Annotated in this window: 47 protein-coding genes and 7 pseudogenes (2 of these 54 only partly in view); 34 read left to right on the top strand and 20 right to left on the bottom strand. The window is 69.7% G+C overall.

Features of this window, described 5'->3' with window-relative positions; translation table 11 throughout:
• From A3862_RS32125 to A3862_RS16130, 6 genes and pseudogenes are all read left to right on the top strand, one after another.
• Window positions 1-72, top strand: partial view of a PAS domain-containing protein gene (locus A3862_RS32125; RefSeq protein ID WP_236961348.1) — the end only. It extends 819 nt beyond the left edge of the window; only the last 72 of its 891 coding nucleotides appear in the window; its start codon lies off the left edge, out of view; it ends in the stop codon at window positions 70-72.
• An 81-nt stretch (window positions 73-153) separates the two neighbouring features.
• Window positions 154-2,004: pseudogene (locus A3862_RS16150) on the top strand (PAS domain S-box protein); the annotation flags it as partial.
• Between the two features lie 213 nt (window positions 2,005-2,217).
• Window positions 2,218-2,412 (top strand): ribbon-helix-helix domain-containing protein, encoded by a 195-nt coding sequence (locus tag A3862_RS16145; protein ID WP_048434647.1) that lies wholly within the window; start codon window positions 2,218-2,220, stop codon window positions 2,410-2,412.
• Window positions 2,399-5,812: a PAS domain S-box protein gene (locus tag A3862_RS32520; RefSeq protein ID WP_164706375.1), complete on the top strand. Its 3,414-nt coding sequence runs from the start codon at window positions 2,399-2,401 to the stop codon at window positions 5,810-5,812. Before A3862_RS16145 ends, A3862_RS32520 begins: the two co-directional genes overlap by 14 nt.
• 364 nt (window positions 5,813-6,176) lie before the next feature.
• Window positions 6,177-8,180 carry a hybrid sensor histidine kinase/response regulator gene (locus tag A3862_RS16135; RefSeq protein ID WP_236961342.1) on the top strand — a complete coding sequence of 668 codons (2,004 nt, stop codon included), beginning with the start codon at window positions 6,177-6,179 and terminating at the stop codon, window positions 8,178-8,180.
• Between the two features lie 358 nt (window positions 8,181-8,538).
• Window positions 8,539-8,799 carry a hypothetical protein gene (locus A3862_RS16130; protein WP_111473784.1) on the top strand — a complete coding sequence of 87 codons (261 nt, stop codon included), beginning with the start codon at window positions 8,539-8,541 and terminating at the stop codon, window positions 8,797-8,799.
• Between the two features lie 185 nt (window positions 8,800-8,984).
• Here A3862_RS16130 and A3862_RS32110 read toward each other — a convergent pair.
• Window positions 8,985-9,554, bottom strand: a pseudogene (locus tag A3862_RS32110) (inorganic diphosphatase).
• A gap of 629 nt (window positions 9,555-10,183) precedes the next feature.
• Here A3862_RS32110 and A3862_RS16115 point away from each other — a divergent pair.
• The 12 genes and pseudogenes from A3862_RS16115 to A3862_RS32615 form a co-directional block, all read left to right on the top strand.
• Window positions 10,184-11,932, top strand: coding sequence for a methyl-accepting chemotaxis protein (locus A3862_RS16115; RefSeq protein ID WP_236961335.1), 1,749 nt, complete (start codon window positions 10,184-10,186; stop codon window positions 11,930-11,932).
• On the top strand, window positions 11,925-13,406 hold the full coding sequence (locus A3862_RS16110) for a chemotaxis protein CheW (RefSeq protein WP_111473780.1): 1,482 nt from the start codon (window positions 11,925-11,927) through the stop codon (window positions 13,404-13,406). Before A3862_RS16115 ends, A3862_RS16110 begins: the two co-directional genes overlap by 8 nt.
• Window positions 13,403-14,509, top strand: coding sequence for a chemotaxis-specific protein-glutamate methyltransferase CheB (gene cheB, locus A3862_RS16105; protein ID WP_111473779.1), 1,107 nt, complete (start codon window positions 13,403-13,405; stop codon window positions 14,507-14,509). Before A3862_RS16110 ends, cheB begins: the two co-directional genes overlap by 4 nt.
• A gap of 47 nt (window positions 14,510-14,556) precedes the next feature.
• On the top strand, window positions 14,557-15,081 hold the full coding sequence (locus tag A3862_RS16100) for a HEAT repeat domain-containing protein (protein WP_236961321.1): 525 nt from the start codon (window positions 14,557-14,559) through the stop codon (window positions 15,079-15,081).
• Between the two features lie 4 nt (window positions 15,082-15,085).
• Window positions 15,086-15,949: a CheR family methyltransferase gene (locus A3862_RS16095; protein ID WP_236961320.1), complete on the top strand. Its 864-nt coding sequence runs from the start codon at window positions 15,086-15,088 to the stop codon at window positions 15,947-15,949.
• Window positions 15,942-16,346, top strand: coding sequence for a response regulator (locus A3862_RS16090; protein ID WP_111473776.1), 405 nt, complete (start codon window positions 15,942-15,944; stop codon window positions 16,344-16,346). The genes A3862_RS16095 and A3862_RS16090 overlap by 8 nt, the downstream gene beginning before the upstream one ends.
• Complete coding sequence (locus A3862_RS16085; protein ID WP_111473775.1) at window positions 16,343-18,616, top strand: chemotaxis protein CheA; 2,274 nt, start codon at window positions 16,343-16,345, stop codon at window positions 18,614-18,616. The genes A3862_RS16090 and A3862_RS16085 overlap by 4 nt, the downstream gene beginning before the upstream one ends.
• The gene (locus tag A3862_RS16080) at window positions 18,616-18,867 is read left to right on the top strand and encodes a hypothetical protein (RefSeq protein ID WP_111473774.1); all 252 of its coding nucleotides are present in this window, start codon (window positions 18,616-18,618) and stop codon (window positions 18,865-18,867) included. The genes A3862_RS16085 and A3862_RS16080 overlap by 1 nt, the downstream gene beginning before the upstream one ends.
• A gap of 110 nt (window positions 18,868-18,977) precedes the next feature.
• Complete coding sequence (locus tag A3862_RS16075; protein ID WP_111473773.1) at window positions 18,978-19,361, top strand: response regulator; 384 nt, start codon at window positions 18,978-18,980, stop codon at window positions 19,359-19,361.
• Window positions 19,358-19,999, top strand: coding sequence for a chemotaxis protein CheX (locus A3862_RS16070; RefSeq protein WP_111473772.1), 642 nt, complete (start codon window positions 19,358-19,360; stop codon window positions 19,997-19,999). The genes A3862_RS16075 and A3862_RS16070 overlap by 4 nt, the downstream gene beginning before the upstream one ends.
• Window positions 20,000-20,070: 71 nt before the next feature.
• A pseudogene (locus A3862_RS32620) lies at window positions 20,071-20,823 on the top strand (PAS domain-containing protein); the annotation flags it as partial.
• Between the two features lie 327 nt (window positions 20,824-21,150).
• Window positions 21,151-22,446: pseudogene (locus A3862_RS32615) on the top strand (ATP-binding protein); the annotation flags it as partial.
• A 328-nt stretch (window positions 22,447-22,774) separates the two neighbouring features.
• Here A3862_RS32615 and A3862_RS16060 read toward each other — a convergent pair.
• Complete coding sequence (locus tag A3862_RS16060; RefSeq protein WP_164706373.1) at window positions 22,775-25,588, bottom strand: PAS domain-containing hybrid sensor histidine kinase/response regulator; 2,814 nt, start codon at window positions 25,586-25,588, stop codon at window positions 22,775-22,777.
• Window positions 25,589-25,592: 4 nt separating this feature from the next.
• A complete protein-coding gene (locus A3862_RS16055; RefSeq protein WP_111473769.1) occupies window positions 25,593-25,796 on the bottom strand; it encodes a ribbon-helix-helix domain-containing protein in 204 nt (67 codons plus the stop codon).
• A 370-nt stretch (window positions 25,797-26,166) separates the two neighbouring features.
• Between A3862_RS16055 and A3862_RS16050 the strand changes: the two are divergent.
• Both A3862_RS16050 and A3862_RS16045 read left to right on the top strand, forming a co-directional pair.
• Window positions 26,167-27,645: pseudogene (locus A3862_RS16050) on the top strand (HWE histidine kinase domain-containing protein).
• A 116-nt stretch (window positions 27,646-27,761) separates the two neighbouring features.
• Window positions 27,762-29,291 (top strand): sensor domain-containing diguanylate cyclase, encoded by a 1,530-nt coding sequence (locus A3862_RS16045; protein WP_111473768.1) that lies wholly within the window; start codon window positions 27,762-27,764, stop codon window positions 29,289-29,291.
• 80 nt (window positions 29,292-29,371) lie between these two features.
• Here A3862_RS16045 and A3862_RS16040 read toward each other — a convergent pair whose 3' ends face one another.
• The 9 genes from A3862_RS16040 to A3862_RS16005 form a co-directional block, all read right to left on the bottom strand.
• On the bottom strand, window positions 29,372-30,229 hold the full coding sequence (locus tag A3862_RS16040; protein WP_236961318.1) for an HWE histidine kinase domain-containing protein: 858 nt from the start codon (window positions 30,227-30,229) through the stop codon (window positions 29,372-29,374).
• Window positions 30,226-30,420 (bottom strand): hypothetical protein, encoded by a 195-nt coding sequence (locus tag A3862_RS32105; protein ID WP_236961317.1) that lies wholly within the window; start codon window positions 30,418-30,420, stop codon window positions 30,226-30,228. The genes A3862_RS16040 and A3862_RS32105 overlap by 4 nt, the downstream gene beginning before the upstream one ends.
• A gap of 203 nt (window positions 30,421-30,623) precedes the next feature.
• Window positions 30,624-31,088 (bottom strand): phosphate-starvation-inducible PsiE family protein, encoded by a 465-nt coding sequence (locus tag A3862_RS16035; RefSeq protein WP_205782353.1) that lies wholly within the window; start codon window positions 31,086-31,088, stop codon window positions 30,624-30,626.
• 431 nt (window positions 31,089-31,519) lie between these two features.
• On the bottom strand, window positions 31,520-31,963 hold the full coding sequence (locus A3862_RS16030) for an SPW repeat domain-containing protein (protein ID WP_111473767.1): 444 nt from the start codon (window positions 31,961-31,963) through the stop codon (window positions 31,520-31,522).
• Window positions 31,964-32,023: 60 nt separating this feature from the next.
• Entirely contained in the window at window positions 32,024-32,773 is a 750-nt protein-coding gene (locus A3862_RS16025; RefSeq protein ID WP_111473766.1) for an NADH dehydrogenase ubiquinone Fe-S protein 4, read from the bottom strand.
• 31 nt (window positions 32,774-32,804) lie between these two features.
• A complete protein-coding gene (locus tag A3862_RS16020) occupies window positions 32,805-33,062 on the bottom strand; it encodes a hypothetical protein (protein WP_236961316.1) in 258 nt (85 codons plus the stop codon).
• A gap of 103 nt (window positions 33,063-33,165) precedes the next feature.
• Window positions 33,166-33,570, bottom strand: a complete 405-nt coding sequence (locus tag A3862_RS16015) for a hypothetical protein (protein ID WP_111473764.1) — start codon at window positions 33,568-33,570, stop codon at window positions 33,166-33,168.
• Between the two features lie 118 nt (window positions 33,571-33,688).
• A complete protein-coding gene (locus A3862_RS16010; RefSeq protein WP_111473763.1) occupies window positions 33,689-34,213 on the bottom strand; it encodes an Hsp20/alpha crystallin family protein in 525 nt (174 codons plus the stop codon).
• A gap of 91 nt (window positions 34,214-34,304) precedes the next feature.
• On the bottom strand, window positions 34,305-34,787 hold the full coding sequence (locus A3862_RS16005; protein WP_111473762.1) for an Hsp20 family protein: 483 nt from the start codon (window positions 34,785-34,787) through the stop codon (window positions 34,305-34,307).
• 423 nt (window positions 34,788-35,210) lie between these two features.
• Between A3862_RS16005 and A3862_RS16000 the strand changes: the two genes are divergently transcribed.
• The gene (locus A3862_RS16000) at window positions 35,211-36,494 is read left to right on the top strand and encodes an OprO/OprP family phosphate-selective porin (RefSeq protein WP_111473761.1); all 1,284 of its coding nucleotides are present in this window, start codon (window positions 35,211-35,213) and stop codon (window positions 36,492-36,494) included.
• 86 nt (window positions 36,495-36,580) lie between these two features.
• Here the strand turns inward: A3862_RS16000 and A3862_RS15995 are convergent.
• A pseudogene (locus A3862_RS15995) lies at window positions 36,581-36,769 on the bottom strand (manganese catalase family protein); the annotation flags it as partial.
• 202 nt (window positions 36,770-36,971) lie between these two features.
• Here A3862_RS15995 and A3862_RS15990 point away from each other — a divergent pair.
• The 6 genes and pseudogenes from A3862_RS15990 to A3862_RS15965 form a co-directional block, all read left to right on the top strand.
• A pseudogene (locus A3862_RS15990) lies at window positions 36,972-37,298 on the top strand (ATPase domain-containing protein); the annotation flags it as partial.
• Window positions 37,299-37,441: 143 nt separating this feature from the next.
• Entirely contained in the window at window positions 37,442-38,146 is a 705-nt protein-coding gene (gene gntA / locus A3862_RS15985; protein WP_111473759.1) for a guanitoxin biosynthesis heme-dependent pre-guanitoxin N-hydroxylase GntA, read from the top strand.
• Entirely contained in the window at window positions 38,136-38,807 is a 672-nt protein-coding gene (locus A3862_RS15980) for a DUF1989 domain-containing protein (protein ID WP_236961315.1), read from the top strand. The genes gntA and A3862_RS15980 overlap by 11 nt, the downstream gene beginning before the upstream one ends.
• A 43-nt stretch (window positions 38,808-38,850) precedes the next feature.
• Window positions 38,851-39,852, top strand: coding sequence for an SDR family oxidoreductase (locus A3862_RS15975; protein WP_111473758.1), 1,002 nt, complete (start codon window positions 38,851-38,853; stop codon window positions 39,850-39,852).
• An 83-nt stretch (window positions 39,853-39,935) separates the two neighbouring features.
• On the top strand, window positions 39,936-41,114 hold the full coding sequence (locus tag A3862_RS15970; protein ID WP_012752553.1) for a zinc-dependent alcohol dehydrogenase: 1,179 nt from the start codon (window positions 39,936-39,938) through the stop codon (window positions 41,112-41,114).
• A gap of 47 nt (window positions 41,115-41,161) precedes the next feature.
• The gene (locus A3862_RS15965) at window positions 41,162-42,238 is read left to right on the top strand and encodes a patatin-like phospholipase family protein (RefSeq protein WP_111473757.1); all 1,077 of its coding nucleotides are present in this window, start codon (window positions 41,162-41,164) and stop codon (window positions 42,236-42,238) included.
• A 65-nt stretch (window positions 42,239-42,303) separates the two neighbouring features.
• Here A3862_RS15965 and A3862_RS15960 read toward each other — a convergent pair whose 3' ends face one another.
• From A3862_RS15960 to A3862_RS15945, 4 genes are all read right to left on the bottom strand, one after another.
• Window positions 42,304-44,049, bottom strand: a complete 1,746-nt coding sequence (locus tag A3862_RS15960; RefSeq protein WP_111473756.1) for a methyl-accepting chemotaxis protein — start codon at window positions 44,047-44,049, stop codon at window positions 42,304-42,306.
• Window positions 44,046-44,408, bottom strand: coding sequence for a hypothetical protein (locus tag A3862_RS15955; protein WP_236961314.1), 363 nt, complete (start codon window positions 44,406-44,408; stop codon window positions 44,046-44,048). The genes A3862_RS15960 and A3862_RS15955 overlap by 4 nt, the downstream gene beginning before the upstream one ends.
• A gap of 83 nt (window positions 44,409-44,491) precedes the next feature.
• Window positions 44,492-46,879, bottom strand: a complete 2,388-nt coding sequence (locus tag A3862_RS15950) for a bifunctional diguanylate cyclase/phosphodiesterase (RefSeq protein ID WP_111473754.1) — start codon at window positions 46,877-46,879, stop codon at window positions 44,492-44,494.
• Window positions 46,880-47,227: 348 nt separating this feature from the next.
• A complete protein-coding gene (locus A3862_RS15945) occupies window positions 47,228-47,428 on the bottom strand; it encodes a hypothetical protein (RefSeq protein WP_111473753.1) in 201 nt (66 codons plus the stop codon).
• Between the two features lie 106 nt (window positions 47,429-47,534).
• Here A3862_RS15945 and A3862_RS15940 point away from each other — a divergent pair, with 106 nt between their 5' ends.
• Both A3862_RS15940 and A3862_RS15935 read left to right on the top strand, forming a co-directional pair.
• Complete coding sequence (locus tag A3862_RS15940; protein WP_111474358.1) at window positions 47,535-49,046, top strand: ATPase domain-containing protein; 1,512 nt, start codon at window positions 47,535-47,537, stop codon at window positions 49,044-49,046.
• A complete protein-coding gene (locus tag A3862_RS15935; RefSeq protein ID WP_111473752.1) occupies window positions 49,043-51,094 on the top strand; it encodes an ATP-binding protein in 2,052 nt (683 codons plus the stop codon). Before A3862_RS15940 ends, A3862_RS15935 begins: the two co-directional genes overlap by 4 nt.
• Window positions 51,095-51,104: 10 nt before the next feature.
• Here A3862_RS15935 and A3862_RS15930 read toward each other — a convergent pair whose 3' ends face one another.
• Window positions 51,105-51,911, bottom strand: a complete 807-nt coding sequence (locus tag A3862_RS15930; RefSeq protein WP_111473751.1) for a Crp/Fnr family transcriptional regulator — start codon at window positions 51,909-51,911, stop codon at window positions 51,105-51,107.
• 723 nt (window positions 51,912-52,634) lie between these two features.
• Here A3862_RS15930 and A3862_RS15925 point away from each other — a divergent pair.
• The 4 genes from A3862_RS15925 (at window position 52,635) to sorB (ending at window position 55,508) form a co-directional block, all read left to right on the top strand.
• The gene (locus A3862_RS15925) at window positions 52,635-53,123 is read left to right on the top strand and encodes an RNA polymerase sigma factor (protein WP_111473750.1); all 489 of its coding nucleotides are present in this window, start codon (window positions 52,635-52,637) and stop codon (window positions 53,121-53,123) included.
• The gene (locus A3862_RS15920) at window positions 53,123-53,839 is read left to right on the top strand and encodes an anti-sigma factor family protein (protein WP_056459988.1); all 717 of its coding nucleotides are present in this window, start codon (window positions 53,123-53,125) and stop codon (window positions 53,837-53,839) included. Before A3862_RS15925 ends, A3862_RS15920 begins: the two co-directional genes overlap by 1 nt.
• A gap of 123 nt (window positions 53,840-53,962) precedes the next feature.
• Window positions 53,963-55,174: a SorA family sulfite dehydrogenase catalytic subunit gene (gene sorA / locus A3862_RS15915; RefSeq protein WP_111473749.1), complete on the top strand. Its 1,212-nt coding sequence runs from the start codon at window positions 53,963-53,965 to the stop codon at window positions 55,172-55,174.
• 13 nt (window positions 55,175-55,187) lie between these two features.
• Window positions 55,188-55,508 (top strand): SorB family sulfite dehydrogenase c-type cytochrome subunit, encoded by a 321-nt coding sequence (gene sorB / locus A3862_RS15910; protein WP_091970929.1) that lies wholly within the window; start codon window positions 55,188-55,190, stop codon window positions 55,506-55,508.
• A gap of 49 nt (window positions 55,509-55,557) precedes the next feature.
• Here sorB and A3862_RS15905 read toward each other — a convergent pair whose 3' ends face one another.
• Window positions 55,558-56,997: a YncE family protein gene (locus A3862_RS15905; protein ID WP_056459978.1), complete on the bottom strand. Its 1,440-nt coding sequence runs from the start codon at window positions 56,995-56,997 to the stop codon at window positions 55,558-55,560.
• 49 nt (window positions 56,998-57,046) lie between these two features.
• Window positions 57,047-57,445, bottom strand: coding sequence for a CopM family metallochaperone (gene copM / locus A3862_RS15900; RefSeq protein WP_111473748.1), 399 nt, complete (start codon window positions 57,443-57,445; stop codon window positions 57,047-57,049).
• Between the two features lie 197 nt (window positions 57,446-57,642).
• On the opposite strand from copM, the gene A3862_RS15895 reads away from it, so the two are divergent.
• Window positions 57,643-57,671: the start of a sigma-70 family RNA polymerase sigma factor gene (locus A3862_RS15895; protein ID WP_056459972.1), read on the top strand. It continues 481 nt past the right edge of the window; the window shows 29 of its 510 coding nt (coding positions 1-29); its start codon is at window positions 57,643-57,645; its stop codon lies off the right edge, out of view.

Here is a 57,671-nt window from a genome sequence, read left to right as displayed (position 1 = left end):
TTCAAGGGTGAGGACGGGACCTGGCGAATGCTGGGCGCCATCGGTGACGTGACGGAGATCAGACGCGCGTAAGCACGGTTGCGTGACCAGAACGCCACCTTGGAACAACGTGTCGAGGAGCGCACCGCCGAGCGCAACCGGATCTGGCGGGTCAGCCGCGACATGCTGCTGGTCAGCGACCTCGCGGGCGTGTTCCAGACCATCAACCCTGCATGGACCCGCGTTTTGGGCTGGACCGAGGGGGAACTGATCGGCCGCACCTCCGAGTGGCTGGAGCATCCCGACGACCGGGACAGGACACGCGCTGAGGTCCGTCGTCTCGCCGAAAGTGGTGCTCCGACGCTGGCGTTCGAGAACCGGTACCGGACGCGGGCGGGCGACTACCGCCACCTATCTTGGACCGCCGTTCCGGAGGGGGGACGCATCTATTGCGTGGCGCGGGACGTGACCGAGGAGAAGGCGCAGGAAGCCGAACTCGCGGCGCGTACCGCCGAGCGCGACCGATCCTGGCGCTTGGCGCAGGAACTCCTGGTGGTCGCGTCCCCGGACGGCACCTTGGAGGCCGTCAACTCTCGATGGACGACCCTACTGGGTTGGACGGAGGATGAACTGCTCGGCTCCAGGTTCATCTCTTACACCCATCCCGAAGACCTGGACGCCACCCTGGTGGCCTTTGCCGGCATCTTCGAGAAACCTCTCACCGAGCCTTACGTCTACCGCTTCCGCGGCAGGGACGGCTCCTACCGTTGGTTCGGCTGGACGGCAGCATTCGAGGAAGGGCGGGTCTACGCGGCCGGTCGTGACGTGACGGTCGAGAGAGAGCAGGCGGAGGCGCTGCGCCAGAGCCAGAAGATGGAGGCGGTCGGCCAACTCACGGGTGGGCTCGCGCACGACTTCAATAACCTGCTCGCGGGCATCTCCGGCTCCCTGGAGATGATGCAGAACCGCATGCAGCAGGGCCGCTTCCAAGATGTCGAACGCTACATGGCGGTCGCGCAGGGAGCCTCGAAGCGCGCCGCCGCCCTGACGCACCGATTGCTCGCCTTCTCGCGCCGTCAGACCCTCGATCCGAAGCCGACCGACGTGAACCGGCTGGCCCTCGGCATGCAGGAGATGATCCAGCGCACGGTCGGGCCATCCATCCCGATTGAGGTGGTCGGGGCCGCCGGTCTCTGGCCCGCGCTGGTGGACCCCTCCCAGCTTGAAAACGCGCTCCTGAACCTGTGCATCAACGCCCGCGACGCGATGCCGGGCGGCGGACGTATCACCGTCGAGACCGCGAACAGGTGGCTGGACGAACGGGCCTCGCGCAAGCTCGACATGTCGGAAGGCCAGTACCTCTCGCTGTGCGTGACCGACACCGGCACCGGCATGCCGCCGGAGGTGGTCGCGCGGGTCTTCGAGCCGTTCTTCACCACCAAACCCATCGGTGAGGGCACCGGCCTCGGCCTGTCGATGATTTACGGATTCGCGCAGCAGTCCGGCGGACAGGTGCGGATCTACTCGGAGGTCGGACAGGGCACGACGGTGTGCATCTACCTGCCCCGCCACTACGGTGAGGTCGAGGACGACGAGCACTTGGCCAAGCACGATGCGCTACCCCGTTCCGAGCAAGGCGAGACCGTGTTGGTGGTGGACGACGAGCCGTCCGTGCGGATGCTCGTCACCGACATCCTTGAAGACCTCGGCTACACGTCCATCGAGGCCGGCGACAGCGCGGCGGGCCTCAAGGTGCTGCAATCGAACGTGCGGATCGACCTGCTGGTGACCGATGTCGGCCTTCCCGGCGGCATGAACGGACGTCAGATGGCCGACGCGGCTCGCGTGTCCCGTCCGAACCTCAAGGTGCTGTTCATCACGGGCTACGCCGAGAACGCGATCCTCGGCAACGGTCATCTCGCTCCCGGCATGGCGGTGCTGACCAAGCCGTTCCCAGTCGAGACCATGGCCGCGCGCATCCGCTCGATGATCGAGGGCGGCAAGGAACAAGCGCGCCGCTCCTGACCCTCCGTCCGGAACGCGCAGGAGGCGGAGCGTCCGGTTTATGCCGCTGACACGCTCGTGCTCGCACACGACCTGCCGCCGAAAGTGAAAGGACACCTGTTTGTCGATACCGCCTGTATAGGACGGCATGACATCCGGAACTGCGACCACACGTCTGCGTGAGACGGGTGTCGCGACCGCGACACCCGTCGGAGGAGCTGCTACGAGCCTCGGATGGCTGCCAAGCATTCCCGACACATCGCCCTGACCGAACCGTTGATCGCCTACGTCGAGGCCCAGGTCGCCAAGGGCGAGTACACCTGCATCAGCGAGGTCGTCAGGGCGGCACTCCGCCAGATGATCGAGCGCGACGAGGCGAAGGCCGCCCGTGGACCCGCCAGCCCGGAGGTCGCCCGTGACCGCGCCTGAGGACGCCGCGCACGATCCGGCCAGGCTCGCCGCCCTCGACCGCTACGGCATCCTCGACACGCGCGGCGAGCAGGGCTTCGACGACATCGTGCTGCTCGCGTCGCGCATCTGCGGCACGCCGGTCGCGCTGGTGAGCCTCGTCACTGCAGACCGGCAATGGTTCAAGGCCCGGATCGGCTTCGACCCCTGCGAGACGCCGCTGTCGCAATCGGTCTGCGCGCATGCCTTGCAGCAGCCGGGCCTGCTCGTCATCCCGGACCTGACCGCCGACCCGCGGACCCGGGACAACCCCCTGGTGACCGGGGAACCAAGGCTCAGGTTCTATGCCGGTGCCCGGCTTGAGACCCCCGAGGGCAAGCCGCTCGGGACCTTGTGCGTGATCGACGGCAAGCCCCGGCCCGAGGGCCTGACGCCGGAGCAGGCCGAATCCCTCGAAGCGCTCGCCCGTCAGGTCATGGCGCAGATGGAGCTGCGCCGGTCGATGGTTGCCCGCGACGACGCCGTGCGGCGGGTCCGCGAGGCGGATACCCGCCACCGCCAGATCCTCGACAGCGCCGTCGACTACGCCATCGTGACGATGGACCTCGACGCGCGGGTCACGAGCTGGAACGCCGGCGCCGAGGCCATCCTCGGCTGGTCCGAGAAGGAGATGTGCGGCGAGCCGGCCCATGTCTTCTTCACCGAGGAGGACGTCGCCGCCGGCATCCCCGAGCGCGAATTAAAAGGCGCCAGGGAGCAGGGGCGCGGCAACGATGAGCGCTGGCACCAGCGCAAGGACGGCTCCCGCTTCTTCGCGCTCGGCGAGATGATGCCGCTGCACGCCGAGGACGGCAGCCACGTCGGCTACCTCAAGATCCTGCGTGACCGCACCGGGCAGCGCCTCGCGGCCGAGGAGCTCCAACGCCAGACCGACCTGCTGCAGACCGTCACCGACCACGTCAGCGAGGCGGTGTTCCAGCTCGACCTCGACGGCGTCGTCACCTTCGCCAACCGCGCCGCCCACGTCCTGCTCGGCTGGGAACCGGAGACCCTGGTCGGGCAGAACCTGCACGAGGCCGCCCACCACCACCATCCCGATGGGCGCCCGTTCCCGGCCTCCGAATGCGGCTTCGTCGCGGCCATCCGCGAGGGGCAGACCCTTCGCCAGCGCGACGCGACCTTCTTCGACCGGGACGGCGCCCCCGTCGAGGTGGTGTGCTCGAACGCTCCCGTCCTTCAGGGCGGCACTGTCGTCGGGGCCGTGCTCACGGTCTCCGACGTCACCGGCCGCCGACGGGACGAGCGCCGCCTGCGGGAGGTCAACGCCGAGCTTGAGCTGCGCGTCGCCGAGCGGCACGCGGCCGAGGCGCGGCAGCGCTTCCTCCTCAACCTGACGGACACGCTTCGCGAACAAGGCGGTCCCCGCGGCCGGATGCAGGCGGCCGTCGATGCGTTGGGGGCCTATCTCCGGGCGAGCCGGGTCGGCTACGGGCTGATCGGGACCGACGGCCTGACCGCCGTTTTGGGCACCGAGTACGTTGACGGCGTCGCGGCGCTGGCCAACACCTACCCGCTCGACGCGTTCGGGCCCGGCAACATCGCCAACCTCAGGGAGGGCCGGACATCCGTCTACGCGGATGTCGAGGCCGATCCGGACACCGCCGGCCTCGGGATGGGCGCCTTCGGCATCGCCGCCCTCGTCGCCGTACCGCAGGTCCACGAGGGCCAGCTGCGCTCGGTCGTCTACGTGAACCAGCGTGAGCCGCGGGTCTGGACGCACGACGAGGTCTCGCTGGTCGAGGAGGTCGCGGCCCGGATCTGGGACGCCGTCGAGCGCGTCCGCGCCCAGGGCGCGTTGCGGGCGCTGAACGACACGCTGGCGGCCCAGGTCGCCGAACGCACCAAGGAGCGCGACCGGATCTGGCAGGTGAGCCAGGACATGCTCGGCGTCGCCGACGCGACAGGAGTCTGGGTCAGCATCAACCCGGCCTGGCGGCGCATCCTGGGATGGGAGGCCAACGAGATCATCGGCAAGACCTCGGAGTGGCTCGAACACCCGGACGACCGCGAAAGGACCCGGGCCGAGGTCGCCCACCTCGCCGCCGGCGGCCTGACGCTCGCCTTCGAGAACCGCTTCCGTGCCCGCGACGGCAGCTACCGGACGCTGTCGTGGACGGCCGTGCCGGTCGAGGGGATGCTCTATTGCGTCTCGCGCGACGTCACCCTGGAGAAGGAGCGCGCGGCGACCCTGCTGCAGGCCGAGGAGGCGCTGAGGCAATCGCAGAAGCTGGAGGCTGTCGGCCAATTGACTGGGGGCGTCGCGCACGACTTTAACAACCTGCTGACGGTCATCAAGTCGTCGACCGACCTCCTGAAACGCCCGGACCTCGCCGAGGAGCGCCGGGTTCGCTACATCGCCGCCATCTCCGACACGGTCGACCGGGCCGCCAAGCTCACCGGGCAGCTCCTCGCCTTCGCGAGGCGACAGGCGCTGAGGCCGGAGGTGTTCGACGTCGGCCGGAGCGTCAGGGCCATCGGCGAGATGGTCGGGACCCTTACCGGCGCCCGGATCGCGGTTTCGATCCATGTCGGCGACGAAGCCTGCCACGTCAGCGCCGACCCGAGCCAGTTCGACACCGCGCTGGTGAACATGGCGGTCAACGCCCGCGACGCCATGGACGGCGAGGGTCGCCTCGACATCTCGGTCGAGGCGGTGGGCGTTGTTCCGGCGATGCGGTCGCATCCCGCGCAGGTTGGGGACTTCGTCCGGATCGCGCTGACCGACACGGGATCGGGTATCCCGGACGATCAGGTGGACCGGATCTTCGAGCCGTTCTTCACCACCAAGGGCGTCGGCCAGGGCACCGGGCTCGGCCTCTCCCAGGTGTTCGGCTTCGCCAAGCAATCCGGCGGCGAGGTGGTGGTCGAGAGCGAGGTCGGACGTGGCACCACCTTCGCCCTCTACCTCCCGCGCGCGGACGCAGGCGCCGGCCGGGTCGAGGAGCCGGTGGCGGTCGACGCGGTCGTCGACGGGATAGGCACCTGCGTCCTGGTGGTCGAGGACAACCGGGAGGTCGGCGCCTTCTCGACCCAGACGTTGGAGGAGCTCGGCTACGGCACCCACTGGGTCGCGAACGCCGACGAGGCCCTGGCGGCGCTCGCGGAAAAGCCGAACGGTTACGACGTCGTGTTCTCGGACGTGGTCATGCCCGGCATGAACGGGGTCGAGCTCGGGCGGGAGGTCCGGCGCTTGTATCCCGGACTGCCGGTGGTTCTGACCAGCGGCTACAGCCACGTCCTGGCGCAGGAGAGCGACCACGGATTCGAGCTGCTGCAGAAACCGTACTCGGTCGAGGCGCTGTCGCGCATACTCCGTCGCGCGGCCTCGAAGCCCCGGCGTCGCAGCCGGGTGGTCGGTTAGGTGGGAACGGCGATGGCCCGTGTCCGCCGACCGATGCCGGGCATCCGATGGGACCTATCGGAAGGCGCAGCGTTGAGCCGTGACGTTTCCCCGGACCGCACCGTCTCTCCGCTCGTAACCGATGATTGGCGGATACCCCCCACAAACGAAGCCCATGCTCGCAAGCACCACGCTGCACGCCGCCTCGAACATCCGAACCTCCTGGTCCGGTGGCCTAAAAGAGGCCTGCTTCTCCCGTCGGTTGCCGGGGGGCCCATCCTCGCGGGGCGACCGCGCGTGACGCTTTCGCACACCGTTTTCGGCGGGGCCTGATCGCGTGTCCGGCGCACCACCGTTCCTGACCGGCGGCGGGATGGGGGCCCGCATGCGCGCCCACGACTGGTCGGCCTCGCCGCTGGGCGCCCCGGAGACCTGGCCGGCCCCGCTGGGCACGGTCGTCGCCCTGATGCTGGGGTCGGCATTCCCGATGTTCGCCGCCTGGGGGCCGTCCCTCGGCTACCTCTACAACGACGCCTACTCCGTCATGCTCGGCGCGAGGCACCCCGACGCCCTGGGCAGGCCCTTCCGCGACGTCTGGCCGGAGATCTGGGACGAGATCCTCCCGTTCATCGAGCGCGCCATGACGGGCGAGGCGACCTACCAGGAGGACCTTCCCCTGCGCATGCTGCGCAAGGGCTTCGAGGAGGACACGTGGTGGACGTTCTCCTACTCGCCCATCCGCGACGTTGACGGCCGCGTCGAGGGCATGTTCTGCGCCTGCGTCGAGACCACTGCCGCGGTTCAGTCGCGTGAGGCGCTCGCACGTTTGAACGCGGACCTGGGGGAACGCGTCGAGGCCCGGACCCAGGACCGCAACCGCCTGTGGGAGCTCTCCTCGGACATCATGCTCCGCTGCGACTTCGAGGGCCGCATCCTGGCGGTCAACCCGGCCTGGACCGAGACGCTGGGCTGGACCGAGGCGGAACTGGTGGGGTCGAACCTCTTCGACCTGATCCATCCCGACGACCTCGACAGGACGGCGGAGGGCGCGCGCGCCTCGGCCAAGGGCCAATCGCTCGCTCGGTTCGAGAACCGCTACCGGCACAGGGACGGGCGGTATCGCTGGATCAACTGGTCCACCCGTCCGGACGCGGGCGTCATCAACGCCGTCGGGCGCGACGTCACCGCCGAGCGCGAGAAGGCCGAGGCGCTGCGGGCGGCCGAGGAGGCGCTGCGCCATTCCCAGAAGATGGAGGCCGTCGGGCAATTGACCGGAGGCGTCGCGCACGACTTCAACAACCTGCTGACCGTGATCAAGTCCTCCACCGACCTGCTGAAGCGCCCGGGGCTTCCGGAGGAACGGCGCACCCGTTACGTCGGCGCGATCTCGGATACCGTGGATCGCGCCGCCAAGCTCACGTCGCAGCTCCTGGCGTTCGCCCGCCGCCAGTCGCTTAAGCCCGAGGTCTTCGACGCCAACGAGAGCGTCCGGGCCCTCGGCGACATGATGGGCACGCTGACCGGCTCGCGCGTCCGCATCGAGACCAGGCTCTCGGACGAGGCCTGCTTCCTGAACGCGGACCCGAGCCAGTTCGACACCGCGCTGGTGAACATGGCGGTCAACGCCCGCGACGCGATGGACGGCGAGGGTACGCTGACCATCGCGGTGCGAACCGCCGAACGGATGCCGGTGGTGCGGGCCCATCCTCCCGTCGTCGGCGCGTTCGTGGCGGTGTCCGTCATCGACACCGGCATCGGCATCCCGGCCGACCGGATCGCGCACATCTTCGAGCCGTTCTTCACCACCAAGGAGGTGGGCCAGGGCACCGGCCTCGGGCTCTCCCAGGTGTTCGGCTTCGCCAAGCAGTCCGGCGGCGAGGTCACGGTCGAGAGCGTCGTCGGCGAGGGCACCACCTTCACCCTGTACCTGCCGCGCGCGGACGGCGCGGCGAGGCCCCTCGACGAGGCCGAGCCAGCGCCGCTGATGGACGGACATGGCACCTGCGTGCTCGTCGTCGAGGACAACGCCGACGTCGGCACCTTCGCGGTGCAGACGCTGAGCGACCTCGGCTACGTCACGGTGCTGGCCAACAACGCAGAGGAGGCGTTGGCCGAGCTGGCCCGGGACGCGGACCGTTTCGACGTCGTCTTCTCTGACGTCGTGATGCCCGGCATGAACGGCATCGACCTCGCCCACCACATCCGCGAGAACCACCACGACCTGCCGGTGCTTCTGGCCTCGGGATACAGCCACGTGCTGGCGAAGAACGGCACCTACGGCTTCGAACTCCTGCATAAGCCGTACTCGGTCGAGGACCTTTCCCGACTCCTGCGCAAGGTCGCCACCTGGCAGCGCCGAAGGCGCATCCTGGGCGACGGTCGAGCCTGACCAGGTCCGCAAGGGGGGGATCCCGTGTCCCGTCCGGGACGGGGACTTAGCCGATGACACCACCCCGCCGTCGCATTGGCACGAGGTAGGCCGTCAACGACACGGGGGGCGGACGGACCGGCGCAGCCGAAAGGTTTTGTTTGCCCGACGAAGCCCCCCGGTGGTGTTCCTGGGGTTCGGTCGGGCAGAATGCGACGACGACCCGACGACCGGCGTTCGCAGGGGTGAGACGAGACAGGAACCGATGGTCCTGTAACACCTTCCGTCCCTCGTCGAGGACGATGCCCGCCTCGACGCCCTGGCGAGCTACGCGATCCTCGATACCCTGCCCGAGCGGGGCTTCGACGACATCGTCCGATTGGCCTGCCAACTCTGCCAGGTCCCGGTGTCCCTCGTCAGCCTCGTGGGCGGCGACCGGCAATGGTTCAAGGCGCGGGTCAATTTCCCGTCCTGCGAGACCGACCTCAACAGCTCGGTCTGCGCCCGTGCTCTCGCCCAGCCGGACGAGGTGCTGGTCATCCCGGACCTGACCGCGCACCCGAGCCGATCCGCTGCCGAAATCTATCACGCCTGCATGCTTCGACTGGGCGCCGAGGGCGGGCCGCCTCCCCGCCGATAGGCGTCGGGCGGGACGCCGGCTCACGGCGTTGGGAGCCGTCGTCCCGCCCAAGCCGTCGTGCTCTGCCCTGACCGACGCCGGAAGTATCCGCGGTCGCTGATGTGCCCGTACCTGATGGTCAGCCGTTCGCCCGACCGAAAGCCCCGACGCCCTCCCGAACTAAGAGCGCCTCACAAAACTCCCGTTCACAGCCGGTCTCCTCTCCGGGTGCGACGGCGCAGCGGGAGTTTTGTGAGAGACACTAAAGCGAGCGCCACCTCCGCGTCGCCGCGCCGGTGCACCCGGAGGTCCTTGCCGGCAAGCGGGTTGTGGTGGCCGAAGAATACTTTGACCTCGTCGAGAGGGCAGGGTCGCAGGTCGGAAAGGGTATGGACGTGCGCATGCGTGCGGGCTTTCACCGCTACGCCGATCAGACGGTCGTTGCGCTCCAAAGCGCCGTCGCGCTCTCGCTGCTCGGCCTCGATGACGCCCACCAGCCGCGCCTCCAGCATGCAGCCCGAGAAGGCGGGCGCATCGAGCTACAGCAGGATGTCGAGCGGGTTGCCGTCGGCGCCTTTAGTCGAGGGGATCATGCCGAAGTCGTAAGGGAAGTTCGTGCCCTCCGGCATGACCATCTCGAATACGAAGGCGCCGAACGGGTCCGAGGAGGCATACTTGTTCGGGCTACCCTTGGGCGTCTCGACGACGTGGACGTGGCCTGCCTTGCCGAATGTCGGGAGGCGGCTGAGCGGCGGTGGAGCAAGGCGGCGCTCCAGCGCGGCGCCCAGATGGCGCTATGGGTTGTGGAACCTGGGAGGGTGCCGCCGGGTCCGCGGGAGCTCCCGTGCGGTAGCCGGGCGAGACGGCACGACCTGTAGTGATTGGGCTTGCCATTTTGGCGCCGGCACCTGCTCGCGTCGGTCGGTCCCGAGGTGGATGCGGACGCAGTCGCGCGCTCTATGACGATGCGCTGTCGCTCGGGCTGGTCAGGCTGGATCACCTCTGATGCCAGACATCGTGATCCCACAGGGGCGGCGGCCGCTCATCATCCGCGCGGGGGGGGGGGGGCATTGGCGCGCAGAGCATCCACACGCAACCGTACGATACTGCCGGGTTATCCTTGACCAGAGCGCCCTCAGGCTTAGAACCGCGGATTCTACTTCCGAACCCTCCTCACCCTTGCGTTCGGCAGGAGGGACGGTCGAACGCGGGTGAACCGTCCATGGCGCTGGTGAAGAGGACGCGGCTTGCGCCGCAGGAAGGACCCGCCGATGCCGGCGCGAGTGTTCCGAACCCTTCCCCGGTCACGCCCATCCCAGCCGGACGCTCGCGCGAACGGTCCCGTGCGAGGCGGGAGAAGGCCGCCGAGCGGCTCGCCGCCGCGACGGAGGAACTCGCGGCGGGGATGACCGAGGCGTCGGCGGCCGCCGAGGAATTGCGCCGGTCGATGGAGCAGATCGCCTCCGGAGCCGAGGAAGCCGCCGGGGCTGCGCAGGAGTCCATCGGCGCTATCGAGGGCATCGCCGCCAGCCTGTCCGAGGCCCGGGAACGGGCTGACGCCTCGCGCCAGTCGACCACGGCGTTCCAGACGCTGCTGGCGGAGAACGGCGTTCAAATCACCACGTCGGTCGCAGCCGTGCAGGCCAATTCCCACCGACAGTCCGACACGGTCACTTTGATCGAGGAACTCGACCGCGGGGCCGCCAGCATCGGCGAGATCACCGGTACGGTCGAGCACATCTCCGACCAGACTAATCTGCTCGCCCTGAACGCCGCCATCGAGGCGGCTCGTGCCGGCGAGCACGGGCGCGGCTTCGCGGTCGTCGCCGACGAGGTGCGGGCGCTCGCCGAGACGTCCGAAACGAGCGCCGCCGAGGTCCGAACGCTGGCCGAAGCGATCCGCACCGAGGTCCGCGGCGTCGGCGACATCATACGCGCCGCGGCCCGGACGGCGACGGCCGAAGCGGAGGCCGGCAGCCGCGTGACCGCGAGATTGGAGGCAGTCCGGTCGGAACTCGGCACGTTGTCGGAGGGCGCGCAGGACATCCTGGCCGCAGCGGTCGAGGCCGAGACCGCCATCCGAGAGGCGCAACGCGGCGCGGAGCAGATCGCCTCCGCGGCGGAGGAGCAGGCCGCCGCCGCAGGGCAGGCCCAGCAGGCCGTGGCGCAGCAGACGCAATCCCTCGACCAGGCTCAAACGACCGCGCAGGCGTTGGCGGGCCTCGCCGACGACCTGACCGGCAGCGGCTCGGTCCGGGATCGAGCCGAGGAGGTCGCCTCGGCTGCCGAGGAACTCTCGGCCACGGTCCAGGAATTGGCTGGGGCGGCAGGCGAGATCCTCGCCGCCATCGACCAGATCAGCCGCGGGACCGCCATCCAGAGCGCCGCCGCGCAGCAGTCCAGCGCCGCGATGGCCCAGGTCGAGCGTAGCGCCGCAGTATTCAGCTCGAATGCGACGGCCGCCCGAGAGAGCGTCGCCGGCATCGGCGCGACCTTGCGGGACGTGCGCTCGGCGGTCGGCTTCCTCGCCGATGGCGTCGAGCGCTCCCTCGGCGAGACCCGCGCCTGCCTCGCCCGCATTGGCGAACTGGAGGGCAGCAATCGCCGCATCGAGAAGATCGTCGGCTCTATCGCCCTGGTCGCCGTGCAGGTGAACATGCTCGCGGTCAGCGGCGCCATCGAGGCGGCTCGCGCCGGCGAGGGCGGTCGGGGTTTCGCCGTGGTGTCGAACGACATCCGCGCGCTGGCCCGCGACGCGGCGGCGAACGCGGACCGCATCCTCGACACCGTGCGCGCCATACAAGATGGTGTTGCCGCCGTTCGACGCGCGCTTGAGATGGTCGTCGCTGCGTCCGAGACGGAGGCGCAGCGCAATCGGGCTCTGGTCACCACCCTGGCCGGCGTCGAGGAAGACATAGCCCGACTGGAGGCTGGCAACGCCGACGTCCTGACCGGGGCGGACGCCATCGTCGTCGCCGCCCGCGAGGGCCTGAAGGGCTCGCAGCAGATCGCGGCTGCGGCCGAGCAGGCTGACCGCGCCTCAAGCGAAGCCGCAACTGCGGCGCGCCAGCAGTCGAAGGGTGCCGAGGACCTCGCGGCGAGCGTCGAGGAGATCGCGTCGCTCGCCGACGAGTTGCAGGCTGCGGATGCCTGAGGCCGACGGCACGCGCGACCGACGCTACCTCATCTTCACGTTGGGCTCGGACGACTTCGCCCTCGATGCGGGCATCGTCCGCGAGCTTCTCCGGCCGCCCAGATTGACGCGGGTACCTGGCGCACCGGCCGCGCTGGCCGGGCTCACCAACCTTCGCGGTACGGCCCTACCGGTGCTCGACTTGCGCCGCGTCGTACGTCCCGGATTGGAGCCTGCCACGGAACCGACTCGGGTCGTCGTAGCAGAGGCGGCTGAGGCGGTTGGGCTGTTGGTCGACCGCGTCGTCGCGTTCTCGGCAGGCGCGGAATCTTTCGAGGAAGAAGGCCTATCGAAAGTCCGGCGTTTCACCACCACGGCGGGGTCGGGGCAGGTTCGCGTGCTCGATCTCCCGGCCTTGGTCGCGGAAGCGTTTCCCCGTGGGCGTGCGGGCGCGTCCGCGTCCGCAGGCGTCCGGCATGGACGGGATGAGGTTGCCGGCGCGGCGGATGCGGAGCGCGTCGCGCTGGTTTCCTTCACGGCCGCCGGGCGATCCTACGCCTTGCCGCTGGAGCGGGTCGCGGAGGTGCTCGCGCTGCCGCCGGACGTCGTGCCGGTGCCGCTGGCCGGGACCGCCGCCCTGGGCGTCGTCGCGCTGCGGGGCCGGGTGCTTCCGCTGCTGAACTTGCCGGCGCTGCTCGGCCTCGCCGCGCCACTGCCGGGGGCGGAAGCGCGCATCGTCGTCGCGCGGCTCGGAGGATCGGAGACCGGCCTCGTCGTCGATGCCCTGGGTCCGATCCTGCGGCTGGCGCCTGATGCCATCGATCCGGTGCCGTCGGCGTTGAGCCGGGGCGGCGCGACCGCCGTCGACGCGATCTGCCGGCTCGATGCAGCCGGGACGCTCGTCTCCGTGCTGTCCCCCGACCGCCTGTTGGAAGGGACGTCCGTGACCACCTCGACCGTACGCTCCGATAACGCCAAGACCTTGGATGTCATGGCGAGAGATGCGACCGAGCAAGTCGTGGTCTTTGACGTCGGGGGCGAAAGCTACGGCGTAGCGGTCGGCGCGGTGCGGGAGGTTCTCCGCGTCCCGGAGACCATGGCGCGCCTGCCCCGGTCGCCGGACCTGATCGTCGGAGCCATAGACGTGCGGGGTACCGTGCTGGCCGTGGTGGACCAGCGACGACGCTTCGGCCTGCCGCCCGGCCAGGCCGGCCCGCGTCGGCGCATCGTCGTGCTCGAAGCCGGTGGCAACGTCGCCGGCCTGCTCGTCGACGGTGTCTCGCGCATGCTGCGCCTCGACGCGGCCGCGATCCGGCCGACGCCCGACTACTGCGGGGACGCGGAGAACGCCGTCGACCGGGTCGCAACCCTCGACGATGGCAGCCTTCTGCCTATCGTCGACGCCTCGGTACTCCTCGCCGGCACGGACCGCAGCGTGCGCGCTTCGACGAAGCGGCCGCGGCGGCAGGACGCCGGCGCGGAACCCGCGGCATGATCCGCCTCCTGGTCGTCGACGACTCGGCGCTGATGCGCAAGCTCCTCGGCGGCGTGTTCGCGCAGGAAACGGACTTCGAGCTGGCCTTCGCGCGGGATGGCGATCAGGCGCTGGCCGAGCATGCCCGGTTCCGCCCGGACGTGATCACCCTCGACGTCAATATGCAGGGCCTCGACGGCCTCGCATGCCTCGACCGCATCATGCTGGATCGTCCGACGCCGGTGGTGATGGTGTCGTCCCTGACCGCGGATGGCGCGGAGGTCACGCTCGACGCGATGGAGCGCGGCGCCGTCGACTTCGTCGCCAAGCCCGGCGGCGCCGTTTCCCTGGAGATCGACCGCCTCGGTCCGCTGATCGTGCAGAAGGTCCGGGCGGCCGCCCGCGCCCGCCTGCGTCCGACCCTGCGCCTGGCAGAGCGCATCCGTGCCAGGAGCGCCTCCTCGGCCCGCGCCCCGGAGGGATTGCCACCGCGACGAGCGACCGTGCCTTCGCCTGCGACACCGCCCACGTCGTCGCCAGCGCCCGGGCCGGTCGAGGGTGTCGTGCTGGTCGGGACATCCACGGGCGGACCGCCGGCGCTCGATGCCTTGCTGTCGCGATTGCCGGCGGATTTTCCGTGGCCGGTCGTAGTTGCACAGCACATGCCCGGCAGCTTCACCGGGCCCCTGGCACACCGGCTCGACGGCCTGTGCGCCCTGCGGGTGCAGGAAGCCACGCGGCCGATGCCGCTGGCTTCGGGCAACGTCTACGTCGGGAGGGGGGACGCGGATGTGACGCTCGCGCGCCGCCCCTCCGGACTTGTCGTGCAACCGGTGCCGGTTCATGCCGATTACCTTTGGCACCCGAGCGTCGACCGCCTCGTCGCGAGCGCCCTCGAACTGGTCCAACCCTCACGCCTGATCGGCGTGCTGATGACCGGCATGGGCCGCGACGGCGCCGCGACGATGGCAGAGTTGCGGGCGAAGGGCGGCCGCACCATCGCAGAGAGCGAGCAGACGGCGGTGGTGTGGGGCATGCCGGGAGAGCTGGTCCGGGCGGGAGGCGCCACCGTAGTCTCGCCGCTCGACGACATCGCCGACGCGCTGCTGGACATGGTGCCCTGATGCCGCTCGTACGCCGCGATCCGCCCCGTCCGCCCGACAGCACGGACGTGTCTGCAGCCATCCCCGCCCCACGCGACCTCACCAGCCGCACCGGGGCGGCGGACGATCTGGGGAATGCCCTTGAAGCGGAGAAGGACCCGCGCGCTCGTGAAGCTGTTCTCGCGGCGCTTCTGGCCATAGCCGATCCATCCGCCGCTGCCGCGCTCGCCCGGCACCTGCGCTCGGAAGACGCGTCGCTGCGCAACGCCTGCATCGAGGCGCTCCAGGCGATGCCCGCCGCGGCTTCCTCGGTGCTGCCCAGCCTGCTCGCCGACGCGGACGCCGACGTCCGGCTGCTCGCCACCGAGATCGTGCGGACGCAGCCGACCGAGGCCGCAAATGGCATGCTGGCGCGCCTGCTTGAGCGCGAGACCCACCCGAACGTCTGCGGTGCAGCTGTAGAGGTGCTGGCGGAGGTCGGGACGTCCGATGCGGTGCCGTCGTTGCGTGCCGCCCGGAGCCGGTTCTCATCGGAGGCCTTCCTGCCCCAGGCCATCGACACCGTGCTCGCGCGCCTCGGATCGGGGCGTTGAACGCGTGTCCGAACCCACATCGCCGGTTACCGATGCCGACTTCGCGCGCTTCTGCGAGTTCCTGTACCGGCGCACCGGCATCCTGTTCACGCCGGCCAAGCGCTATTTCGTCGACCGGCGCCTCGCCGAACGCATGCAGGCCACCGCGTCCCGCTCGTTCGCGATCTACCTCGCCCGCCTGCGCGCCGACACGGACGGCGAGGTCGAGAAGCTCATCAACGCCTTCACCATCAACGAGACCTATTTTTACCGTGAGGACCACCAGCTCCGCTGCCTGACCTCCGCGCTTCTGCGGGAGCGCGTCACCGACAAGCCGTCAGGGGCGACCGTGCGGATCTGGTCGATGCCCTGCTCGACCGGCGAAGAGCCTTATTCGGTGGCGATCTGGCTCCTGGAGAATTGGCCGGAGGTCGACCGCTACAATATCGAGATCGTCGGCTCGGACATCGACACCCGCGCGCTCGCCGCCGCGGAGGAAGGCCGGTATGGTGAGCGCGCGCTGATGCGGCTGAGCCCGGATCTCGTCGCCCGCTATTTCGTGCGCGAGGAGACCCGCCTCGGCCCGGCCTGGCGCATCCTGGCGGACCTGCGCGGCTCAGTGCGTTTCACCCCCTGCAACCTCACGGAGGCGGCGGCGATGGCCACGCAGGGTCGGTTCGACGTCATATTCTGCCGCAACGTCCTGATCTACTTCGACGACGCCTCTCGACGCGTCGCGGCGGACAACATCTTCGATGCCCTCGTCCCAGGCGGGTTCGTCTGCCTCGGCCATACCGAGAGCATGAGCCGGATCTCCCCTTTGTTCAGGGTCTGCCGCTACGATGACGCCATCGTCTATAGGCGGCCGCGCGAGGGTGAGCATGTCTGAGACTGCGACCGCACCCGTCGAGCCCCCCCGCGTGCTCGTCGTCGACGACGCGAACCTGGTGCGGATGTACTATCGGGGTGTCCTGGAGAAGGCGGGCTTCGTCGTCGACGAGGCGCTCAACGGCATAGAGGGGCTGGAACGGGTACTGAGCACGACCTACGACCTTCTCGTCGTGGACGTGAACATGCCGAAGATGGACGGCTTCAGCTTCCTCCGCGCCCTGCGGGGTCGCGAGCTCCCGATCCGGTCCATCCCCGCCCTTATGACAAGCACCGAGGCCGGCGTCGGCGACCGGGAGGCGGCGCGAGCCGCGGGCGCGAACTTCTATCTGGTCAAGCCGCTCTCCGAGGACGCGCTTGCCGCGCATGCCCTGGCGCTCGCAGGACGGCGCCCGTGAACGAGCTTCTCGAACAATTCCTCGCCGAGACGCGCGAGCTCGTCCAATCGGCCACGGAGGACCTGCTCGCGCTTGAGGCGGCACCGGGCGACGCAGAGGCGGTGAACCGGGTGTTTCGCGCTTTCCACACGCTCAAGGGCTCCGTCGGCCTGTTCGATTACCCGCCGTGGTTCGCGCTCCTGCACGCCGCCGAGGATGGCCTCTCCGCGGCGCGGGTCGGGACTCTCGCGGTGGATGCCAAGCTGATCGACCTCTCGCTGGAGACCCTCGATGCCACGGCGCGATGGGCCGACGCGGTGGAGGCGACGGAGCGGTTGCCCGCCACCGCCGCGACTGAGGCGGCCGGTCTGGCCGACCGCTACCGTTCGCTCATCGGGCGCAAAGCGAAGGTCCAGGCGGCTGATGCGGCAGCGTTACCGGGATGGGCCATCCGTCTCGCCGACCCCGCCGACGTCAGCGGCAAAGCGCTGACAGCGGTGCGATACCTGCCCCGGAACGACTGCTTCTTCTCAGGGGACGACCCGCTCGCGCTGGTCCGGAAGGTACCCGGCCTGCGGGCCGTCTCGGTCGAACCGGCCACGCCGTGGGAACCGGGCGAGGAGTTCGACGCCTATGCCTGCAACCTCGTCATCACCCTGCTGACCGAGGCCCCGCGCCCGGAGGTGGAAACGGCCTTCCGGCTCGTCGGCGACCAGATCACGGTCATTGATATGCCCGTGGCCGGCGCACGGACCGTGGTCGGCGAGGTTCAGACCGGGGTCGCGCCCACGTTGCCGCCGGTCGTCGCCGCAATCCTCGCGGAACAGGTCCGCGTGCTGGCCGCTGAGCACGATGGGGTCACCGACGCGGGCCGTTCGGAAGCTTGCGCCCGAGCGGCGGCGAACGCACTTCGGTCGATTGGCCGTTCCGTCGACGCGGAGCAGTGCGCGCGGGCGCTCGAACGCGGGTCGGATGCCCTCCGAGCGGCCATCGATGCCGTCCTGACCGGCCGGCCGGACACCACTTCCCTGACCGGTGCCGAGGAGGATAGGGGCGCGACCGAGTTCCCCAGTGGAGACGCGGCCCGTACCCTGCGGGTCGACGCCGCCCGGGTCGACGGCCTCGTCGCGCTGGTCGGCGAGCTCGTCGTGGCCCGCAACGCCCTTGGCCATCTCGCCGCCCAGGCCGAGGCCGGCGAGGATGCGGGCACGCTGGCCCGCGCGATCCGCGAGGCCGACGCGAATATCGGGCGCCTCGCGACGACGTTGCATCGGAGCGCCGTCTCGCTCCGCCTCACGCCGCTCTCAGGGGTGTTCCGCCGCTTCACGCGCCCGGTGCGCGAGGCCGCGCGCAGCCTCGGGAAGGAGGTCGTCCTCGACGTCGAAGGCGAGGACACGGAGGCGGACCGGAGCATCGTCGAGAACCTTTTCGAGCCGCTGCTGCACGTCGTACGCAATGCGGTCGACCACGGCCTGGAGGATGCGGCAACGCGGCGACGGGGCGGCAAGCCCGGAGCCGGGCGCATCCGCATGGCAGCCGGGCAGGACGACAACGGCATCGTCGTGTCGGTCTCCGACGACGGGCGCGGGATCGACCCGGCCTTCATCCGCAGCCGGGCAGTCGAGCGCGGCTTATGCTCGGCCGAGGCGGCCGCGACACTCGATGACGAAGCGCTCATCGACCTGATCTTCGCGCCGGGTTTTTCGACGGCGGAGAGCGTCGGCGCCCTGTCGGGTCGGGGCGTCGGCATGGACGTGGTGCGTGCGGCGGCGGTGCGCATGGGCGGCCGCGTCTCGGTCGAGAGCCAAGTCGGCCTTGGCACCATGGTCCGCCTGCACCTGCCCCGGACCGTCGCCCTGGCTCGCATCATGGTGGTCGAAGCGGGCGGGGAATCGTACGGCATCGCGATGGACGCCGTCGTGGAGGTCGTTCGCAGGCCGCGGACGGCCATCCATGCCGTCGCCGGCGGGCGCGCGACGGTCCTGCGGGACCGAACCGTTCCGGTGTTTCGGCTCGTCGATCTGTCGGGGCATGTGCACGTTTCCATCGCGGCCCCGGAGGCCTTGCTCCTGGCCATCCGGGTGGGTCCTGAGACCGCCGCCCTGGAAGTCGACCGCGTCGAGGACCGCATCGAAGCGGTGGTCCGGCCGCCATCCGGCCTCGTGGCGGCCCTGCCGGGGGTGGCAGGCACGACCCTTCTCGGCGACGGCCGCGTGTTGCTCGTGCTCGACCCAGCCTCCCTGCTCGCGGCCGAACCGACGGTGGACCAGATGGCTCGGGAGCAAAGGTGATGGCCGTCGTACGCCGGACCGACGCCGGGTCGGGAGCGCCCATACGCCTGGAAGGGGTCTGCCCGGTCGAGGAGGCCGAGACGCTCGCCCTGCTCATCCTTGAAGACCCGGCCGCCTCGGTGGACTGGACCGCCTGCACCCTCATGCACACGGCGGTGTACCAAGTCCTGCTCCGGCTGCGGCCCAACGTGCTAGGGACCTGCGGCGACCCGTTCGTCGCCCGCTGGCTGACCCCCTTCCAGCCAGGATAACGCGGCGTCCCTGACACTTACGGCTTTGCCCCACGACGACCCCAGCGCATAAGGGACCTCCCGCCACGCATCCGAGCGTATCGCGCGCAATTCAAGCAGCATCGCCCTTCATGCCGATCACCGTCCTCATCGTCGACGACAGTAAGCTCGCGCGCCTCGTGGTCGCCAAGCTCCTGCGCCAGCTCAGGCCGGACTGGGAGGTGGCGGAGGCGGCTAACGCCGACGCGGCGCAGTCCATCATGGGCGAGCGTCAGGTCGACGTGGCGCTCCTCGACTTCAACATGCCCGGAAAGGACGGCCTCGAACTCGCCGCAGACTTACGTGCTGCAAAACCCAACATGCCCATCGCCGTAGTTTCGGCCAACATCCAGGACGAGATCATCGCGCGAGCCCGCAGCATCGACGCCACCTTCCTCGCGAAGCCGCTCACCGAGGAGGCGCTCGCCGGCTTCCTATCAGGTGCCGCGCTCAGGCTGCGCAGGGCGGCCTCGTGACGGCAGCCACAGTCGATCTCACCGAACTGCAGCGCGACGCCTTCACCGAGCTCGTCAACATCGGCGTCAGCAAGGCTGCCGCCAGCCTACGCAAGATGATCGGCGTTCAGGTGCTGCTGTCGGTGCCGGCCGTGGAGATCGTGTCCCGGGCCCAGGCCGCGCGCATGATCGGGGAGCGGGAGGCGTCCGAGCTCGTCGTCATTCAGCAGGATTTCACCGGCGCCTTCGCCGGCCGCGCCCTCCTGATTTTCCCGCAGGAAAACGGGCGCGAGCTCGTCCGGGCAGTGGCCGGCGAGGAACTGTCCGCGGACGAGGTGGCGGAGCTGGAGGACGAGGCGCTCACCGAGACCGGAAACGTCATCCTGAACGGCTGCCTCGCGACGATGGCTAACCTGCTGCAGCGGACCCTGACGATGTCGCTGCCGGAGGTCATGAGGGGCGACGGTCCGCGGATCTTCCGGCCGGTCGGCGAAGAGGGAACCGATTCTCTGGTCTTGTTCCTGTACATCAACTTCGCGGTGCGCGAGCGCGACATCCGAGGGTACATCGCCATGCTGATGGACCTGCCGTCCCTGGAAAGCCTGAAGGTCCTGATCGACGAGTTCGTCGAGCGGGCCATCGGTGAGACCGAGTCGTGACCCATTCGACCGACGACGAGGGTCGCGGGCCGGGACGTACGTCCGCTTCCCTGAGCGGAGCGGCGGAGGAGATGCGTGGCTCAGCGGGGCCATTCATCGCCGCGCTCGAACGCGCACCCCAGCCGATGGTCATGACCGATCCGCGCCTCCCCGATAACCCCATCGTCTTCGCCAATCCTGCCTTCCTCGCCTTGACCGGCTACTCGGCCGGCGAGGTGCTCGGGCGCAACTGCCGGTTCCTCCAGGGCCCCGATACCGACCCTGCCGACCTGGCCGAGGTCCGGGGCGCGATTGCCGGTCGGAAGGAGGTGAAGGTTCAACTCCTCAACTACCGCAAGGACGGCTCGACATTCTGGAACGAGCTCTACCTCAGCCCGGTCTTCGATGAGGCCGGCGAACTCTTGAACTTTTTCGCCTCTCAGGTCGACGTCACGCCCGCGCGTCAGGGACAAGTCGCGGCCGAACGTCAGGCCGGCATCGAGCGGCGTCTCGCCGACGCCCAGCGGCAATTGAAGATCACCCTCACGGCCGCGGGGGTCGCAGGGACCTGGGATTGGGACATCCCGGGCAAGCGCCTTCACGTCGACGACCGCTTCGCGCTCCTCAACGGCATCGAGCAGGACGTCGGCGCAGTTGGAGTGCCCACCGGCGTCTTCTTCAATCGCGTCCACCCTCAGGACCGTCCGCGCGTGCGCCTCGCGGTTAGCGGCATCCTGAATGGCGCCGAGGTCTTCGACCGGGAATACCGCCTGCAGGCGCCGGACGGCGCGATCCGCTGGGTCCATGCCCGTGGACGCTGCGCATACGGCGCGGACGGCGAACCTATGCGCTTTACCGGCGCCCTGGTCGAGATCACCGAACAGAAGCGTGTCGAGGAACGGCTGCGCATCGCTCAGACCGCCGGCCGCATCGGCACCTTCGAGTACGTGCCGGGCTTCGCCACCGTCGAGGTCTCGCCCCAGTTCTGCAGCCTGCTCGGCGTCGTGCCGGCCGAGACGCTGGCGGTGAGCGCGGTCAACACTCTCGTCTTCGAGGGCGGCCCCTTGCTCGATCCGGGCGTGCGGGAGGTCGGTGAGCTGCCCTACGCGGAGATGCACGTCCGGATGGCGGACACTGGTGAGATGCGCTGGCTCGCCCGCCGCGGCGAGGCGGTGCGCGAGGACGCCTCGGCGGAGATGCGTCACGTCGGCGTGGTCTACGACGTCACGGCCACCAAGGCGTCCGAGGTCGCCCTGCGCGAGATGAACGATACGCTGGAGGCCCGCGTCCGCGAGGCCATCGCGGAACGCGAGCAGGCCGAGGAGCAACTGCGCCAATCTCAGAAGATGGAGGCCGTCGGGCAACTCACCGGCGGCATTGCGCACGATTTCAACAACCTGCTCACCGGCATCGTTGGATCGCTCGACCTGATGCAAACCCGCATCAACGAGGGGCGGACCGAGAACCTGACCCGGTACGCCGGCCTCGCCATGGCCTCGGCACAGCGTGCGGCGGCGCTCACCCATCGCCTGCTGGCGTTCTCGCGTCAGCAGCCGCTGGAGGCGAAGGCCGTGGACGTGAACCGGCTGGTAGGCTCGATGGACGACCTGCTGCGCCGCACGCTGGGCGAGCGCGTCCGCTTGGAAGTGGTCGTGGCGGGTGGCCTTTGGCTGACGCTGTGCGACCCGAACCAGTTGGAGAACGCCATACTCAACCTCGCCATCAACGCGCGCGACGCGATGCCGGATGGAGGGCGGCTTATCATCGAGACGGCTAATTCATTCCTGGACGACGCCTACGTTGCTCGCGAAGTCGGGGTGCGGGCTGGGCAGTACGTCTGCGTCTGCGTCACCGACACCGGCAGCGGGATGCCGCCGGAGGTTATTGCGCGGGCGTTTGACCCGTTCTTCACGACGAAGCCCATTGGCCAGGGCACCGGGCTTGGCCTGAGCATGATCTACGGCTTCGCCAAGCAGTCCGAGGGCAACGTTAAGATCTACTCCGAGACCGGCAAGGGCACCTCGGTGAAGCTCTACCTCCCCCGCTATTACGGCGAGGCGGAGGAACCCGGCACGACCGGGCGCGAGACGCCGCGTGCTGAACATGGCGAGACGGTCCTCGTGGTCGAGGATGACGATACCGTGCGTACCCTGGTCGTGGAGGTCCTGGGCGAACTCGGCTACGTCACGCGGGAGGCGCCCGACGGTCCGTCTGGCCTGCGCATCCTGCAGTCGGACGCACGGATTGACCTCCTCGTCACGGACGTTGGGCTGCCCGGCCTGAACGGGCGCCAGCTCGCCGATCAAGCCCGCATCGGCCGGCCCGGTCTCAAGGTGCTGTTCATGACCGGCTACGCGGAGAACGCCGCCTTCGGGGCCGGCCATCTCGAACCGGGTATGCAAATGATCACCAAGCCCTTCCCAGTGGAGGTATTGGCCAGCAAGATCCGCTCGATCATAGAAGCTTGATCGTCAGTCTGTGCACGGGCCGAGCAGCACACGAGCCCAATGCTAATGGGCCATGACATGCTGATGTCGTGTCCGCCCCGTGGAGGTCTGCTTCTCCGCTCGGAGCAGACGACTCATCCGGCCAGCCGCTAGGTCTGCAAAGGGTCAGGAGTTCGCCTGCGCCTTGTTCGGCTTCGCGCCACTTGCGGACCTTCGTCTACATGCGGCGCAAGGACCGCTGTTGATGCGTGAGCGGATTTGGATTTTCGATCACGAGCCGGCCGGTGGGAGCCAGCCCTCGACCGGACACGGGTCCGGGCGCTGGAAGCACTATGGAGTGCATCGAGGGTCAAGCCACCCCATCGACGATGCGCTTCCGTCGCCGCCAATTCGCCACCTTGCGCAGGAAGCGTGAGAGCTGCTCGACCGAGTACGGCTTGTGCAGCAACTCGAAGCCGTAGGTGCCGTTCCGCGCCAGGACGTGGCTGTAGCCCGAGGCGAGCAGCACTGGCAGGTCGGGGTGACCCTCCCGTATCCGGTGCGCCAGGTCGATCCCGTTCATGCCCGGCATAACGACGTCCGAGAACACCACGTCGAAGCGGTCGGCGTCCCGGGCCAGCTCGGCCAGCGCCCCCTCGGCGTTGGTCGCCAGCACGGTGACGTAGCCGAGCTCGGCCAGGGTCTGGGTTGCGAACGTCCCAACGTCCGAGTTGTCCTCGACCACGAGGACGCACATGCCATGCCCGTCAACAAGCGGCTCGGGCTCAGCCGGAGGCGGTTCGGCGGCGGCCTCCGTCCTCGGGAGGTAGAGCACGAACGTCGTGCCTTGGCCGAGCGCGCTCTCGACCCGGACCTCGCCGCCCGATTGCTTCGCGAAGCCGAAAACCTGGCTCAGCCCGAGGCCCGTACCCTGCCCAACGCCCTTGGTGGTGAAGAACGGCTCGAAGATCTGCTCGATCTGCTCGGGAGGGATGCCGGACCCCGTGTCCTCGATGCACACCGCCACGAACGCACCGTGGACGACGGGGTGGGTGCGGACCGGCGGGATAGCCGCCACGGGATGGACTGTGATGGTCAGCGTGCCCTCGCTGTCCATGGCGTCCCGGGCGTTAACGGCCATGTGCACCAGGGCCGTGTCGAACTGGCTCGGGTCGGCGTCGACGAAGCAGGGCTCGTCCGGGATGTCCGTGACGATCCTGACGCGCGAGCCGCTCAGGGTGCCGACCATGTCGGTGATGGCCGCGACACTCTGGCCAACGTCGAAGACCTCCGGCTTCAAGGCCTGCCGGCGCGCGAAGGCCAGCAGTTGGCCTGTGAGCTTGGCGGCACGGTCGACGGTATCGGAGATGGCCTCGACGTAGCGGTGGCGCCGCTCCTCGGCGAGGTTCGGACGCTTCAGGAGGTCGGTGGACGACTTGATGACGGTGAGCAGATTGTTGAAGTCATGGGCCACGCCGCCGGTGAGCTGGCCTACCGCCTCCATCTTCTGCGCCTGACGCAGGGCCTCCTGGGCAGAGGCGAGTTCAACCTCCCGCGCCTTCACGACGGTGAGGTCGCGCCCGACCGCGATGAAGTTGGCTCCGTCCGCCTCGGGCGCGACCGTCCACTCGATGGGCTTCCAGCCCCCGTCCCTGGTGGCGATGCGGTTCTCGAAGCGCGTCGGCCGCCGCGTCTCGCCCATCCGGGCGATGCCGGCCAGCGTAGGCCCCATGTCCTCGGGATGCATGAAGGACGAGTAGGGCCGCGACAGGAGCTCGGCCTCGGACCAGCCCAGGACCCGTCCCCAGGCCGGGCTGACCGCCGTCATCATGCCCTCGTAGTTGGCCCGGGCCAGCATGTCCTCGGATAGAGTCCAGAGCCGGTCGCGCTCGGCCGTGCGCTCGAAGACCTGCTGCTCCAGGGTCCCGTTCAGGACCTGAAGCGCCTCCTCCATTCGCTTGCGCTCGGAGATGTCGGTGAAGAGCACGGCGACCCGGCGCGCGGCCGAGTTGCCGACGCGCAGGGCGCGCACGTCGAACCAGCGCCCGAACACGTCGGCCCGGTTCTCGATATGGGCGGGCTCGCCCGTCAGCGCGACGCGTCCGTAGACGTCGAACCAGTGCGGTTCGAGGTCGTGGGCGAACTCGCTGACCCACCGTCCGACCACGTCGGCGCCGGTCTGGCGCTCGTAGGCCGGATTGGCCTCGACGATGCGAAAATCGACGGCCCGGTCCGCGCCGTCGAACGTCACCTCGATGATGCAGAACCCGACGTCGATGCTCTCGAACAGGGTGCGGTAGCGGCTCTCGCTCTCGGCCAGCGCGGCCCGCGAACGGACTTCCTCGGTGACCTCGTAGCCGCCCACGAAGATGCCGGTGACGGCACCCGCCTTGTTCCGGATGGGCTGGTACAGGAAGTCGAGGTGGCGGTCGCGGTCGTCGTCCCCCAACCGGATGGGAAGGGCGCGCGCGGCGAACGGCTCGCCGGTGGAGTAGACCTCATCAAGGAGCTCGTAAAACCCTTGGTCGGCGAGTTCCGGGAAGACCGCGCGGACGTCGCGCCCCACGTAGTCCCGGTCGCCCGCCACCGTGACGTAGGCGTCGTTGACGTACTCGAAGACGTGGTCCGGGCCGCGCAGCACGGCGACGAAGCCGGGCATCTGCTGGAGCAGCGCCTCCTGTCGCCGGCGCTCGGACGCCGCCTGCCGCTCGGCGATGACCTGCGAGGTCGTCTCGGTGCAGACGCAGAACAGGCCGCAGACCGTGCCGTCGTCCCCCGGCACGGGGGTGTAGGAGAACGCGAAGTGGGCCTCCTCCGGGTAGCCGTTGCGGTGGAGGGTGAGTTGCAGGTCGTCCATGTGCACGGGCTCGCCCGCGTACACCCGGTCCATCAGCTCCCCGACCTCGTCCCGCACTTCGGGCCAGATCTCGAAGAACGGCCGGCCGAGGGCCGCGGGGTGGCGCTCGCCGAGCATGCGGGCGTAGGTGTCGTTGTAGACAAGGGTGCGGTCCGCGCCCCAGGCGATGAACATCGGCTGGCGTGAGTTGAGCATGACCCGCACGAGGGTCAAAAGTGTTGGCGGCCAGTGCTCCTGCGGTCCGAGGGACGTAGCGGACCAGTCAAGGGCGCGCATGCGTGTGCCCACGAAGCCGCCGTCGTGGAAAGCCGATGTCTGCGAAACCATGGACTTAGGCGCGTCCCATGCCGTGCGACGATCGGGCGGAGGAGGCGAGCCGCAGGGCAGACTCATCTTCGTCCCTCGACCGCAAGATCCGGACGGCTGTGCGGACAAGGTCAAAGGTCGAGGGGTACTTGCCCTTGGCGACCTGGGCGTCGATCCAGGCCGCGAGCGTCTCCGTTAGGGTGAGATGGCGGGTGGGTTTGGCGGGCATGGGCGCGTACTAGCACATTCGCCGAAGGGTGTTTCCTTCCGAGCCACCCAACCGTGGATCCCGCCAGGCGCCGGCCATCGCCGCTCGACCGAGGAAGACCAGGTAGCGAGCGCGTGGGTTGCCCGTGAACGGGAGTCCGGGCCGCGCGCGAGATCGTTAAGCATGACCTAGGGGCAGGTCCACAACACCGATCCCGCGGCCGTCGAAGTCTGCCGGACCCGAAGACGCCCGCCTGCTAAGCGGGAGCCGACCCAGCTTGCGGCACCGGCATCGCACGATCATGGCATAGCTTTGAGCTGCAGATCTGGCTTGTGCTACGGTCACGCCGGATCGGAGGGGCCGAGGTGTCCCCAGGGGTGGTGGCAGGATCTTGACCGACTACCGGGAACACGACCGCATCGACGCGGAGCTGACGCGGTCGGACGCGAGTTCCGACCCGTTCGCCGCCGCCGTGCGGGCGACGCGTATGCCGATGATCGTCACCGACCCAAACAGGCCCGACAATCCCATCGTCTTCGCCAACGCGGCCTTCACGAAGCTCACCGGCTACGCCCGGGAGGAGATCCTCGGTCGGAACTGCCGCTTCCTCCAGGGTCCGGAGACCAACCCCTACGACGTCACCCGGATACGGGACGCCATCGCGCGACGCGAGCCCATCGAGATCGAGCTCCTCAACCACAAGAAGGACGGCGAGGTCTTCTAGAACCGCCTCCTCGTCTCGCCGGTGTTCGATCGCAACGGCGCGCTGACCCACTTCTTCGCCTCGCAGTTCGACGTCACGCTGGAGCGGGACAAGCTCAAGCGCCTCCAAGGCGAGCTCGCCGCGTTGGAGGACGAGGTCGCACGGCGCAAGGCGGAGCTCGCCCGGACCGATGACCGCATGCGGTTCGCCCTGAAGGCCGGCCGGATCGGCTCCTGGACGCTCGACCTCGCCGACCGCCGGCTGGAGGCGTCCGACATTTGCAAGGAGAACTTCGGTCGGAGCGCGGGCGAGCCGTTCCCGTACGAGGAGCTGGTCGCCGCCATCGTGCCGGACGACCGGGAGCGGATGCAGGAGGGGGTGCAGACCTCGATTGCCGGGCGCGGAGACTACGACATCGAGTATCGCGCTCGCACGCCGAACGGCGAGGAGCGCTGGCTGCACGTCCGCGGACAGACCTTCTACGACCCGGAGGGCCGGCCTCTGAGCATGGCCGGGGTGTCCATCGACGTCACGGAACGCAAGCGCGGCGAGGAGCACCGCCGCCTCCTGGCGGACGAGCTCACGCATCGGGTCAAGAACTCGATGGCGACGATGCAGTCCATCGCCCACCAGACGTTGCGCAACGCGGGCGACCTTGACGAGGCCCGCGAGACACTCGACGCGCGCCTCGCGTCCCTGGCGGCGGCCCACGACGCCCTGATCCGTGGGGATTGGGGAGGGGCGACGCTGGGCGAGATCGTCGAGCGGGCCTTGCAACCGTTCCGGAGCGGCGCCGCCAGGCGCTTCACCGTCGCCGGTCCGGAGGTCTGGCTGTCGCCGCGGGCGAGCCTGGCGTTCGTGATGGCGTTGCACGAGCTGGCGACGAACGCGGTGAAGTACGGTGCCCTGTCGAACGATTCCGGCCGGGTGGTCCTCGACTGGGGGATCGTGGAGGGACGGCAGCCACCGCACCTCTGGCTGCGCTGGGAGGAGATCGGCGGCCCACCCGTCGCGAAGCCGGAGCGGAACGGCTTCGGCTCGCGCATGATCGAGCGGGCACTGGCGATGGAGCTCGGCGGCACGGCTCGGATCGCGTATCGCCCGGGCGGAGTGGTGTTCACGGTCGAGGCCCCGGTGCCCGAGGTCGCCGTCGCAAGCCAAGCGTAGGCGTCGAAGGCGACGATCGACGTCGGCGTCCCGCGGCGCCCCTCACGTAATGCCGGCGTAAGGCTTCGTGTGCCAGAAACCATGCGACGACGAGAACGCATGGGGAATGCCCGCCGATGGACCTGCCGCCCCGCCTCGCGAAGCGGCTGCGCTCCGCCCGCACCTGGATCGCGCTCGGCGTCCTGGCGCCCCTCGGCATGCTGGTCGTGTCCGGCCTGATGCTGCTCGACCTGCGCCGCGACGCCTGGGTCCAAGCGGAGCAGACCTCGAAGAACCTGCTGCAGGTCATCGAGCGCGACATCGCCCGCAACGTCGAGATCTTCGACCTGTCCTTGCAGGGCGTGCAGGAGAACCTCCGCGCCTCCGAACTCGACGCGGTGAGCCCGGCGATGCGCCAGCTCGTCCTGTTCGACCGTTCGGCGACGGCCCGGGACATGGGCGTCATGCTCGTGATCGACGAGCGCGGCAACATCGCGGTCGACGCCGGGGCGCTGCCGCCCCGCAAGGGCAACTACGCCGACCGCGACTACTTCCGCGTCCACGCGGAGCGCACCGACGTCGGCCTCCACATCGGGCGGCCGCTCGTCTCCCGCCTGACGGGCGAGCGCATGCTCCCGTTCAGCCGCCGCATCTCGAAGCCCGACGGCTCCTTCGGCGGCGTGGTGCTCGGCACCCTGAAGCTAGCCTACTTCAGCCGGCTCTTCGACCAGCTCGGCCTCGGCCCCGAGGGCGCGATCAACCTGTACCTGCGCGACGGCACGCGCATCATGCGCCACCCCTACGAGGAGGCGGACATCGGCGTGAACATCGCCGGAGCCCCCACCTTCAGGCGGTTCGTGAGCGCCCCTTCGGGCAGCTTCGTCGGCACCTCCGTCCGGGACGGGGTCGAGCGGCACTACGCCTTCACCCAGGTCGGCGACCTGCCGCTGGTGCTTAACGTCGCCCTCGCCACCGACGACATCGAGGCGGGCTGGCGCGCCAAGGCCGCCGTCATCGGCGCGATCGTGCTGGTGCTGTGCGGCCTGACCGCGACCCTGTCGCTCTCGTTCGGACGCGAGCTGCGGCGCCGGGACGCGATGCAGGCCGAGCTCGCCACCTTGTCGCAAACCGATGCCCTTACGGGCCTGGCAAATCGGCGCCGCTTCGACGAGGTGTTCGAGACGGCTTGGGCCAGCGCACGGCGCACGGGCAAGCCGCTGTCGCTCCTCATCGTCGACGCCGACCACTTCAAGCGCTTCAACGACCGGCACGGCCACGCGGTCGGCGACGCGGTGCTCAAGGGGCTCGCCCGCTGCCTGTCGGCGAGCGTGCACCGGCCCGACGACCTCGTGGCACGGGTCGGCGGCGAGGAATTCGCGGTCCTGCTGCCCGATACCGACGTGGAAGGCGCCGAGCGTGTCGCCGGGAAGGTGCACGCGATGGTCGGGACGCTCGCGGTCGCCTCCGCGGCCATCGGCGCGGGCTCGGTCACGGTCAGCGTCGGCCTCGCGGGCGGCGTCGGCGGGGCGGGCGTGGAGGCGGAGACAGTCTACCGCGCGGCGGATGCGGCGCTCTACGCGGCCAAGGAAGGCGGACGCAACCAGACCCGGCGCGCGACGGCGGCTGGCCAAGTCGCCGAACGGTCAGCTTTCCTGCGCGTGGTCTAGGCTTGATCCGGGACTAGCTCCCACGCGGCTGCCGAGGCCAGCCACAAGCGGGAACGGACCTCGGCGGGCATCGGAACCCGTCAGGCGGCGGGGCCGGGTAGCGGTATCCGGACCGAGACCCGCAGGGAATCGGGCGCGAAGTCGACTTGGACCTCGGCTCCCGTCTGTGTCGCCAGGACCTTGTTGAGGAGGCGGTGCCCGCAGCCTGCGCGCGTGGGATGGGCCACCGGTGGCCCGTCGTGCTCGGACCACGTCCAGCAAAGGCCGCGGCCCGCCGGTCCGTCCTCCACCGACCAGGTCACTTGAAGCCGGCCGTTCGGGTCGGCCAGGGCGCCGTGCCGCAGGGTGTTGGTGGTGAGTTCGTGCAAGGCCATGCCGACCGGAACGGCGAGTTCGGAAGGCAGCACGACCCTCGGGCCCTCCAAGATCAGGCGCCCGCGCTCGTCGTAGGGCCCGAGCTCGGCCCGCAGCAGACTTTCGAACGAGGCCGCCTGATCCCGGTCCTCGGTGATCAGGGCGTGCGTCCGGGCCAGGGAGCCGATGCGACCGGATAGGGCGCAGGTGAACTCCGGGACCGAGAGCGAGGAGCGCATGGTCGCGTTCAGGACGGCCTGAACCGTTGCGAGGGTGTTCTTCACCCGGTGGTGCAGCTCGCGCACCAGCAGCGCCTGCCGGTCCTCGCCGGCGCGCCGCTCGGTGACGTCGCGCTGCGCCGAGACCCAATGCGTGATGCGCCCGCCCGGCTCTCGGACGGGCGTGATCAGCCACTCGACCGTGTAGGTGGAGCCGTCCTTGCGGTACTCCAGCGCCTCGCCCTGAAAGCGCTCGCCGGCTTCGAGGGCGGCCCGCATGCGATCGAGGACGGACCGGTCCGTGCCCGGTCCCTGCAGCAGACGCGGCGATCGACCGACTACCTCGACCGCCTCGTAGCCGGTCATAAGGGTGAAGGCAGGATTTGCGGCCCCGGTTCTTCGAGGTCGGCGGAGGTGATGAGGATGGCTTCCCCGGACGCCTCGACCGCTGCGCGCAGCAGCGGGAGGTCGACCGCCGCCGGCCCCATCCCGTCTTCCCCAGCCACGCCATCCTCCCGTCCGACCGCCCCCACCGCGTCGCCGGCCTGGCGATGCATGCGCGTCCGGGCACCCGACGTCCAACCGGCAACCTGTCCCGGGGTTGCCACGCTCGGCGCCCAGGGCTGCGCCGCATCGTCCCAGGTACCTTCGGCTTCGCGGTTTCGCCGCGGCTGACACGAAGAACGCGCCAGCGTTGCAAGCCTTTAGCCCCTTGGCGTCCGCCCCGGGGCCGACCATGCCGGACCGTTCCCTGTCAGGCCTAAGCAGGACCGTCCGGCTGTCGCGTATCCTTACGGTCCTGGTCTCGCACCAGCCAGTGCACAGCCCCAAGGGCCAGGACGGCGGCGGCCAACCCGATGATGGTCAGTGGCTCGGTCTTGCTCGCGTCCAGGATGATGAACTTGCGGGCAAGCGCCAGCAGCGCGATTAGGATGACGGTGCGCAGCTGGATGATGCTCTCTTGCCGGTGCAGCACGCTCAGGATCGAGTGGTTGAACTCCAGCGCGATCAGCACCGTGAAGATCATGCCGAACACGGCCTGGAACACGCTGTGCTCGGCAGGGTCGAGCAGGCCGAAGATCACAAGCAGCACCACGCGGAAGCAGAGGTTGATCATCGCCGCGACGATGACCAGGCCGATCAGCCCGGTGAGCACCACGACGACCACCTCCTCGAAGCGCTCGTAGAGGCTCAGACCAGGCCACGCCTTGCGCGTGTCGCGCAACGTGTCTGCGGCCGCCGAGACATGTCGGGAGAAGAAGGACGGCCCTTCGTTCCGATCTGCCCTGGCCGGTCCGGTCACTGGTTCATCCACGTCTTCGCCCACAGCCTGTTCCTGCAACGCTCAAAGGCCCTTGCTCGCGGGATGTCGCGCTTCATCGACAGCCCTCTGCCACCCAGGGCCATCATCCAGGCCGCAATCGTCCCGGCTCAGATCCCCGCCGCCTGTCTCATCCCTCGGCCGATCCCCGCGTCGTTGCCTTCTCCGGAAGGCGCTCGCTGGCAGTCGGCGTCCAGGAAGCGGAGGGGGCACGGGTTTACGGTCGGGACCCTTGCGAGGCTGCGGGTAGCGAAGGTCGAGCAGCCCCTGGAACGCCAGGGGCGCCGATAGGACGGTCAGGCCCCCCGCGGCGATGCTCGTGAGGACAAGACCGGTCAGCATGGCTGTGCCGCCCGGGGAGGATTGTCATGCGGCGATGTCCGGTGAGCCCTCCCGCTCCTGAGCCCCGTTGCCGCGATCGCGACGACCGCAGCCCCAACGACGACGTGCGCACAGCTCATCGCCGAACGGCCGTCCCACCCGAGAAGCCAGGGTGCAATTATGAGCCCGGCCCCCCCGACGGCCTGGCCCCATGCCTTCCAGCCGCGGAAGGCCAGCGCGGCCGAGAAACCGAGCCGCATCACCAGGGCGCCCCCGAACACCGCGCTCCAGACCGTCAGCGGGTCGATGGCCTCACCGAGCAGCCACGGTGTCGCGGCGAGGACAAGTCCCAGAAGCCCGCTCAGAAGGTTGAATGCGGCGCGCTGCTCCTTCCAATCCCTTCCCATTTTTGACCCTCCTTCCTCGAAGCAAAGGTCGTCGACGACTGCTTCCGTCATGCCTGCAGGCCCAGGCGGCGCCTGCCCTCTCCATCGGCTCCGATCGATGTGCCCGCACGTTCAGGCAGCGAGCTCAGCCTCCCCGTACGTGCGCGGAACGCCCGCGGCCGGCGCGAACGGCTTGGGCCGCCACGTCTCGCCCAGGCGCAAGAGTGCGGCCTTGACCTCGTCGAGACGAGACGGCTCGCCCTCCGCCATGCCCTCGCCGGCCGCCACCTCCTTGAGGTACTCGTCCCAGGCCCAACGGCGCAGGAGCTCGCGCTTGCACCCGCGCATCAGCCGCGGATGATCCAGGACATCCTGCGGCGTAGCGAAGACGGCCGCCGGGTTCACGAGGGCCCGCTCTAGGTCGGGCAATCCTCCTTGGTCACGGGACTTCTCGACTTGGGAGTCCGCGGCCTGCGGCCGAGGCAAAATCCTGATCGGCCGCCCCAGGGGCGGAGCGGGACGCCTGTTCCACTGCCACGGTGGAACCAGGGTGACCGAAGCGGTCCGCCCGGGGGCCGCGCCGATGACGAAGTCGAGGCCCTGGCGCTCCGCGTAAGTTACCGCCTCCGCCCTCGTGGCAAAGGTCAGCCGAACCTCCGTCGCGAGGGTGTCTTCGCCGCCTGTCCAGCCCATCAGGTCATCGATCTCGGGCGGCGTTTCGCGCTCGAACGTGAGAACCCACTCGTCCGCGTGCGCACGGCCTGCCGTCTCGACCGACCGGCCGCGGCGCCGAATGTAGGCTCGTCTCCGAGCAAGCCAGGGCACGGCTGGAATCGACGAGGGCGGATTGTTGTGACCGATGCCAATCACTTGATCCTGCATGACGAACTTCAGGTTCGATCCGGCGGGTTGATCAGGCGCCTAGGAGCCCGAGGCGCGCAGCGGCCTGTACGCCGAAGCTCGTGGCAAAGGAGAGCAGCGACCCGTCCCAGGCAGTGAACCGCCCGCGCTTGAACGGCGGCCCGGCTGTCGTGAGCGCAACGCCGAGCCAGACGAGACCGGCTAGGTTCAGCATCGCGGCCAGAATCCAGGGCACGACCGCTGCCGGCAGAAAGGCCGAGACGCCCACGCAAAGGGCGGTGGACATCGCCCAGTCGCAGAGAACGGCCATGCTCGCGCCTTGCCGCGGCTCGGTTCTCGACGAGGACCGCAGCATGGGCGGGCGCCAGGCCCGATCTCTGAGGTGGAATGTCGCCATCCTGTCTCTCCCGGTCTCAGTTCAGGCCTTCCCGTGAAGCCGCTCCGTCGCGGAGCCGGCGGTACCGGAAAGCGAGCGGGAACCGCTGCTCGGGCTCCTCGCCCGTCGCCGGATTTGGCGTATCTTGGTCGAGCGCCTGCAACGCGCTCAGGATCGCGTGGAGCGGCACCGGCTCGGCGCGGCAGCCGGGCAGGCAGCGCAGGGTCGGGCAGGACTCGACCGCCCGGACGTCGGACGCCCATGAGGCGAGGATCGCCCGCTTCTCGGCAGTCGACAGATTGGGATAGGCCAGGACCTCGCGCGGATGGCGGAACACGTCGCCAGGCGCGATGAAGGCCTCGAACGGATCGACGGCCGAAGTTCTGAGCGTCGCGGCGGCAACGGGGCCGAGGTGTTCGATGGTTGTCTCGATCTGCTGCATGTGAACCCTCCTCTGTTGAGCAAAGGTTGGACAGCCGGCGCGACCCGCAGGCCCGCGCCGACCGCCATGTCATGCGTTCAGTCCTTTCTCTCTCGCCTTGTATGGGGGAGGCTCCCGATCAGTGCGGTGTCGTCTGCGGCGTGCCGCCGTTGATCGCGATCCGGCGGCCGCGATCCGGCGCCTTGGCCGAGCGGGGCAGCGTCACGCTGAGAACCCCGTTCCTGAACGAGGCCTCGGCCTTGTCCTCCTCCACGGCGAACGGGAGGGCGAGGCTGCGCTCGAAGCGGCCGTAGGAGCGCTCCGTGTAGCCGCGCTCCTTGTCGGTCGTCTCGGCGCGCTTCTCGCCGCACAGGGTCAGGACCCCGTCATCGATCGTGAGCTCGACGTCCTTCTCGTCCAGGCCCGGCAGTTCGGCCGAGACGCGCAAGCCCTGCTCGGTCTCGACCATCTCGACGCTCGGCCAGCCAAGGCCACCCATCGCCGGCCCGAGGGCTCCACCGCCCAGGCCGCTGAACACGTCGTCGAACAGGCGGTTCATCTCGCGGTGAAGCGTCAGGAAGGGGCTCGCGGGCTCGTCCCGCATCCGGCTCGGCACGGGAGCGTTAGTGCTGCGGCCCCAGGGGATCAGATCTCTCACAGCCATGACTCATCTCCGTCAGCATGTCGGATGGCGCGCACTCGCCCTCGCGGGCCAGCCGGCCCGCGAGTTCGTGTCGTTGTTCGAAGGGGCCCGTTCAGGCGGCCTTGGCCTCGCCCTCGATCTGGGCCGGCGCGTTGTCCTGCCCGACGGCGGCCTGCGTGCCGCCGATGGCGATCCGACGGGGCTTGAGTGCCTCAGGCACCTCTCGCTTCAGATCCACGGTGAGCAGACCGTTCTCCAGCGAAGCACCCGTCACCTTCACGTGCTCGGCCAGGTTGAAGGTCTGGCGGAAGGTGCGGGCTGCGATGCCGCGGTGCAGGTACTGCCGCTCGCCCTCCTGGGCCTTCCTCTGGCCCGAGACGAGGAGCGTGGTGTCATGCTGGGTGAGTTCGATCTCGTCGGGCGTGAAGCCGGCGACCGCCATGGTGATGCGATACTCGTCCTCGGCCACCTTCTCGATGTTGTAGGGCGGCCAGGCAGCAGATGCTTCAGCGCGTTCGGCCTGCGTGAGAAGATCGAAGACCCGGTCGAAGCCGACCGAGGAACGGAATAAGGGCGCAACGTCGTAGGTCCTCATAACCACATCCTCCGATGAGCAACGTGACTACAAGGGACGCCGGACACCGGGTGGCCGGCGCCCATAGCGCGAGCCCTTTCGGGCCTCGCACGCGCGTAACGCCACGGGTGCACGCTGGTTCCGGCCGCGCCAGAAATTTTTTTCCTGCCTAGAGAGTATTGCACGGCGCCGTGCGACTTCCGGGACGGCCGAAGCTTCGCAGCCCCATCGGGGACGCACCAGCGCCTCGCGCCCCTCATGACGGTGAGGAGACTGTGGGATCGGGGACGAGCCTCCAAGAATGCTGCGCGCGTCCCGTCTCTGAGCGACGTTGGACGAGTTCAGGGCCCGACCGTGTAACTCAGCCGGCACAGGCGGAATGTATCTTGAATGTCCGGTGGTGTCCGGCTTGGCATGTTCCCCTGCAGGATCTCAACTGCACGGATGAACCGCCGGACGCCTGCCCGCTTCGCTGGCCTACTCTCCGTGGTCATGCTGGTTGCTTCGCCGGCAGGTGCGCGGGACGGCGACGATGCGGTCGAGGGCGTGGTCGGCCCCTACGGCGAGCGCCCGCGCTACGACGAGAAGGGCCTGACGCTGACCTTCCCCGAGGAGGCGAAGCTCCAGATCGGCGGGCGGCTTCACGTCGACGCCGGCGCCGCGGGACTGAGCCTTCCCGGCCTGCCGGGCGCTTTCCCAGACAACGTTGCCGTGCGCCGCGCCTGGATCGAGCCGACGCTGACCATCGGCAAGGACTGGGTGATCGCCTTCCAGTACGACTTCAACGACGCGATGTTGCCCATCAACGACGCCTTCGTCGCGTGGAAAGGCCTTCCGGACACCATCCTCACGCTCGGCAACATGAAGGTGCCGTTCAGCCTCGAATGGCTGCAGAGCAACAACGACACGCTGTTCACCGAGCGCTCGCTCGCCAACGCCCTCGTGCCCGAACGCCGCTTCGGCTTCGCGGTCGGGCATCACGGTCAGGCCTGGACGGCGGTCGCCGGCGTGTTCGGGAACGCGGCGAGCAACGGCGTGGCCGGCGATGGCGTCGCCGCGGCCGGCCGGGCGACATGGGCGCCGGTCATGGAAGAGCGCGAGACCCTGCATCTCGGCGTCGCCGGGATCTACCGCAGCCGCTCCCGAGGCGACGCCGACTTCAGCTTCTCCAGCCAGGCGGAAGCGTTCCTGTTCGGACGTCCCTTCGTCGATACCGGGGACCTTCCGGGCGTGGCGAGCGTGTCGCGCCTGGGAGCCGAGCTCGCCTACCGCAACGGGCCGTTCCTGGTGCAGGCCGAGTACATACGGGCCGATGTCGAGCGGTTCGGTGGCTTGCCGGGCTTCAGCTTCCAGGGCGGCTATGTTGAAGGATCGATCGTCCTGAACGGGGAGGGTCGAGCCTACGCGCTGACGCCCCAGGGCGGGACGACCTACGCGACGTTCAAGAGCGTCAAGGTACGCGACGACCGGCGCGTCACTCGCGGCGGCGTCGGCGTCTTCGAGATCGCTGCCCGCCTCAGCGCCATAGACCTCGACGACCGTCGCCTGCGCGGGGGCACCGAGCGGGACGTGACCCTCGGCCTGAACTGGTACCCGGAGCCGAACCTCCGGTTCGTTGCCGACTACATCCACGGACGGGTGCGCCCGGGTGCAGCCCAGTCCGACGCCCTCGGCAGCGCGCCCTTCTCGGTGGACACCTTCATCGGGCGGATGCAGCTTTACTGGTGAGCCCTCCCTCGACTCCAGCCCTGCATCAGGGGGCACGCCTCGCCAAGCCCGGGCGACATCCGCGAGGACGCCGCCCGGGACCCTGGTCAGCGGCTCTTCTTGTAGAGCTTGCTCGCGATCTCGAAGATCTCCTCAGGCGCGTAGTTCGGCGCGAAGGCGCCGTAATTGCCGTCGAGCTCGGGGATCTTGCCGCCTTCGGGGAGCCCGTCGACGACTTCCAGGTTGCCCGGCGGATCGCCCGGCAGCGCCACCTCGTCGTTCGACCAGACGCCGGCGTCTCCCGGCGCGGGTTTGCGCGCCTGGGGAGATAGCGGTCGGGCCGAGATATCCAGGTTGGAGCGCGGTGTCCCTTCGAGTTGCGGGCGTGGGGCGTGGATCTCCCCCTGCGTCGTCCCATGCGCTGACAAGGGTTTAGCTTGACGTTACCGTGCCCGCCTGCCGGGATCTGTCCCACGCCACGGGGCCTGGATCGAGCCGATGACGAACCCTGCGACGCCCCTTCCGACCGGCGGGGTATCCCGGATCTCGACCGGCGTACCCGGCCTCGACGCGGTCCTATGCGGCAGCCTGACCCCGAGCCGGCTCTACCTGCAGGTTGGCACGCCCGGCACCGGCAAGACCACGATGGCACTCCAATTCTTGCGCGAGGGGGCGGCCGGTGGCGAGCTTACCCTTTACGTCACCCTGTCCGAGACCACGGAGGGATTCCGGGCGGCCGCGACCCATGGCTGAACCCTTGACGGCATCGACGTCTGCGCGGTCGTCGACCGTCTGGATGCGCAACTTCATCGAGGCGCTGACCCCCGACCGGGAGGGACTGCTGACTGTGGATAGGTAGGACACATCGGAGGCCGCGCGGAACGCGGTTCAAGCGAGGCCGTTGCCAGACGCTGCGGAACCGCGTGCCGGTTTCGCGGACCTTCGTGAGACGTGCGTTCCGAGTTCCGATGCAACTGCCCCGTGACGACACCTACCACCCCCGGTCCGAAGCCTTCCGCGCCTTCATCCGGGACGCGGCCTTCCCCTGCGTCGGCGCCAAGTCGGCCCTGAGCAAGGGCCAGATGCGCGTGCTCGTCGCCCGCGACATCACCTCGGCCTGGGACGACATGCGCATCTACCCGGCGCTGATGGCGTTCGCGGCGCGTTACCATAGGCGGCCCGACCTCTTCCAGAGCTTCGCGGTCCTCTTCGAAGGGGCGGGCGACCTCGCCGAGGCCGGCTTCGAGCGGCACCTCTGGGACCGGGTGCAGTCGCTCGCCGACAAGGATGCCTGGCTCGGCCATCCCTGGGATGGTCGCGTCGCGCAGGAGCCGGACAGCCCGCACTTCTCCCTGAGCTTCGCCGGCGAGGCGTTCTTCGTCGTCGGGCTGCACCCGCATGCCAGCCGCCCGGCACGCCGGTTCTCCTCGCCCGCCCTGGTGTTCAACCTGCATGCCCAGTTCGAGCAGCTCCGCGCGGCCGGCCGCTACGAGAAGCTGCGCTCCTCCATCCTACAGCGGGACGAGGCGCTCGCCGGCTCCGTGAACCCGATGCTGGCCCGGCACGGCGAGGCGTCCGAGGCGCGGCAATACAGCGGCCGGGTCGTCGGCGAGGAGTGGCGTTGCCCGTTCCGGCCACGCGGCATGAACACCGGGGGAGCCGATGTGCGCTGACGCCACACGCGAGATCGCGCCGCGCTCGGGCGTCGCCTTCACGCTCGACAAGTGCGACAGGCTTATCGTCATCGACCCGCGCGGCGAGCAGGTGGCGGACCTCCTGGCCTTCAACCGCCACGACCTCGACGAGGTGATCTCGTCGGGCCGAACGCTGGACTACGCGAGCCGCATCTACCTGACGACCGGCGACCCGCTCTACTCCAATCGCTCGAACGTGCTGCTGCGCATCGTCGAGGACACGGTCGGGCGCCACGATTTCCTGCTGACGCCCTGCTCGGCCGACACCTTCCGCATCATCTACCGCGACGCTGACCCGCACCACGGCTGCTTCGGCAACCTCGCGGCGGCGCTGGCTCCTTACGGCATCGCCCCGGACCGCATCCCGGTGGCGTTCAACTGCTTCATGAACGTGCCGGTGGACGCGGCGACGGGCGCGTTGGCGGTGGAGCCCCCTCTCAGCCGGGCCGGCGACCGCATCACCTTCGAGGCGGAGGCGGACCTGGTGGTCGGCCTGACCGCGTGCTCTGCGCCGCAGTCGAACAACGGCAGCTTCAAGCCGATCCACTACCGGATCGAGCGGGGGAGCCGGAGCGGGTGCGACGGTGACGACCCGCGCGGACGCGACGCCGTTCGCAACGCTTCGGCGTCTGGCGCGTAGCCTCGCCGGGTCCCTCCCGGGGCCGGCAAGGAGCGAACCGGGCATGGCACATAAGCCGCTGCGCGAGCAGGTCGTCGTGATCACCGGCGCGTCGAGCGGCATCGGCTTGGCGACCGCCCGCATGGCCGCGGAGCGCGGCGCCCGGGTGGTGCTCGCCGCCCGCAGCGCGGAGGTGCTCGCCCGCATCGCCGCCGAGCTCGGCCCGAAGGCCGCCTACGTCGTGGCCGACGTGGGCCGGCACGAGGACGTCCTCGCCATCGCCGACAAGGCCGTGGCAACGTTCGGCGGCTTCGACACCTGGGTCAACGTCGCCGGCCTGACCGTCTACGGTCCCTTGCGCGAGATCGCCCACGAGGACCACGAGCGCCTGATCCGGACCAACCTCTGGGGCACGGTGAACGGTTCGCTCGTCGCCGCGGAGCACCTGCGCCGGCGCGGCGGAGCGATCGTCAACGTCGGCAGCATCGCCTCCGACCTCGCCTTCCCCTTTCAGGGCCTCTACGCCACGAGCAAGCACGCGGTGAAGGGCTTCACCGACACCCTGCGCATGGAGCTGATCGCGGAGGGCGCGCCGGTCTCGGTCACCCTGGTGAAGCCCGCCTCCATCGACACGCCCCTGCCGCAGCGTGCCCGCAACTACATGGACCGCGAGCCGACGCTGCCGCCGCCGATCTACCCGCCCGAGGAGGTGGCCAACGCCATCCTGCACGCCGCCGTGCACCCGCAGCGCGACATCGTCGTGGGCGGCGGCGGCAAGCTGTTCGTGATGGGCAAGGAGTTCGCGCCGGGCGCCTACGACGAGCTCGCGCCGGCCATCATAGCGCTGCAGAAGCGGTCTGAGCCTCCACGGGATCCGCAGGGCGCCCTGCACGCCCCGCGGCATGCCGGCGAGGTACGCGGGGACCCGCCGGTCTACGTCATGCGCACCAGCGCCTACACCCGGGCGACCCTGCATCCGCTCGCGACGGCCGGCGTGCTCGCAGCAGGCTTGGCCGCGACGGCCGCCGTGATCCTCGGCACGCGATCCAGGCCGCGCCATCGCTGATCTTGGGCGCCTCGCCGCGCCGGAACCGAGCCGCGCCCGACCTTCTTACCCATCCGATACGCGACGATCGGAGACGACCGACCATGAAAGCACTCACGTGGCAGAGCCGGGGCAAGATCACCTGCGAGACGGTGCCGGACCCGAAGATCGAGCATGGGCGAGACGTCATCATCAAGGTGACCGCCTGCGCGATCTGCGGCTCCGACCTGCACCTGATGGGCGGGTTCATGCCGACGATGAAGTGCGGCGACATCCTCGGTCACGAAACCATGGGCGAGGTCATCGAGGTCGGCAAGGACAACCACAAGCTCAAGGTCGGCGACCGCATCGTGGTGCCCTTCACCATCTGCTGCGGCGAGTGCCGCCAGTGCAAGTGGGGCAACTGGAGCTGCTGCGAGCGCACCAACCCGAACGGCAAGCTGCAGGCCGAGACCTACGGCTACCCGCTTGCCGGCCTGTTCGGCTTCTCCCACATCACCGGCGGCTTCGCCGGCGGCCAGGCCGAGTACCTGCGGGTGCCCTACGCCGACGTCGGGCCGATCGTCGTCCCCGAGGGCCTCACTGACGAGCAGGTGCTGTTCCTCTCCGACATTTTCCCCACGGCCTACCAGGCCGCCGAGCACTGCGACATCGGCCCGGAGGACACCGTCGCCATCTGGGGCTGCGGCCCGGTCGGCGTGCTGGCGGTGAAGTGCTGCTACCTGCTGGGTGCCAAGCGCGTCATCGCCATCGACAGCGTGCCGGAGCGCCTGGCCCTCGCCCGCGAGGCGGGCGCAGAAACCATAGACCTGTCGAGCCAGAACGTGCAGGACACGCTCATGGAGATGACCCACGGCCTCGGGCCCGATTCGGTCATCGAGGCGGTCGGCATGGAGTCCCACGGGGCCGACACCACGCTCCAGAAGGTCTCCTCCGCCATCATGGAGCACACCGTCAGCCTGGAGCGGCCTTTCGCGCTCAACCAGGCCATCCTCGCCTGCAGGCCCGGCGGCAACGTCTCGATGCCCGGTGTCTTTGCTGGTCCGGTGGGCCCCGTCGCCCTCGGCGTGCTCATGAACAAGGGCCTGACTCTGAAGACGGGTCAGACCCACATGGTGCGGTATATGAAGCCGCTGCTGGAGCGCATCCAGAAGGGCGAGATCGACCCCTCCTTCATCGTCAGCCATCGCTCCACGAACCTGGAGGAAGGGCCGGCACTCTACGAAGCGTTCCGCGACAAGACCGACAACTGCACCAAAGTGGTGTTCAAGCCGCACGGCTGACGCCGGCCAGGTCCCGGCCGCGAACGGCCTCAACGCACAAAGGCACGATGGTGGACGACACACGCGACCTCGCCCTGGTCTTTGCCGGCGGCAACGCCGTCGGCGCCTACCATGCCGGGACCTACGAGGCGCTGCACGAACATGGGCTCAGGCCCGATTGGGTCGTGGGCGCATCCATCGGCGCGGTGACGGCCGCCATCATCGCGGGCAACGCCCCCGAGGGCAGGGTCGCCAAGCTCCGGATGTTCTGGGACGAGGCGACCCAGGCCACGGGCCCGAGCCCAACCGGGCTGCTCAAGCCGCGCCAGGTCTACAACGGGCTGCACGCCCTCCTAGCGCTCGCCTGGGGACGCCCGAGCATCTTCGGCCACCGGTTGCTCGGCCCATGGTCGGCGCTGCCATGGGTGCCGAACGACGTGGCCCTGTTCGACAACAGGCCGCTTATCCGGACCTTGGAGCGCCTCGTCGATTTCGAGTGGCTGAACAGGGGCGACACCCGCCTGACGGTCGGCTGCGTCGACATCGAGACTGGCGAGGAGGTCTACTTCGACACCGCCCGCCAGGAGGTCCGGCCCGAGCACATCCTGGCCAGCACGGCGATCCTGCCCGCCTTCCCGCCCGTGGAGGTGGATGGGCGCGTCCTGTGCGACGCGGGCTACACCAACAACCTGCCCCTTGACCCGCTCTTCGAGACCGAGCCCGAGCGAGACCTCCTCTGCATCGCCTCGGACCTGTTCTCCCTGCGAGCGCCGCGTCCCGCCTCCCTCGACGCGGTGCTGGAACGCGCCAACGACCTCATCTTCGCCAGCGCCCCGCGCCGGGCGGTTGCGGGCCTCAGGCGCGAGTACGAGTTGCGCGAGCGGCTCGATCCCGAGGGACCGGCGGTCACGCTGCTCCACCTCATCTATCAGGCCGGTGCCGACGAGCTCGCGGCCAAGAGCTTCGACTTCTCGCCCTCGTCCATCCGCGACCGCTGGGCCGCGGGCCGACGCGACGCGGAGCGCGGCCTGGGGTTGTTGAGGCCGGGCAGGCGCGCGAGCGGCCGCTTCGAGTATCTCACCCTTCCCGACAGCCTCGGCACCCGGAAAGCCGCGGAGCCTCGGGCCGCTTCCGCGGTGGCGTAACGTCGGCGGTGCCGAAGGTAGCCGACCTCGTGGCGGTCGGCGAGCCCGCCAGGCGCGGGCTCCCGTCAGGCCGCCACGCCGAGGCCCCCTTCGAGGGCCGAGTGGCGCAGGCCGGCGCGGATGTCGAGCCCCGCCGTGCCGCCCTCGCTCCATGCGACCGCCGCCGGCGTGCGCCCCCCATCGGCCGTCTCGAACTCGACCGCTTCGCCGGGCGCAAGTTGCGGGGCGCCCGCGATGCGGGCGCCGTGGGAGGAGACCTCCGCGAGGCGCACTGAATGCCGCCGCCCCCGCACGTGCAGGAAGGCCGCCTCGTCGACGGCGACCCGAACCGTGCCGCGGCGCTCCTCCAGGTCGGTCGTGACCCGCTGCACGAACTGGGTCACCGAACGCGCGAGGTCGGCCGCGACCGCCTTGAGGGACTCGGACGCGGTCAGGGCGCTGTCGGCGTGCCGCTGCGTCTCCAGGGTGGCCTGCGAGACCGAGACGGCTCCGGCGTGCGCCTCGGAACTGCCCTGGGCGACCTGCGCCACGGTGCGGGAGATCTCCTGCGTCGCCGCCCGCTGCTGTTCGACCGACACGGCAATCGACGTGGTCAGGGCGTTCACCTCCTGCGTGGCCGAGGCCATCGCGTGGACGGAGCCGACGGTGCGCCGCGTAGAGGCCTGGATGGCCTCGACCTGGGACACGATCTCGTCGGCCGCCCGCATGGTCTGGCCTGACAGCGCCTTCACCTCCGATGCCACCACCGCAAAGCCGCGGCCGGCGGCGCCGGCGCGCGCAGCCTCGATGGTGGCGTTGAGCGCCAGGAGGTTGGTCTGGTCGGCCACCGACTTGATCAGGCCCATGACGGTGCCGATGCGGTCGGCCACGACGGCGAGCTGCTCGACCTCCTCGTTCGTGTTCCGCGCGATCTCGGTCATGCGCGCGATGAGCTGGCTCGCCCGCTCCGTCTGGCCGGCGATGTCGGAGATGGAGGCGCTGAGTTCCTCGGCCCCCGCCGAGACCGAGAGCACGTTCTGCGCCGTCGCCGACGCCGTGGCCTCGGAAGCGGCCGCTTGACGGTTCGAATGGTCGGCGACGTCGCTGAGGGCGAGCGCGGTCTCGCGCATGCCGCCGGTCTCGCGTTCGACCGTGCGCTCGATCTCGACGAGGGCGTCGCGGAAATCGGCTACGACCTCGCCGAGGCGGCGCTGGCGGTGGGCCTCCAGGTTACGGTCCTGGCCGGCCGCCGCCTCGGCGCGGCGCTGCGCCAGCACGCTGTCGGCGGCCTGCCGGGTGGCCGCCTCCGCGGAGGCCAGCGCCTTGGCGAGCTGGCGGGCAGCCAGCACCAGGGCGGCGGCCTCGGTGACGAGGACGACGGCATGCAGCACGACACGCAGGTACTCGGCCCCGTTCGGGAAGACCGCGGCCGGGTAGAGTACGTTCAACGCGAGGTGGTGGAAGGCCACGACGCCGGCCGCCACGAGGATGGATGACCAGCAGCACCAGCCGGCGGCGACCGCGAGGGCGGCGAAGAAGACCATGTGCAGGTCGATCTGCAGGTGCGTGCCCGAGGCGGCCAGCACCAGCAGGCCGACCAGCATCATCATGGCGGCCGAGGAGAGGTGGCGCGTGATGGCCGCCGCCCCGTGCCGGCGGGCGGCGGCGAGGGTCGCGCCGGGCAGGAGGACCGCGAGGACCGTCACGGGCACGGGCATGACGTCTCGCCACCAGGCGAATGCCGTGACGATGACGGCGAGCACGCCGAGCGCGCTGAGCATCACCGGCAGGAAGGCGAGGCGAAGGCGGTCGAGGCTGCTGCTGTCGGTCATGACGGGGATGATCCGGTGAGGATTGGGGGAGGCCGGTAGCCCGGGAGGCAGGCGCCCAGGGGCCCGGCGGCGAGGACGAGGAAGGCGCCGGCCCGGCGCAGGTCGGCGGCGGCGTCGCGCCCGGAGGCGTCGAGCACCGCAACGTGCCCGCCGGTGGAGAGCCACAGGATGGAGGCGCCCGAGGCGGCGACGGCCTTGGGGATTGGGGCGTCGGGGAAGAGGGTGAGGACCGCGACGGGCTCGCCGGGGCGTGGCGCGAGGGCGAGGGCGACTGGGGCGACGCCGCAGCCGGCGACCAGGGCGCATGCCAAAGCGGCGACCCGGAGCGGCGGGAGTGTCGTGGACGTGTCTCGTGTCATGCGCCCCTTCATGCCCGCCCCCCGTCCAAGCCGACCCGACACCCTTATGCGGGCGAGATCGACGCTCGCCCCCGCCGACAGGCTCAGGCGCGTTTCCGGTCGTCGGCGATGACGGGATCCGTGCCATGCGTGTACTGGGCGAACTGTCCGATGGGCGACGGCCGGCCCATCAGGTAGCCCTGGGCGGCGTGGCACTGTTCGGCGGCGAGGAAGCCGAGCTCGGCGTCGGTCTCGACGCCTTCCGCCAGCACCGGCAGGCCGAGGCCGCGCCCCAGGCCAAGCACCGAGCGCACGATGGCCGCGGTCTGCTCATTGCTGTCGACGGAGCGCACGAACGAGCCGTCGATCTTGATCTTGTCGAACGGGAACGAGCGCAGGTTCGAGAGCGACGAGTAGCCAGTGCCGAAGTCGTCCATGGCGATGCGCAGCCCCAGCGACTTCAACTGCCTCAAGGTCAGCAGCGCTCGGTTCGGGTCGCTGATCAGGGCCGTCTCGGTCACCTCGACCTCAAGGCGGCCGGGCGCCAGCCCGGTCTTGAGCAGCACCTCGTGCACCAGCCCGACGAAGTGCGGGCTGTGGATCTGCACCGCCGAGACGTTGACGGCGATGGACAGCGGGTTCGACCAGGTCGCTGCCTCCCGGCAGGCCTCGCGCAGCACCCACTCCCCGATCTGCAGGATGGCGTCGCTCTCCTCGGCGATGGGGATGAAGAGGGCGGGCGAGACGTAGCCGTGCTCCGGGTGCTTCCAGCGCAGCAGCGCCTCGAAGCCGATGACGGCGCCCGAGCCGACGTTCGTCTGCGGCTGGTAGACGAGCTGCATCTCGCCGCGGGCCACGGCGTGGCGCAGGTCGTGTTCGAGGAGACGGCGCTCGCGGACCTCGACGCCCATCCTCGCCTCGAAGAAACGGTAGGTGCCCCGGCCTTCCGACTTGGCGCGGTAGAGGGCCGTGTCGGCGTAGCTCAGGAGGGCCGCGCGCTCCTGCGCGTCGTCCGGGTAGAGGACGACGCCGATGCTGGTGGCGATCTGCGGGCCGCCCGCATCCGCCCGGCCGGAGCGCAGCGCCTCAAGGATGCGCTCGGCGAGCCGGCCGGCCTCCGACGGGCCGCCGCAGGGCATCAGCACGGCGAACTCGTCGCCGCCGAGCCGGGCCATCATCTGGGTGTCGTCGAGCTCGGCCGAGACGATCCGGGCGACGTTTTCCAGCATGGCGTCTCCGGCCGCGTGGCCGAACAAGTCGTTGACCTCCTTGAAGCGGTCGAGGTCGAGGCAGAGCACCGCGAGCTTGCGCCCGCCAGCGTCGACGGCGCGCATCTCCTGTTCGAGCCGCTTGCCGAAGCTGGCCCGGTTGGCCAGTCCGGTGAGGGCGTCGTGGTGGGCGAGGAACTGGATCTGGCGCTCGGCCTGGCGCCGCGCCCGCAGGTCGCGCACGGCGACGGCGTAGTGCGGCCGACCGGCGTGATCGACCGGCTGCATGATGATCTCGACCGGCACGAGCGTCCCGTCGGCCCGGCGCAGCTCGGCCTCGACCGGGCGCTCGGGCTGGCCGGCGAGCGCGAGCCGGGCGGCGTTGCCCGGCAGGTACGCCGACAGGGCCGTGCCCGCGAGCGCACCGGACGGCAGACCGATCAGCTTGGCGAAGCTGCGGTTGGCGCTGACGATCGCGTCGCCGGTGCAGACCACGAGACCCTCGACCGCGGCGTTGGCGAGGCTGTGCAGGCGGTCGGCCTCCACCTTGGCGTGACGGCGGTCGCGCACATCGAGCGCGAGTGCGGCCCCGGCCAGCAGCAGGATGGCGAAGCTCGCAAGGGCCACGGCCACCGCGAGCCAGGCGTTCGGGATCGCGGCCTCCGAGACGGCGCGTGTCGGGTCGGGCGTAACGGTGACGGCGCCCATGGCGGTGAAGTGGTGGCTGCAAATGGCAAGCAGCAGCAGGAGCGCCGCCGGCACCTGGCGAACGAGGCCGCGGGCGCCGAGCTGGGCCGCTAGGGCGGCGCCGCCGAGGATGCCGCCCAGCGCGAGCGAGACGCCGACGGTCGCGGGATCCCACGCCTTGTGGCCGGCGACGTCGTAGGCGGCCATGCCGGTGTAGTGCATCGCCGCGATGCCGAACCCGAGGATGGCGCCGCCTGCCCAGGCCGATGCGCGGCCGCCGACGATGACGGCCAGCGAGAGGCCGGAGCCGGCCAGCAGGACGGCAATGACGAGCGAGAGGCCGGTGAGCGCGACGTCGTAGCCGCTCGGCACGCCCGGCACGAAAGCGAGCATGGCGATGAAATGGGTCGCCCAGATGCCAGAGCCGCCGGCCGTCGCCGCCACGGCGAGCCACCCGGCTTGCGGCCAGCCGGCAGCCCTGCGGGCGTGGCTGACGAGGCAGATCGTCGTCAAGGCCGAGAGGGCGCAGATGCCAGCCGCCAAGGCGACAAGCCGGAAATCATGAGCCTCGACGAGACAACCGACGACGGTAAGCATGGGGCGACCCTGGGGACCTTTGAATCCCCATGGTGAGCCACGTCCGTGTAGATCGATTTAAGGGCGCGCAACCAAAATAAGGATCCAAAGGCAACGCCTTGAACCTTTGGTGCGGCCCGCGGTCGCAAGTCTGCTCTTGCTGATCGGACCTAAGGCGACCGACCCGAACGCTCGCAGGGCCGCCTACCCGGCGGCGCCCGCGTCCTCCGCGGTTCCGTGCGACCCGGCCGACACCCTCACGGACACGCCTTTCGTGTCGGTCAGGTGACGGCAGGACTGGCCGTCGCTCTCGCCGCATGCCTCGACGGTGAGGGCAACCGAGGCGGGATCATTCATGGCTCCGGTCCGTCAGCTATCGGCCCTCGAACCGCTCAGCGTGAGGTCGAGGTAAGTCCTGCTGACCGGCTCGATCAGGGCCGTGGTCTCCTCGGCGCCCTTCGTCTCCTCATCGGTGGCGGTCCGGAAGGCTGAGGCTTGTTCGGACTTGCCGGCCCGCTCGGCGATGACCGGCCGTCGAGCCTTCTCGTTGGTGTCGGGTTCGCCCGCCAACGAATCCCCACCATGCGTTGTCGCGAGCGCTGACAAGGGTTTGGCGCGGCGCTAACTTGTGCGCATGTCGTGGCGAGCCCCACGCTACGGAGCCTCGACCGTGACGATGACGGAACATGCGAAAAGCCCACCGCCCGGCGGGGATTCCCGGATCTCGACCGGCGTACCTGGCTTGGATGACGTCCTTTGCGGCGGGCTGACCCCGAGCCGGCTCTACCTGTTGGAGGGTACCCCCGGGACCGGCAAGACGACCTTGGCCCTGCAGTTCTTGCGCGAGGGGACCGCGCGCGGCGAGCGCACCCTCTACGTCACGCTGTCCGAGACCAGCGACGAGCTCCGGGCAGCGGCGGCGACCCATGGCTGGACGCTCGACGGCATCGACGTCTACGAGCTCGTCGACGAGATGGGCCTCGACCCCGATAGCGAGCAGTCGATCCTGCACCCCTCCGAGATCGAGCTCGGCGAGACCGTCCATGAGGTCATCGCCCGCGTCGAGGAATCGAAGCCCGACCGGCTCGTGTTCGACAGCCTCTCCGAGCTGCGCCTGCTCGCACAGAACCCGCTGCGCTACCGGCGCCAGATCCTGGCGCTCAAGCGGTTCTTCGCCAAGCGCGCCTGCACCGTGATGATGCTCGATGACAAGACCTCCGAGACCGGCGACGTGCAACTGCACAGCATCGCGCACGGGGTGTTGTCGTTGGACCAGATGCCCCGCGAGTACGGCTCGGAGCGGCGTCGCCTACGCATCGTCAAGATGCGCGGCATCAAGTTCCGCGGCGGCTTCCACGACTTACTGTTGGAGACCGGCGGCATCCGAGTCTTCCCACGCCTGATCGCCGCCGAGCACCACGCGAGCTTCGACCCTAAGGGCAAGTCCACGGGCTCGGGCGAGCTCGACCTGCTGCTTGGCGGGGGTCTGGTGCCGGGGACCAACACGCTCCTTCTCGGGCCTTCTGGCATCGGCAAGACGACGACGGCCATCCGCTGCATGTTGGCCGCCCTGGAGCGCGGGGAGAGCGCCACCTACTACCTGTTCGACGAGGGGCTGGGGACACTCCTCGCCCGGTCGGCCACGCTCGGCATGGACCTCGCCCCGCACATCGAGGCCGGGCGCCTCGTCATCACGCAACTCGACCCTGCGGAGGTCTCGCCGGGCGAGTTCGCTACGATGGTCCGGGAGGCGGTCGAGGAACGCGGCGCAACCTTCGTGAGCATCGACAGCCTGAATGCCTACCTGCATGCGATGCCGGGCGAGGAGTTCTTGATCCTGCAGATGCACGAGTTGCTGAGCTACCTGAACCAGCAGGGCGTCACCACGCTCCTGGTTCTCGGCCAGCACGGGGTCGTCGGCGAGGTCCGCACCGACGTCGACCTGAGTTATCTTAGCGACTGCATCCTGCTGTTCCGGTTCTTTGAGGCAAAGGGCGAGGTGCGCGCCGCGCTTTCGGTCGTGAAGAGCAGGGTCAACGCGCACGAGCGCAGCATCCGCGAACTGAAGTTCGGGCCGGGCGGGCTCCGGGTCGGCGAGGCGCTTGGCGACTTCGAGGGTGTCCTGTCCGGCCTGCCGGCCTATCGCGGCAAGGTCGCGATGCTCGCGGGCCAGGGCGAGGTCCGGTGACGGCGTCGCCCGCGGCCCACGAGGAACGCATCCTGGTCCTGGCGCCGCGCGGGCGCGACGCCGCGGTGACCGGGCAGGTGCTCGTCCAGGCCGGCGCGTGCGCCGAGGCGTGCCCGGACCTGACCTGCCTGCTGGATGGCCTTGCGGCCGGGGCTGGCGCGGCGCTCGTCACCGAGGAGGCGCTGGAGGGCGACCTCGCCGACCTGTTCGCCTGGCTCGATACCCAGCCGCCATGGTCCGACTTTCCGTTCATCGTGCTGGCCACCCGCCAGGCCGGGCGCCGGTCCGAGCGCGCCGCGCGCCTGCTCGCCCGGCTCGGCAACGTCGTCCTGCTGGAGCGGCCGGTGAACGCCGAGACGCTCGCCAGTGCGGCGGCCTCGGCACTGAGGGCGCGGAGGCGCCAGTACCAGGCCCGCGGGCACCTGCTGGAGCGAGAGCGGGCGCAGGAGGATCTCCGCCTCGCCAACGAGGACCTGGAGCGGCGGGTGGCCGAGCGCACCCGCGAGGTCGAGGCCGCGCACGAGACCCTGGCCTTTGCGCTCGACGCCGCCGGCATGGCGTCGTGGGACCTCGATTACCGCACCGGCGCCTCGCGCCGCTCGTCCCGCTTCGACGCGATCTTCGGCCACGAAGGGAAAGGCCCCCGTTGGGACCGGGAGACGCTCCTCGCCCACATTGTCGAGGAGGACCGCGCAGCTGCCGAACGGGCGTTCGCGACGACCGTGGACACCGGCGCGCTCGACTTGGAATGCCGCATTCGGCGTGCCGACGGACAGGTGCGTTGGATCGCGCTCAGGGGGCAGATCAAGCACGAGGACGGCGCCGCCGCGCGCATCGCCGGCATCCTGATGGACCGTACCGACCAGCGGCTCACCGAGGAGGCGCTGCGGCAGGCCCAGAAGATGGAGGCCATCGGCCAGCTGACCGGCGGCGTGGCGCATGATTTCAATAACCTGCTCACCGTTATCGTGGGCGGCCTCGACATGATGCTGCGGCGGCCCGAGCAGGTCGATCGCGTCAAGCGCCTAGCCGAGGCGGCCATGGGCGCGGCCCGGCGCGGCGAGCAATTGACCCAGCAGCTCCTGGCCTTCTCGCGCCGGCAGATGCTGCGGCCGCAGACGCTCAATCCGAACCGCCTGCTGCTGGCCTTCAAGCCGCTGGCCGAGCGCGCAGCGGGGGGCGCCGTCGAGCTCGCTTTCGACCTCGACCCGGCGCTTGACCCGATCCGCATCGACCCGGCCCAGTTCGAGGCGGCGGTGCTGAACCTGGTCGTGAATGCGCGCGACGCGATGGAGGGGCGGGACGGCCACGCTCATATCGCGGTGACGAGCCGCAACGTCCATCTCGGCACGGGTGCGGTCGCCGACTGGGGCGTGGCGCCGGGGCCCTACGTGGTGGTTTCCGTGTCCGACACCGGCTCAGGCATCCCAGCGGACAAGCTCCAGCGCGTGTTCGAGCCGTTCTTCACCACCAAGGAGGTGGGCAAGGGCACGGGGCTCGGGTTGAGCCAGGTCTACGGCTTCACGCGCAGCGCCGGCGGCTTCGCGAGGATCGATTCCGAGGTCGGCCAGGGCACGACGGTGAACCTGTTCTTCCCGCGCTCGACCGACCCCGCCGGCGAAGAGGTCGGCACGGGTCCGGCCGCATCCATCCCGCTGCGCCGCGCCGGCGAGGGCGAGACGGTTCTGCTGGTCGAGGACGACGAGCAGGTGCTCGCCATGGCGACCGAGAGCCTAGAGGAACTGCGCTACCGGGTAGTCGTCGCCCGCAACGCCGCCGAGGCGCTGGGGCACCTCACGGGGGTGGAGCGCATCGACATCCTGTTTTCCGACGTGGTCATGCCGGGCGGCATGAACGGGTCGCAGCTCGCGGTCGAGGCGCAGCGGCTCCGGCCGGGCATCAAGGTCCTGCTGACCTCGGGCTACGTCGCCAACCTCGACGAGGGGCAGATGATCGGGCACGGCGAGCTCCCGGTGCTCAATAAACCGTACCGCCGCGACGAACTCGCCCGCTCCCTGCGGCTGGTGCTCGGGGGAGGCGAGCGCTGACGCCGGACGGCTAGGCCCCTGCCTCGGGCAGTGCCGCCTCCCGGAATACGATGTCTCCCGGGGGGGCGCTGCGGAGGCACGGCCCGGGGTCCGGTCGGGGATCGGCCGCCGCATGGCGCAGGTATCCCGGGTCGAAACCGGCCGCCGCCTTTAGGGCGACTAGGTCCGGGATGACGACGCGGCGACCCCGGATCTCGATCAGCCCGCGCCTCCGCAGCGACCGCAGGGACCTGTTGACGTGGACGGACGTCATACCGGTCGCGTCGGCGAGGTCGACCTGTGTGAGGGGGAGGTCGAACCCGGCGTCGGAGACCAGCCCCACGGACCGGAGCCGCACCAGCAACTCGCACAGTATGTGGGCGAGGCGCCGCTCGCAGGGGCGCCGACCGATGTTCGCCAGCCATTGCCGCACCGTGGCGGCCTCCACCAGCGCGGCCAGGCGGAGCGCACGGGCGATGGCAGGGTGGTTGTCGAAGAGGTCCGCCACGGTTCGGGCCGGGATGTGCGCCACGCGACAGGAAGACAGGGTGCCGATGGCGTGGTCCATCGCGCCGAGCAGGGCGACGTCGAGATCGCTGAAGTCGCCCGGGACGAGGAAGGCGAGCACCTGCCGGGCCCCGTCGGGCAGGATCTTGTAGCGGCAGGCCATGCCGTCGAGGACGAGGAACGCGCCCCGGGGCGTGTCGCCCTCGCGGATGAGGTCCGTCCTACCGGGGATCGCGACGGGGTGGGCGGCGACCTGCGCCAGGAGGCGTCGGTCCTCGTCCGACAACGGCGACAGGGCGGCGAGCTTCCTCAGCAACGGGTGGTCTGGCATCGGTTCGGCGCCCCGTGGGACGTGTGCCCCGTAGGTGAGCTAGAGCGGACGAGGGCCTTTGGCATCGGCACGTGCGTCCCGCGGCGTCGCGACGGTGGCCGGCGTCGCCCCGGCCCGCTCCGGAGGCCGTCTCCCAATCAGTGTGGTCGGTCAAGACGATTGGGCTGTCAGGGCCCTACGCACGTGGAGCGGTGGTCACCATGCCGTTCAGTGCATGCGACCCGCACAGATGAACCGCCTGATGTCTGGCGGGGGGTTACGCAAGGCCCAATGACGCTGAGCCTTGACGCCAAAGGCGGGACGTGGGCCGTCGGCATAGGCAGATGCGCGGTCGCTAATGTGCTTCAACCTGCTGAGGTCGTGACCGCAGCTCAAAGATCCGCTTCTTCCTACCAAGCGGACGTCTCGGCCAGCAGGCTTGAGGGTCTGCAAGGGGTCAGGAGTTCGCACTCAACTTGTTCGGCTGTGCGCCATGAGCGGACATCAACTCGATACCCGTAACCGGACATTCAGCTTCGCGCCCACCCCTGCCTTAAAACCGCATCCTCACATGCCTGAAAGCAGACATGCGAGCCTGCTATCGATTGTTCAGCAATAACAACGCTCCGAGTAGCGCTGCAGAGGTGTAAGGCCTCCCGACATCCACAACCATCGTCGACCGTTGCGGCTCTGTGTGGACATGCATTGATGTGCTATGGAGTGCGGGGAGGACGACACATCAGGATGCGGTCCATCGGTCAGCACCTCGTCGATGCGTGGCCGCGCCTGTTCCGCTACGCGCTAGCTCTGACGCGTGAGCCCGACGCCGCACGTGACCTGATGCAGCAGAGTGCTCTCAAGGCGCTTTCCACGCGTACGACTCCCAGTGAGCCTCACGCGGCCCGCGCCTACCTGTTCCAGATCGTGCGCCATGCCTGGATCGACCGGATCCGCCGGACCCGCCTCCACCACGAGGATGAGCTCCTCGATTGGCCCGACGAGGGGTTCGACGACCGCCTGATCGAGGCGATCGCCGTGCGCCAAGCCTTCGCCGCTCTCGATATGCCCTGCCGGGCTGTCGTGACTTGCGTGGACGTCGAAGGCTTGAGCTACCGGGAGACCGCCGAACGGCTCGGCATTCCCGTCGGCACGGTCATGAGCCGTCTGCACAGGGCGAGGCGGATCATGCTGCACCGGATCGCCGGGCCGTCCGATGGGAGCGAGGGGCCGTGATGCGCTGGGAGACCCTCAATGCCTACGTCGATGGGGAACTCGATCCGCAGGACCGGCGCGCAGTCGCGGAGACGCTGGCCCGCGATCCGGTCCTGGCCGCGCGGGTCGCGACCCTGACCCGGCTGAAGCAGGGAGTGAAACAGGAGGTGAAGGCTGCGGCCGTGCCGCCCCGGCGCGCGCCGATCGCCCGCGCCTCCCTCGGATGGGCGTGCGCCGCGGCCCTGGTCGTCCTCGTCGGCGCCGGCTGGCTCGCCCTGTCGTCTCGCGCGCCGGCGGACCCCGCGCGCGCGGCCTTCACGGCATGGGGTGCGGCGGGCTCACCCGCGAACGACGTGCGGCCCGCGGGCGGCCCGAATGGCTTCCCCCTCGATCTGGGGGCGGCAGGCTTCCGCTTGGTCTACCTGTCCCCGGACGACGGTTCGGCCGGTCGGCTCGCAGGTTACGAGGGGCGTCACGGCTGCCGGCTCGCCATCTGGAGCGGACCGTCGCGCGGGCAGGCCGGTCGGGAGATCGCGCAAGGGAGCGGCGGCCTGCGTGTGGCGCGCTGGGACAGCGAGGGGCGCCACTACGTCCTCCTGTCCAAGACGGTGCCGGCCGAGCGGTTCGCCCTGCTGGCCGAGGCGGCCGTGCTGCTCACCGAACCGAACAAGACGGACCGCCTGCGGCTCGCGCTGGACCGGGCGACCAGCCTCGCGGAGCGCCCCTGCACCGGCTGACCGGCGCGAGCCGCGGAATTTATTTCGACCCGCCGCGAATAGACCGGGGGCGACATGCGTCTCCTCCTCCGCACGTCGCGGGCCCGGTCGCCGGAGTCACGCGCGGACAGGGGAGGACTTCGGATGCTCGACAGACGCGATCTCATCAGGCGGGCGGGCCTCACCGCCCTGGCGGGCCTCGGCGGTGGCACTTTCGCGTCCTTGCGCACGCTCGCGGGCGACAACGCCACGCTGCCCTTCGGCAACGGCGAACGGCTCCTGGTGGCCTATCCGGGCAAGCGCCCGCTGCTCCAGATGACCGCGCGTCCGCCGCAGCTGGAGACTCCGTTCTCGGTGTTCGACGAGGGCGCGATCACGCCCAACGACGCGTTCTTCGTGCGCTACCATCTCGCCGACATCCCGACCGAGATCGATCGCGAGACCTATCGCGTCGCGATCAAGGGCCATGTCGAGCGGGAGGTCTCGCTCTCGCTCGCCGACCTGAAGGCGATGCCGACGACCGAGATCGTCGCGGTCAACCAGTGCTCGGGCAATTCCCGCGGCTTCTTCACGCCGCGGATGGCCGGCGGGCAGCTCGCCAACGGCGCCATGGGCTGCGCCCGCTGGACCGGCGTGCCGCTGAAGGCCGTGCTCGACAAGGCTGGGGTGAAGGCGGGCGCCGTGGAGGTCGCCTTCACCGGGCTCGACGGCCCGGTGATCCCCGAGACGCCGGACTTCGCCAAGTCGCTCAAGCTCGACCATGCCAGCGACGGGCAGGTGATGCTGGCCTGGGGCATGAACGGGCAGGACCTACCCTGGCTCAACGGCTATCCCCTGCGCCTCGTCGTACCGGGCTTCTACGGCACCTACTGGGTCAAGCATTTGGAGAGCATCAGCGTGCTCGACAAACCCTTCGACGGCTTCTGGATGCAGAAGGCCTATCGCATCCCCGACAACGATTGCGCCTGCACCGAACCCGGCAAGGCCGCGGACAAGACCGTGCCGATCAACCGCTTCACGGTGCGCTCCTTCCTCACCAACCTGACCGACGGGGGGCAGGTGAAGGCCGGCCACACGCCCTTGCGCGGCATCGCCTTCGACGGCGGCTCTGGGATCAAGGCGGTGGCAGTCTCGACCGACGACGGCAAGACCTGGACGGAGGCGCGGCTCGGGCAGGATCTCGGCCCCTACGCCTTCCGGCCCTGGACCCTCGACGTGGACTTGTCGCCGGGATCGCACGCGATCCGGGTGCGGGCGACCGCCAACGACGGGGCGAGCCAGCCGATGGAGCCGCGCTGGAACCCGGCCGGGTACCTGCGCAACGTGGTCGAGACCACCCGCGTGCGCGCGGTCTGAGGGAGTGACGACGATGACCCGCATCACCCTCGCCCTCGCGGCGGCCCTCGCCCTCGCGACCGGCGCGGCGCTCGCCGCGCCGAAATCCTACGCGGTGCCGGAGCCGACCGCGGAGCTGCGGGCGCCGAAGGCCGGCATGCACGCGGAGGGCTTCGAGGCGGCCCAGGCGAACTGCCTCGTCTGCCATTCGGTGGACTACATCGCGATGCAGCCACCGGGCAAAGGCGCGGCCTTCTGGGAGTCCGAGGTGACCAAGATGGTCAAGGTCTACCACGCGCCGATCGACGCGGCGCAGGCCAAGGCCATCGCCGCCTACCTCGCCGACACCTACTGAGGCGAGGCGGGCAACAGGGGGGCGGTCCGGCGACCGCCCCCTCGTCCCGTCAGCGCGGTGCCTGGGTCTGGACCGTCGCGCCGGTCTCGCCGGGCTTGCCCTCGACGATGACGAGGCTGCGCCGCGTGGCTTCGTTGGCGTTCTGCGTCACCTGCCGGATCGGACCGACGGCGTTGACGATGGCCGCGCCCGCCGGGTTCGTCATGAAGGCGGCGAGCGGCTCGAGAAGCCCCGTGCCCTTTGGATCGGCCGCGAGGGCCAGGACGTAGGGCTTCTTCGGCGTGAGGCCCGTCACCGCCGCCTGCAGGGTCTGCAACACGCCCTGGTCGAACAGCGTGACCTGCGTGGCCGCCTTGCCGTCCGGGCCGGCCAGCGTCAGCGTGCTTGATTGGCCCGCCGCGCCCAGCGGCTGGAGGTTCGGCGCACCCGCTCCCTCCGGCACCGCCTCCGGGACGTAGGCCACCCCCTGCGGCCCCTGGCCGACCGGGATCGTGGCGATCACCGCGTTGCTGCCGGTGTCGATCACCGCGACCGCGTCGGCATTCTCCAGGCCGACATAGATCCGCGAACCGTCGCCCGAGGGCCAGAGGCCGTGCGGGAGCGCGCCGGTGGGAATCGTCGCGACCTGCGAGAAGTCGTCGGTGCGGAACACCTCCACTCGGTTCAGGCCGCCGACCGTCACGTAGGCGAACTGCCCGGCCTTCGTGCGCGCGATGTTGACGTGGTTCGTGATCGGTCCCGTCTCGATGGTCTTGAGCGCCTTGAACGGCGGCGTGGCCTCGAACACTTGGACGCGGCCGACGTCCTTGAGGGTGAACCACACCTGCTTTCCGTCGGGCGTCGCCGCGATGTCGGGGCAGAACGGGCTCTCCTGCTTGATCCGCCCGACGATCTCGCGGCTCTTCACGTCGATGGCGACCGTCTCGGGGCTGAAGCTGGAGCAGACGTAGCCGTAACGCCCGTCGGGCGAGAAGATCGTCATGCCGGGCCCGTTCGGCACCGTGATCCGGCCCGTCTCCCGGCCCGTACCGGCGTCGAGGATCGCGACGTAGTCCTCGCCGCGCACGCTGACCCAGACCTCGCGCCCGTCCGGCGTGAAGAACGCCTCGTGCGGCGAGCGCCCGACATAGGTCGTGCGGCGCACCGTGTTGGTGGCGGTATCGATGAAGCTGACCGAGTTCGAGCCGATCGAGACGGCGAGCAGAGTCTTGCGGTCGGGCGAGAAGCCCATGCCATGCACGAGGAGCTGGCCGCGATAGAGCGGGCTCAGGTTCGCGGGCGTCGTGTCGCCGAGGCGGATCACGCCCAGAAGCGTGTTGGCGGCGGGATCGATCACCGAGACCGTGTTGGAGAACTGGTCCGAGGTATAGAACCGGTCGCGCGGGCCGACGGGCACGTCCGGCGCCGAGGCGGGCCCCGGCGCTTGGCCCGCCAGGGCGGTCCCGCCAAGGAAGGCGATCAGCAAGGTCGCCGGAATGAGTTGTCGCATCGTGGGGGTCTCTTCGCTCTGATTGCTGGGTCGGTAAGCGGCGATCGGCTCAGTGATGGTGGCGGGGCGGGGCCTGCGGCGGCGTGGCTGACACGGCCGGTCGCTCGGCGAGGGCGCGGCGCATGACCTCGATCTCCTGCGCCTGCTCGACAATGATGCCCTGCGCGAGCCGACGCAGGACCGGGTCGCGGCCGTAGGCGAGTTCGGCCTTAGCCATCTCGATCGCGCCCTGATGATGCGGGATCATCATGGCGGCGAAGTCCCGGTCGGGATCGCCGGACGACACCACCGCCATGTCCGCGTGCATCCGCGCCATCGATTGGGCCATCATCGCATCGAAGCCGCCGGGGGCGGTCTCCGCATGCCCGGCGCGCATCATCATCCCGCCAGCCAGGACGCCTCCGGCCATGAGCAGTGTGATGAGGATCGCCGTCGGTGCTCCGCGCATGGTCTCTCCCGCAGTGTCGAGGTCACGCGGGGAGAGATGCCGGCCGGGCCGGGATATTCCCCGCCGCTCCCGGCTAATCGATCACGGATGCGTGATCAGCTTACCGGGGCGAGGCTTGGAATAGTTCGGGCGTTTCCGGCATCTCTCATCCGAGCGGCGGCGCGGGCCTTGCCGTCGGCGCGAACCGGAGACCGCCCTTGGACGACCTCGCCGTCCTGATCGAACC

The sequence above is a fragment of the Methylobacterium sp. XJLW genome, assembly GCF_003254375.1.
GTDB classification, from domain to species: domain Bacteria; phylum Pseudomonadota; class Alphaproteobacteria; order Rhizobiales; family Beijerinckiaceae; genus Methylobacterium; species Methylobacterium fujisawaense.
This window is presented reverse-complemented; position numbering and strand designations above follow the sequence as displayed.

Coding starts and splice junctions, on each gene's coding strand:
- A3862_RS16145 (WP_048434647.1), top strand. CDS start 2,218: ATGGCTGCCAAGCATTCCCGACACATCGCCCTGACCGAACCGTTGATC.
- A3862_RS16135 (WP_236961342.1), top strand. CDS start 6,177: ATGCGCGCCCACGACTGGTCGGCCTCGCCGCTGGGCGCCCCGGAGACC.
- A3862_RS16115 (WP_236961335.1), top strand. CDS start 10,184: ATGACCGAGGCGTCGGCGGCCGCCGAGGAATTGCGCCGGTCGATGGAG.
- A3862_RS16110 (WP_111473780.1), top strand. CDS start 11,925: ATGCCTGAGGCCGACGGCACGCGCGACCGACGCTACCTCATCTTCACG.
- cheB (WP_111473779.1), top strand. CDS start 13,403: ATGATCCGCCTCCTGGTCGTCGACGACTCGGCGCTGATGCGCAAGCTC.
- A3862_RS16090 (WP_111473776.1), top strand. CDS start 15,942: ATGTCTGAGACTGCGACCGCACCCGTCGAGCCCCCCCGCGTGCTCGTC.
- A3862_RS16080 (WP_111473774.1), top strand. CDS start 18,616: ATGGCCGTCGTACGCCGGACCGACGCCGGGTCGGGAGCGCCCATACGC.
- A3862_RS16075 (WP_111473773.1), top strand. CDS start 18,978: ATGCCGATCACCGTCCTCATCGTCGACGACAGTAAGCTCGCGCGCCTC.
- A3862_RS16060 (WP_164706373.1), bottom strand. CDS start 25,588: ATGGTTTCGCAGACATCGGCTTTCCACGACGGCGGCTTCGTGGGCACA.
- A3862_RS16055 (WP_111473769.1), bottom strand. CDS start 25,796: ATGCCCGCCAAACCCACCCGCCATCTCACCCTAACGGAGACGCTCGCG.
- A3862_RS16045 (WP_111473768.1), top strand. CDS start 27,762: ATGGACCTGCCGCCCCGCCTCGCGAAGCGGCTGCGCTCCGCCCGCACC.
- A3862_RS16040 (WP_236961318.1), bottom strand. CDS start 30,229: ATGACCGGCTACGAGGCGGTCGAGGTAGTCGGTCGATCGCCGCGTCTG.
- A3862_RS32105 (WP_236961317.1), bottom strand. CDS start 30,420: ATGCATCGCCAGGCCGGCGACGCGGTGGGGGCGGTCGGACGGGAGGAT.
- A3862_RS16030 (WP_111473767.1), bottom strand. CDS start 31,963: ATGACGGAAGCAGTCGTCGACGACCTTTGCTTCGAGGAAGGAGGGTCA.
- A3862_RS16025 (WP_111473766.1), bottom strand. CDS start 32,773: ATGCAGGATCAAGTGATTGGCATCGGTCACAACAATCCGCCCTCGTCG.
- A3862_RS16020 (WP_236961316.1), bottom strand. CDS start 33,062: ATGGCCGTTCTCTGCGACTGGGCGATGTCCACCGCCCTTTGCGTGGGC.
- A3862_RS16015 (WP_111473764.1), bottom strand. CDS start 33,570: ATGCAGCAGATCGAGACAACCATCGAACACCTCGGCCCCGTTGCCGCC.
- A3862_RS16010 (WP_111473763.1), bottom strand. CDS start 34,213: ATGGCTGTGAGAGATCTGATCCCCTGGGGCCGCAGCACTAACGCTCCC.
- A3862_RS16005 (WP_111473762.1), bottom strand. CDS start 34,787: ATGAGGACCTACGACGTTGCGCCCTTATTCCGTTCCTCGGTCGGCTTC.
- A3862_RS16000 (WP_111473761.1), top strand. CDS start 35,211: ATGAACCGCCGGACGCCTGCCCGCTTCGCTGGCCTACTCTCCGTGGTC.
- gntA (WP_111473759.1), top strand. CDS start 37,442: ATGCAACTGCCCCGTGACGACACCTACCACCCCCGGTCCGAAGCCTTC.
- A3862_RS15980 (WP_236961315.1), top strand. CDS start 38,136: ATGTGCGCTGACGCCACACGCGAGATCGCGCCGCGCTCGGGCGTCGCC.
- A3862_RS15975 (WP_111473758.1), top strand. CDS start 38,851: ATGGCACATAAGCCGCTGCGCGAGCAGGTCGTCGTGATCACCGGCGCG.
- A3862_RS15970 (WP_012752553.1), top strand. CDS start 39,936: ATGAAAGCACTCACGTGGCAGAGCCGGGGCAAGATCACCTGCGAGACG.
- A3862_RS15965 (WP_111473757.1), top strand. CDS start 41,162: ATGGTGGACGACACACGCGACCTCGCCCTGGTCTTTGCCGGCGGCAAC.
- A3862_RS15960 (WP_111473756.1), bottom strand. CDS start 44,049: ATGACCGACAGCAGCAGCCTCGACCGCCTTCGCCTCGCCTTCCTGCCG.
- A3862_RS15955 (WP_236961314.1), bottom strand. CDS start 44,408: ATGACACGAGACACGTCCACGACACTCCCGCCGCTCCGGGTCGCCGCT.
- A3862_RS15950 (WP_111473754.1), bottom strand. CDS start 46,879: ATGCTTACCGTCGTCGGTTGTCTCGTCGAGGCTCATGATTTCCGGCTT.
- A3862_RS15940 (WP_111474358.1), top strand. CDS start 47,535: ATGACGGAACATGCGAAAAGCCCACCGCCCGGCGGGGATTCCCGGATC.
- A3862_RS15930 (WP_111473751.1), bottom strand. CDS start 51,911: ATGCCAGACCACCCGTTGCTGAGGAAGCTCGCCGCCCTGTCGCCGTTG.
- A3862_RS15925 (WP_111473750.1), top strand. CDS start 52,635: ATGCGGTCCATCGGTCAGCACCTCGTCGATGCGTGGCCGCGCCTGTTC.
- A3862_RS15920 (WP_056459988.1), top strand. CDS start 53,123: ATGCGCTGGGAGACCCTCAATGCCTACGTCGATGGGGAACTCGATCCG.
- sorA (WP_111473749.1), top strand. CDS start 53,963: ATGCTCGACAGACGCGATCTCATCAGGCGGGCGGGCCTCACCGCCCTG.
- sorB (WP_091970929.1), top strand. CDS start 55,188: ATGACCCGCATCACCCTCGCCCTCGCGGCGGCCCTCGCCCTCGCGACC.
- A3862_RS15905 (WP_056459978.1), bottom strand. CDS start 56,997: ATGCGACAACTCATTCCGGCGACCTTGCTGATCGCCTTCCTTGGCGGG.
- copM (WP_111473748.1), bottom strand. CDS start 57,445: ATGCGCGGAGCACCGACGGCGATCCTCATCACACTGCTCATGGCCGGA.